The organism is Microbacterium sp. ACRRU (genome assembly GCF_022346945.1).
Taxonomy (GTDB): domain Bacteria; phylum Actinomycetota; class Actinomycetes; order Actinomycetales; family Microbacteriaceae; genus Microbacterium; species Microbacterium mcarthurae.
The window spans coordinates 1-57,671 of sequence record NZ_JAKRNI010000009.1 but is presented as its reverse complement, the minus strand read 5'-3'; the positions used below and the strand labels follow the sequence as shown (position 1 = coordinate 57,671).

Below are 57,671 nucleotides of genomic sequence, written 5' to 3'. Positions count from 1 at the left end.
AGGTAGTCGTCCACCTGGAGGAACATCTTGTCGGTGTGCGACACGTGCTCGACGAGCGTCGAGCGCACGCCCCACGTCAGCGCGAGGCGCCGGCGGATGCCGGGCTCGGGCGTGAACGCGATCATCGGAATCGTGGAGCGAAGGCGCGACATGCGGCGCGCCGAGTCGCCCGACTCGGTGAAGACGCAGAGGTACTTGGCATCCACGAAGTCGGCCACCTCGACGGCGGCGAGGGTGATCGCGCCGCCCTGCGTGCGCGGCTTGTTCGTCAGGGGGGCGATGCGCTCGAGACCGTGCTCCTCGGTCGACTGAACGATGCGCGCCATGGTCTCCACGACCACGACCGGGTACGCCCCGACGCTCGTCTCTCCGGACAGCATGACCGCATCGGCGCCGTCGAGGACGGCGTTGGCGACGTCGCTGGTCTCGGCGCGGGTCGGAACCGGGTTCTCGATCATCGACTCGAGCATCTGCGTCGCGACGATCACGGGCTTCGCCATGCGGCGGCAGAGCTCCACCGCACGCTTCTGCACGATCGGCACGGCCTCGAGCGGGAGCTCGACGCCGAGGTCGCCGCGGGCGACCATGATGCCGTCGAACGCGTCGATGATCTCTTCGAGGTTGTCGACCGCCTGCGGCTTCTCGATCTTGGCGATGACCGGGATGTACCGGCCCTCTTCGCCCATGATCTCGTGCACGCGCTCGATGTCCTGCGCGTCGCGCACGAACGACAGGGCGATGAGGTCGGCGCCGGCGCGCAGACCCCAGCGCAGGTCGGCCTCGTCCTTCTCGCTGAGCGCGGGGACGTTCACGGCCACACCGGGCAGGTTGATGCCCTTGTTGTTGGACACCGGACCGCCGACGACGACCCGCGTGGTGACGACGGTGCCGTCGGTCTCGACGACCTCGACACGCACCTTGCCGTCGTCGATGAGCAGGAAGTCACCGGGCTTCACGTCGTGCGGCAGACCCTTGAACGTCGTGCCGACGATGTCCTTCGTGCCGAGGATGTCTTCGATGGTGATCTTGAAGATGTCGCCGGCGGCGAGGTCGTGAGGACCGTTCTCGAACTTTCCGAGGCGGATCTTCGGCCCCTGCAGGTCGACGAGCGCGGCGACCGGGCGGCCCGCGTCCTCCGCCGCCTTGCGCACGTTGGCGAAGTTGGCATCGTGCACGGAGTAGTCTCCGTGGCTCAGGTTCAGTCGGGCGACGTCCACCCCGGCGTCGATGATGGCGCGAACCATCTCATACGACGACGTGGCGGGGCCGAGGGTTGCGACGATCTTGGCGCGTCTCATCCGTTTACAAGCTCCGTCAGGATATTCGGGAAGTGGCCGAACGGCCCTCACCAGCTTAGGGCCTGTCGAAGAACCGCGTGAGTTGGTGACTCAGCCACCTGCCGCGGTCGGTGCATTGCGTCTTGGGGTGGACCTTGACCTGCTGGCGGGGTGTCCGCCCTACCAGTTCCGCCGGTGGGTGAACTTACGGACGATCCTGGAGCAGTCTGCGTCGTTCATTGCGGCGATGTGGTGCCTCGGAGCGACTGAACGGGCTCTAACGTCCGAAGGCGGTAGGCGCCTCATACGCCCGCGTCTTGCCCCCGGACGATAGGAGATAACTTGCTTCATCCCGACGCTTTCTCGCGTTCTACTTTTGTGTTCTGCGCACTGATCACGGCCAGTGCGTTGCTGGCGGGTTGTGCCGGCGCATCCAATTCGCCCTCTGACTTGACGACTGTCGTCACCCTTGAAGAGAACGTTCCTATGGGGAAAGAGTCGGTTCTTCCCGCGAACGTGGGTGAACCACTTACGGCTTACGTTCCCGAAGACGGTTCAGAGATTTACCTGCCTGAACCGGTAGAAGTGGCTGTGATGGGTGGCTCGTTGGAACGGCTCGGCGAGGATGTTCCGATCGACGAACTCATCGAGGAGGCTGAGTCTCTCGGACAGAACATCGTTCCGGCGTTCGAGGAGGCGGGCCTGACCGGGAGGGAAGAGCATTCTTTGAACTGGGATCGCCCGGGGGATGCCTCAACAAGAGACTTCGTCGTGCAGACGGCTGCCTCCGTGGAGACCGCATCAGTCGTGATCTCGCCCGCATCGACGAGCGCGTACACTCGCCTTCTCGTCTGGAATGACAACAAGTACGTTCAGAATGTTCTTCGGTACGGCACGTCGACCTGGGGATGGGTCCACAGCAGGGATAAACATGGTGTGACCCAGTCCATGATCAAGAAGACCACCATGTTCCCGCGCTCTCGCACCGTCAGCGGATCCAACATCTATTACCAAACCCCCGCGATCAAATACATATGCTGGATGGCTTCTTGCTCGATCGACCGGCAAATGGACGTGCGGGTCGTCTACGATCTCGCGCGCCAGTCTGACAACTTCGCGAAGGGTGTCATCACGGCGTACTGTGTCGGCCCAACAGTTTGCCCGCAATGGGTTCGCGATGTCGCAGGATGACGTTACCCCGGACGGCCAAGAACCATCGTCCCTGGATTTCTCACCGTTCGTGCGAGATCGGTTTCCCGCCGGCGGGCTCCTCGGGATGAAGGTCGTCAGCGTTTCTCAAGAGGGGACGACCCTCCGCGTGGTGTTCGACGGTGTTCCTCAGATCCGGCCCGGGCGCTTCGGAGTGCGAATCGTGACACCAGAGCGCGTGGGCGATCCTCGGTGGAATGAATTCCCGGTCACACACGACGACCCCGAGGAGTGGGCGTCGCTCGCCATCATTTTGGAGCTCGTCGAGGTCTACGACACAACCGCCCAGAGCTTCGACGGCCTTCCCGACGCAGACGGGATCATCTGGTTGAGCTGACGTCAGCGAGATACGTACAGATGCAGAGATCGGTGAGCGGTGGCGTGCGGCCCATGAACCACGACGCCACCGCCCCCTTTGCCCCTACCGTCGCGGTATCTCCCGGCGCATCGACACCAGAGGTTCGTGACAGGCGTCAGGCGGGCAGAAGCCCGATGGCGACATCGGTGGGGCGCACCGGTGCAGGCAGCACCGTTTCGCCCATGAGGAACGTGTCGACCTCGGCGGCCGCGGCGCGACCCTCGGCGATGGCCCACACGATGAGCGACTGGCCGCGCCCGGCGTCACCGGCCACGAACACGCCCGGGGCGGTCGTGGCGTAGGTGGCGTCGCGTTCGACGTTGCCGCGGTTGGTGAACTGCGCGCCCAACTGCTGCTCCAGGTTCTCCCGCTCGGGGCCGGTGAAGCCCATGGCGATCAGAACCAGGTCGGCGGGGATCTCGCGCTCGGTGCCGCTCTTGGGTACGCGGCGACCGTCTATGTACTCGGTCTCGGCCACGCGCAGTGCGCGCACCTCCCCCGCCTCGTTGCCGAGGAACTCCACGGTGGACGCGAGATAGGTGCGTTCGCCCCCCTCCTCGTGCGCGGACGCGACCTCGAACAGGTTCGGCATCATCGGCCACGGCTGGTCCATCGGTCGCTCCGACGGGGGCTGCTTGCCGATCGCGAGGTTCGTCACGCTCAGCGCACCCTGACGGTGCGCCGTGCCGATGCAGTCCGCGCCGGTGTCGCCACCACCGATGACGACGACGTGCTTGCCTTCGGCGGTGATCTGCTGCGGGATCTGGTCGCCCGCGACGGCCTTGTTGCCCTCGACGAGGTACTCCATGGCGAAGTGGACACCGTCGAGGTCGCGGCCCGGGATCGCGAGGTCACGCGGCACGGTCGAACCCGTGGCCACCACGACGGCGTCGTAACGGGCGCGCAGGTCGCTCCACGAGATGTCGGTGCCGATCTCGACGCCCGCGCGGAAGCGAGTGCCCTCGGCCTGCATCTGCCGAAGCCGCAGTTCGAGGTGGCGCTTCTCCATCTTGAAGTCCGGGATGCCGTAGCGCAGCAGTCCGCCGATCCGGTCGTCGCGCTCGTACACCGCGACGGTGTGGCCGGCGCGCGTGAGCTGCTGCGCCGCGGCCAGGCCCGCGGGTCCCGAGCCGACGACGGCCACGGTCTTGCCGGTGAGACGCTCGGGCGGCTCGGGCTCGACCCACCCGTTCGAGAACGCCTCGTCGATGATCGAGACCTCGACCTGCTTGATCGTCACCGCGGGCTGGTTGATGCCCAGCACGCACGAGCTCTCGCAGGGCGCGGGGCACAGACGGCCCGTGAACTCCGGGAAGTTGTTCGTGGCGTGCAGCCGCTCGATCGCCGCGCGACCCTCCCCGCGCCACGTGAGGTCGTTCCACTCGGGAATGAGGTTGCCCAGCGGACAGCCCTTGTGACAGAACGGGATGCCGCAGTCCATGCAGCGTCCGGCCTGGCGGCGGATGACGGCCGAGTCGCCCGGCTCGTACACCTCTTTCCAGTCCATGATGCGAACGGGCACGGGGCGCCGCTTGGGGAGCTCACGCTCCGTGACCTTGAGAAAGCCTTTCGGGTCAGCCACCCGTCACCTCCAGAATGCGTGTCCAGACGACGTCGCCGTCGGGGTCGAGCCCCTCGGCGACCGCCTCCTGGCGGGTCTGCAGAACCGCGGCGTAATCGCGCGGCAGTACCCGGACGAAGTTCTCCACCTCGACCTCGAAGTCTGCGAGCAGACGACGGGCCAGCGTGGAGTCGGTCTCGGCGACGTGCTTCTCGAGCAGGTCGCGCAGCATCTCGGCATCCCCCGATCCGAGGGGACCGAGTTCGAGTTCGCCGGATGCCAGGGCTTCCCGGTTCACCAGGTCGGTGTCCAGCTTGTAGACGTACGCCTGTCCGCCGGACATTCCGGCGCCGAGGTTGCGGCCCGTCGCCCCGAGGATGACGGCGAGGCCACCGGTCATGTACTCCAGCGCGTGGTCGCCCACGCCCTCGACGACCGCGGTGGCGCCCGAGTTGCGGACGAGGAACCGCTCCCCCACGACGCCGTTCAGGAACATCTGTCCCTGGGTGGCGCCGTAGCCGATGACGTTTCCGGCGATCACGTTCTCGGATGCCTCGAAGGTCGATCCGCGCGGAGGACGCACGACGATCTTGCCGCCCGACAGGCCCTTGCCGACGTAGTCGTTCGAGTCGCCTTCGAGGCGCAGCGTGATGCCCGCGGGCATGAACGCACCCAACGACTGTCCGGCCGAACCCGTGAGGCGCACATCGATCGCCCCGTCCGGGAGCCCGTGCTCGCCGTGCGCCTTCGTGACGTGGTGACCGAGCATGGTCCCGACCGCACGGGCGGTGTTGCGCACGGGCAGATCGATGGCGACGGTCCCGCCGTGGGCGATGACGTCCTGCGCCCGTTCGATGAGCTGCACGTCGAAGTGGTCGTCGAGTTCGTGGTCCTGGTTGCGCCCGTGGCGGCGCGGCTCGTCGTCGGCGAAACGCGGCCCCTCGAGGATCGGGGCGAGGTTGAGGCCCCGCGCCTTCCAGTGCTCCACCGCGCCGTTGACGTCGAGCAGCTCGGAGCGCCCGACGATCTCGTCGATCGAACGGTATCCGAGGGCGGCCAGGTACTCCCGGACCTCCTGCGCGATGAACTCCATGAAGTTCACGACGTACTCGGCCTTGCCCGTGAACCGCTGACGCAGCACCGGGTTCTGGGTCGCGACTCCCACGGGGCACGTGTCGAGGTGGCAGACGCGCATCATGATGCAGCCCGAGACGACGAGCGGCGCGGTGGCGAAACCGAACTCCTCGGCGCCCAGGAGCGCGCCGATGATCACGTCGCGACCGGTCTTCATCTGGCCGTCCACCTGCACCACGACGCGGTCCCGCATGCCGTTCAGCATCAGGGTCTGCTGGGTCTCGGCGAGCCCGAGCTCCCACGGCGTGCCCGCGTGCTTGAGCGAGTTCATCGGGCTGGCGCCCGTTCCGCCGTCCTGCCCGGAGACGAGGATGACGTCGCTCAGGGCCTTCGCGACACCGGCCGCGACCGCACCGATGCCCGACTGGCTCACGAGCTTGGTGTGGATGCGGGCCGACGGGTTCGCGCGCTTGAGGTCGAAGATGAGCTGCTTGAGGTCTTCGATCGAGTAGATGTCGTGGTGCGGCGGGGGCGAGATGAGCCCGACGCCGGCGGTCGCGTGACGCGTGCGCGCCACCCACGGGTACACCTTCGCCGGCGGCAGCTGACCGCCCTCGCCGGGCTTGGCGCCCTGAGCGAGCTTGATCTGGATGTCGTCCGCCTCGGTGAGGTAGAGGCTCGTCACACCGAACCGACCGGATGCCACCTGCTTGATGGCGCTGCGGCGCTCGGGGTCGAGCAGTCGCTCGACGTCCTCGCCGCCTTCACCGGTGTTCGACTTGCCGCCGATACGGTTCATCGCGATCGCCAGGACCTCGTGCGCCTCCTGGGAGATCGAGCCGTAGCTCATCGCTCCCGTCTGGAAGCGCTTGACGATCGCCGAGACCGGCTCGACCTCGTCGATGGGCACGGGAGGCCGCTGGCCGGTGCGCAGCGAGAACAGGCCGCGCAGGGTCTTTAGCTCGTGCGCCTGGTCGTCGATGAGCTTGGTGTACTCGCGGAAGATGTCGTAGCGACGCTCGCGGGTGGCGTGCTGCAGGCGGAACACCGTGTCCGGGTTGAACAGGTGGGGTGCTCCGTCGCGGCGCCACTGATACTCGCCGCCGGTCCACAGCCGCTCGTGCGCGCGGGCCGCGGCATCCTCGGGGTAGGCGTACTCGTGGCGCGCGGCGTTCTCGGCCGCGATGACGTCCAGACCCACGCCGCCGAGCTTGGTCTCGGTGCCGGTGAAGTAGGCATCCACGAACTCGCGCGAGAGCCCGACCGCCTCGAACACCTGCGCACCGGCGTAGGAGGAGACCGTCGAGATGCCCATCTTGGACATGATCTTCAGCACGCCCTTGCCGAGCCCGTAGATGAGGTTCTTCACGGCCTTCTGCGGGGTGACGCCCGTGATGAAGCCCGCGCGGACGAGGTACTCGACCGTCTCCATCGCCAGGTACGGGTTGACCGCCGATGCGCCGTAGCCGATGAGGGTCGCGACGTGGTGCACCTCGCGCACGTCGCCCGCCTCGACCACGAGACCCACCTTCATCCGGGTCTCCTTGCGGATGAGGTGGTGGTGCACGGCGGCCAGCATGAGCAGCGACGGGATGGGTGCGAGGTCCTTATTGGAGTCGCGGTCGCTCAGCACGATGAACTCCGTGCCGTCCTCGATCGCCTGGTCGACCTCGGTGCACATCTGCGTGAGGCGCTTCTGCAGCCCCTTGTGCCCCGCCTCGACGCGGTACAGGCCGCGGATCGTCACCGACGAGCGCGCCGGCAGAGCGGTGTCGATGTGCTGGATCTTCGCGAGCTCGTCGTTGTCGATCACGGGGAAGTCGAGCGTCACGGTGCGCGTGTGCTCCGGGCCCCAGTCGAGCAGGTTCCGTTCGGGCCCGAGCCCCAGCGACAGCGACGTGACGACCTCTTCGCGGATCGAGTCCAGCGGCGGGTTCGTGACCTGGGCGAACTGCTGCGTGAAGTAGTCGAACAGCAGCCGCGGACGGTCGCTCAGCACGGCCACGGGCGCGTCGCTGCCCATCGCGCCGAGCGGCTCGGCACCGTTCTGACCCATGGGGGTCAGGAGCAGTCGCACCTCTTCTTCGGTGTAACCGAAAGTGCGCTGACGGCGCGTGATCGAGGCGATCGGGTGCACGATGTGCTCGCGCTCGGGGAGCTCCGACAGACGCACGCGGCCCGCATCGAGCCACTCCTGCCAGGGCTCGAGCGTCGCAAGCTGCTTCTTGATCTCTTCGTCCTCGACGATGCGACCCTGCGCCGTGTCGACCAGGAACATCCGGCCGGGCTGCAGACGCCCACGGCGCTTGATGCGCTCGGGCGCGAAGTCCAGCACGCCGGTCTCGGACCCGATGACGACAAGGCCGTCGGTGGTCTCGGTCCAGCGGCCGGGACGCAGACCGTTGCGGTCGAGGGTGGCGCCCACGAGCGTGCCGTCGGTGAAGATGAGAGCCGCCGGGCCGTCCCACGGCTCCATCTGCATGGAGTGGTAGTCGTAGAACGCGCGCAGGTCGGGGTCGATGGCGGCCTGCTTCTCGTAGGCCTCGGGGACCATCATCATGATGGCGTGCGGCAGGCTGCGACCGGTGAGGGTCAGCAGTTCCAGCACCTCGTCGAAGGATGCCGAGTCGCTCGCGCCCTCGGTGCAGATGGGCAGCAGCGGGCGCACGTCGCCGATCAGCTCGGACTCCAGCTGCGACTGGCGCGCACGCATCCAGTTGCGGTTGCCCTTGACGGTGTTGATCTCGCCGTTGTGCGCGAGCATGCGCAGCGGCTGGGCGAGGGGCCACGACGGGAACGTGTTCGTGGAGTACCGCGAGTGCACGACCGCGAGCTCCGAGGCGAAACGCTCGTCCTGCAGGTCGGGGTAGAACGGCTCGAGCTGGAGGGTCGTGACCATGCCCTTGTAGCCGAGGGTGCGGCTCGACAGCGACACGAAGTACGCGTCGAGCTCGTGACGGGCACGCTTGCGCAGCCGGTAGACCCGCCGGTCCAGCGCGATGCCCGACAGCGCGGGCTGGTCGCCGACAGCGGGGTGCGACACGAACAGCTGCTCGAAGGCGGGCCGGGCGTCGAAGGCGAGCTTGCCGAGGTTCTCGGGCTCGGTCGGCACCTCGCGCCACCCCAGCACGTGGAGGTTCTCGGCGCGGGCGATCTCCTCGATGCCGGCCTTCTGCGCGGCGCGCTCCTCGTGCCCGAGAGGCAGGAAGACCATGCCCGCGGCGTACTCGCCCATCGGCGGCAGCTCGAAGCCGACGACCTCGCGCAGGAACGCGTCGGGCATCTGCGTGAGGATGCCCGCACCGTCGCCGGTTCCGGCATCCGAACCGATCGCACCGCGGTGCTCGAGGTTGCGCAGCGCCGTCAGCGCCAGGTCGATGATGTCGTGCCCGGGCTCGCCGCGGAGCGTGGCCACCATGGCGAGACCGCACGCGTCCTTCTCGAACGCCGGGTCGTACATGCCCTGCCGGGCGGGGAAGGCGCCGCCGACGGCGCCGGAACGGGAGCTCGAAGCCATACCAACCGTCCTCACGTTGATGCTGCGAATGGGACGACGTCGGCCCAGGGAGTTACTTCGTGGCGAGGCTGCTTGTGGCGCTGGTGCCGACGGTGTCGTTCGTCGCGGGCGGCTCGCTCACGTCGACGAAGTCAGTGGGGTCGGTCGATTCTACAGCCCCCGGAGCCTTCGACTCGCGCCCGGGCATGTACGGCGACGGCTCAAGCCCCAGGTGGCGACGAGACTGCACGACGAAGATGACGAGTCCGAGCACGACTCCGAAGATCGCCGCCCACACGTTCGTGCGAAGCCCGAGGATGATGTCGCTCGGGTCGATACGGATGGATTCCCAGACGATCCGGCCCGCGCTGTACCAGACGAGGTAGAGCGCGAACTGCTTCCCCCACTGCAGCGTGAAGCGCTTGCCGGCCCACAGGATGACCGCGGCGCCGAGGAGGTTCCAGATCACTTCGTAGAGGAAAGTCGGCTGGAAAAGCGTGTCGGATGGCAGCCCGACGGGGATGGCCGGGTTCGGCCGGTCGATCTCGAGGCCCCACGGGAGGTCGGTCGGCTGGCCGAAGAGCTCCTGGTTGAACCAGTTGCCGAAGCGTCCCATCGCCTGGGCGATGATGAGGCCCGGGGCCAGCGCGTCCGCGAAGGTCCAGAAGCGGATGCCGGTCCAGCGGCAGCCGAGGTACGCACCGATCGCACCGCCGATCAGCGCGCCGTAGATGGCGATGCCGCCCTCCCAGATCGCCCAGACGGACCCGGGCTCCAGGGGGTTCCACGGATTCGATCCGGGCCCGAAGTAGAACCCGAGGTGGGTGACCACGTGGTAGATCCGCGCGAACACGATCGCGAGCGGCACCGCCAGCAAGCAGATGTCGATGACGACCCACTTCTCGGCCCCACGTCGCGTCAGACGCGCGTTCGTCAAGAACACGGCCACGATGATGCCCGCGATGATGCAGAGGGCGTAGAAGTGGATGCGCAGGGGTCCGAGGTCGATGTACGAGATCGAAGGGCTCGGGATGCTGGCGAGCGCGCCGGCGGCAGCGCTCGAGAGGGCGAACGTCATGCAGTCGAGTCTAGGCGCGCCGTGTCGTGCCCGCCGACAGCTCGGACGCGAGCTCGCGCAGCGCCGGCACACCACCGTCGCGCAGTGCCTTCACCAGCGCCGTTCCCACGATCGCGCCGTCGGCGTACTCGATGACGCCGGCGACCTGCTCCGCGTTGGAGATGCCGATACCGACGCACGAGTGAGCGGCCCCGTGCTCGCGCAAACGCGCGACGAGGCCGCGGGCAGCGGCATCCAGCTGTGTCCGCTCCCCCGTGATGCCCATCGTCGAGACGGTGTAGACGAACCCCGTCGACGCGCGGACGATCATGTCGAGACGCTCGTCGGTGGACGTGGGGGCGGCGAGGAACACGCGGTCGAGGCCCGTGCGCTCGCTCACGGCGATCCACGCCGACGCGGCGTCGGGGGTGATGTCGGGCGTGATGAGCCCCGCACCACCGGCCGCCGCGAGGTCGTCGGCGTACCGGTCGACGCCGTACTGCTCGACGAGGTTCCAGTACGTCATCACGAGCACCGGCACGTCGGTGCGCGCGGTCACCTCGCGGATGATCGTGAAGAGATCGCGCATTCGGAAACCGTTGGCCAGCGCCGTCTGGGTCGCCTCCTGGATGACCAGACCGTCCATCACGGGATCGCTGTACGGCGGTCCCAGTTCGATGACGTCGGCGCCGGACTCGGCCAGTGCCACCGCCGCCTCGATGCTCGTGGACACGTCGGGGAAACCGGCCGGCAGGTAGCCGACGAGGGCGCCGCGTCCGGCGGCGTGCGCCGCGTCGATCGCCGCGGAGACGCGCGAGGTCACAGTTCGACCCCCGCACCGCTCGCGGCGTCCGGGGCGGGCGTGACCTCGACGGGCGAGCCGGGAGCGGATGCCACGGCCTCGGCGCCCGCGGTCTGGGCCGGTCGTCCCTCGGGCGCCGGTGCGTGCTCCGCGTCGTAGAGGGAGAAGTACCGGGCCGCGGTGTCCATGTCCTTGTCGCCGCGACCGGAGAGGTTCACCGCGATGATGGCATCCGGGCCGAGCTCTCGGCCGATGCGCAGGGCGCCGGCCAGCGCGTGAGCGGACTCGATCGCGGGGATGATGCCCTCGGTGCGCGACAGCAGGCGCAGGGCCTGCATCGCCTCATCGTCGGTCGCGGGGATGTACTGCGCGCGCCCGATGTCCGCCAGCCACGCGTGCTCCGGACCGACGCCGGGGTAATCGAGACCCGCCGAGATCGAGTGCGACTCGGTCGTCTGGCCGTCCTCGTCCTGCAGCACGTACGTGCGGGCGCCGTGGAGGACCCCGGGACGCCCGCGCTCGATCGAAGCGGCGTGCTTCGGGGTGTCGACGCCGTCACCGGCGGCCTCGACGCCGTAGAGCGCGACGCCCTCGTCGTCGAGGAAGGCGTCGAACATGCCGATCGCGTTCGATCCGCCGCCCACGCACGCGAAGACCGCGTCGGGCAGGCGACCGAGCCGCTCGAGGAACTGCGCGCGGGTCTCTTCCCCGATGACCTTCTGGAAGTCCCTGACCATGGCGGGGAACGGGTGCGGTCCGGCGGCGGTGCCGAAGATGTAGTTCGTCGTCTCGACCGTCGACACCCAGTCTCGGTACGCCTCGTTGATGGCGTCCTTGAGCGTCCGCGAGCCCGTGGTCACCGGGACGACCTCGGCACCGAGCAGGCGCATGCGTGCCACGTTCAGGGCCTGACGCTCGGTGTCGACCTCGCCCATGTAGATCACGCAGTCGAGACCGAACAGAGCGGCCGCCGTCGCGGTGGCGACACCGTGCTGCCCGGCACCCGTCTCGGCGATGACGCGGGTCTTGCCGAGGCGTTTGGTGAGCAGAGCCTGTCCGAGGACGTTGTTGATCTTGTGCGAGCCGGTGTGGTTGAGGTCTTCCCGCTTGAGGAAGACACGGGCGCCGCCCGCGTGCTCGGCGAAGCGCGGCACCTCGGTGAGGACGGAGGGCCGGCCGGCGTAGTCGTGCAGGAGCGTCTTCAGCTCGTCGAGGAACGCCGGGTCGGCCATGGCCGACTCCCACACCTCGGTGAGCTCGTCGATCGCGGCGATCAGCGATTCGGGCATGTAGCGGCCGCCGAAGTCGCCGAAGAACGGTCCCTTCTGGTCGCGCAGGCTCACGGTGGTCATGCAGTCTCCTGGAGGAAGGCGCGCAGGGTCGCGACGGGATCGCCGGTCACGAGCGCTTCGCCGACGAGAACGACGTCGGCTCCGGCGCCGCGGTAATGCGCGACGTCGGCCGGGGCGAGGACGGCGGACTCGGCGATCTTGACGGCATCCGCGGGGAACCGGTCGGCGAGGCGGCCGAAGAGATCGCGATCGAGCTCGAACGTGGAGAGATCGCGCGCGTTGACGCCGATGAGTTTCGCGCCGAGGTCGGCGGCTCGCTCGAGCTCGTCGGCGGAATGGGTTTCGACGAGAGCGGCCATGCCGAGCTCCGTCGTCAGCTGGTACAGCTCGCGCAGCGTCTTCTGGTCGAGGGCCGCGACGATGAGAAGCACCAGGTCGGCCCCGGACGCGCGGGCCTCGAGCACCTGATACGGCGTCGCGATGAAGTCCTTGCGGAGAACCGGCACCGACACGGCGGCGCGCACCGCCTCGAGATCGGCCAGGCTGCCCTTGAACTTCCGCCCCTCGGTGAGCACCGAGATCGCGGACGCCCCGCCCTCCTCGTAGAGCCGCGCCTGCCGGGCCGGATCGGGGATGCTCGCCAGATCGCCGCGCGAAGGACTCGCACGCTTGACCTCGGCGATGATCTTCACCCGGTCGGCGGGGGCGAGCATCGCCACGGCGTCACGCGCGGGGGCCTGAGCGACGGCATCCCGCTCCACCGCGGAGAGCGGACGCGACGCGGCGCGCTGCTCGGCGTCTTCTACCGCTCCGGCCGTGAGGTCGGCCAGCACGGTCAGTGCGCCTTCGGGTTGGACTTCGCGCCGTTCGCGCCGTAGCCGGCCTTGGTCATGATCCAGCCCACGATCGCGCCCACCACGAGGAGGCCGACCGAGGCCCAGACCAGCACCGGCATCTCGAGGTAGAAGAACACCGTGCCGATGGCGACGGCGAGGAGCATGATGATCACGGCCGTCCAGGCAGCGGGCGAGTGTCCGTGGCCGGGATCGCCGATGGGGTTGCTCATGGATCTCCTTCGAGTCGCGCGCGGGCGCGGGGAACAGCGTCGATCCAGTCTATCGAACCGACCGGGCGCGACCCGCGCCGACGCTTCGACGTCGACGGAAGCGTCGATCAGGCGGTGGGGTCGTCGCCGCGCGACAGGTCGTCCCACGAGTCGATCGCGTCGTGCGGCCGCGATCCATCGGCGGGGGCCTCCGCAGCGGTGCGGTACTTGCGCCCCGCGCTCCCCTGCCACCGGCGGGCGGTGACCAGCGTGAAGGCCGCAGCCGCCGCGAGGAGGATCTGCGCGAGAAGCGTCACGGCCGGCCACGGGGTCAGCGCCATCGATGCGACGAGATCGGCGGCGGCATCCCCGCCGGAGATGCCGGTGGCCTCGGCGACGGTCGCGGCAGTCGCGGACACCGGCATCGTGAAGAGCAGCTGTGCGGTCGCGACGCCGACGATGCCGGCGATCGCCAGGGCGAGGGCGGCGAGGATGTAGCGCATGACGGGACCGACGATCGAGAGTGCGGCCGCGAGCGCGAGCACGGCCAGGCTCAATGGGGTGAGTACCGGGATGGCGTCGGACCCGGCCACCGCGAGGGGCTGCTGCGCGCCGTCGGACAGGGTGACGTCGATCCACGTCTGGGTGGAGGAGATCACGCTCACGGCGCCGACTCCCAGCATGCCGACGACGGCGAGCGAGCGCGCTCGACGCATCAGCTCTGCCCCACCACGGGCTCGAGATCGGTGGCGTCGAAGCACGTGTGGTCGCCCGTGTGGCACGCGGCGCCCACCTGGTCCACCTCGATGAGCAGGGTGTCGCCGTCGCAATCCAGGCGTGCGCCCTTCACGATCTGGATGTGACCCGAGGTATCGCCCTTGCGCCAATACTCCTGACGCGAGCGCGACCAGAACGTCACCCGGCCGGTGGTCAGCGTGCGGCGCAGGGCCTCGGCATCCATCCACCCCACCATGAGCACCTCGCGCGAGTCGAACTGCTGGACGACCGCCGTCACGAGTCCTTGGGCGTCGTACGTGACGCGCTCGACGGCCTCGACGTTCATCGGCGCACCTCGATGCCCTCGGCGGCCATCGCGTCCTTGACCTGGCCGACCGTGAGCTGACCGGAGTGGAACACGGATGCCGCGAGCACGGCGTCGGCCCCGGCGGCGACGGCCGGGGCGAAGTGCTCCAGCGCTCCCGCGCCGCCCGAGGCGATGACCGGGACCGCCGCGACCTGGCGCATGAGACGCACGAGCTCGAGGTCGAAGCCCTGCTTGGTGCCGTCGGCGTCGATCGAGTTCACCAGCAGCTCGCCGGCCCCGCGCTCGACGGCCTCGCGCGCCCACTCGAGGGCGTCGAGCGTCGTCTCGGTGCGGCCGCCGTGGGTCGTCACGACGAAGCCGGAGGGGGTGGATGCCGCGCGCTTGATGTCGAGCGAGAGCACGATGACCTGCGCGCCGAAGCGGTCGGCGATCTCATCGATCAGCGCCGGGCGGGCGATCGCTGCCGAGTTGACGCCGATCTTGTCGGCGCCGACGGAGAGTAAACGGGCGACGTCCTCCGTGGAACGGACTCCCCCGCCGACCGTCAGCGGGATGAACACCTGCTCGGCGGTGCGCCGGACGACGTCGTAGGTGGTGGCGCGCTCGTCGACGGTCGCGGTGACGTCGAGGAACGTGATCTCGTCCGCGCCCTGCTCGAAGTAGAGCTTCGCCAGCTCCACGGGGTCGCCCATGTCGCGCAGGTCGAGGAAGTTCACGCCCTTCACGACGCGGCCGGCGGCGACGTCGAGGCACGGGATGATGCGGCGCGCGAGCGTCATCAGAGCCTCGCGGCGAGGATCTCGGTCACGAGGATGGCGCGGGCCCCGATGGCGTACAGCTCGTCCATGACACGGTTGACGTCGCGGCGGGGACTCATGACGCGCACGGCGACCCACTCGGGGTCGCGGAGCGGCGAGATCGTCGGCGACTCCAGCCCGGGGGCGACGGCGATCGCCTGGTCGATGAGCGCCGTCGGCAGGTCGTAGTCGATGAGGACGTACTTGCGTGCGGCCAGAACGCCCCGCAGGCGCCGCAGAAGCGTCTCGGTGCCCTCGGCATCCTTCGGGCCGGCGATGAGCACCGCGTCGGACTCGAGGAGCACGGGGCCGAAGATCTCGAGCCCTGCCTGACGCAGCGTCGTGCCGGTCGAGACGACGTCGGCGACGGCATCCGCGACGCCCAGTTGCACCGCGGACTCGACGGCGCCGTCCAGCGGCACGATGTCGACGGCAATCCCGCGCTCGTCGAGGAACGCGTCGACCAGCCCCGGATAGGCCGTCGCCACGCGCAGACCCTCGAGGTCTTCGACGTCGGTGAAACGGCCGGGGCGTCCGGCGAAGCGGAAGGTCGACCCGGCGAAGCCGAGCGACTCGATCTCGCGGGCACCCGGCATGCGGGCATCGAGCAGCAGGTCGCGGCCCGTGATGCCGACATCGAGGGCGCCCGAGCCGACGTAGGTCGCGATGTCACGAGGACGGAGATAGAAGAACTCGACCTCGTTGACGGGGTCGACGGTGTACAGGTCTTTCGAGTCGCGTCGTCCGGTGTATCCGGCCTCCGAGAGCATCTCGGCGGCGGTTTCGGCGAGCGACCCCTTGTTCGGCACGGCGATTCGCAACATGACGGGGGCTTTCGTGGTTCGTGAGCGTCGGATGGGAGACAGCGGCTCAGAGATGTCGGTAGACGTCCTCGAGCGTCAGGCCCTTCGCGAGCATGAGCGTCTGCAGGTGGTAGAGCAGCTGCGAGATCTCTTCGGCGGCGGCCTCGTCGGACTCATACTCGGCAGCCATCCACACCTCGGCGGCTTCCTCGACGATCTTCTTGCCGATGGCGTGCACGCCCGCATCGAGCTGGGCGACGGTGCCGGAGCCGGCGGGGCGTTCGACGGCCTTGGCGCTCAGCTCGGCGAACAGGTCGTCGAAGGTCTTCACGCTTCTAGGGTATCGGCTGGGCGGGGGTCGAGATGCCGGGGCCCTGCGCGGGGCGCGGCGGCGCGTGCGTCGCGCGGGGGCGCGGCGGCGCGTGAACGCTGCGCGGGGTGTGGCGAGGCATAAACGCGATCGGCGCGCATAAACGCGAGGGCAGCGTGTTTCTACGCGTGGATCGCGTTTATGCGTGCGACGGGGCGGCGTAGGACCGGGTCAGTGCGCGTGCCGGGCGGCGAGGGAGCGGAGCGACTGGATCGCGCGGTCGGGATCATCGGCGCCGAACACCGCCGACCCCGCGACGAACGTGTCGGCTCCCGCCTCGGCGGCCTGAGCGATGGTGGATTCGCCGATCCCGCCGTCGACCTGCAGCCACACGCTGGAGCCCCGGCGCCGGGCCTCGTCGGCGAGCGCGCGGAGCTTGGGCATCGTCTCGGGCATGAAGGACTGGCCCCCGAACCCCGGCTCGACCGTCATGACGAGGATCTGGTCGAACTCGTTCAGCACCTCGAACAGGTTCTCCACGGGGGTGGCGGGCTTCACGGCGACACCGGCGCGCGCGCCGATCGACCGGAGTGTGCGGGCCAACGACACGGGGGATGCCGCGGCTTCGAGGTGGAAGGTGACGGATGCCGCACCCAGCTCGGCGTACTCGGGGGCCCACCGATCGGGGTCGTCGATCATGAGGTGGACGTCCAGTGGTACGGGGCTCGTCTCCTGGATGCGGCCCACCATTTGCGGACCGAACGTCAGATTCGGTACGAAATGGTTGTCCATGACATCGACGTGCACGAAGTCCGCGCCGGCGATGCGGGCGAGCTCCGTCTGCATGTTCACGAAGTCGGCGGCGAGGATGCTCGGATTGATGCGGGGCACGGCTCCATTATCCGCGTCGGGTCCGAGCCGCCCTGCGCGAGTCGCCACGATTTGTCGCCGCCGAGCCCGGCGAGGCGACAAATCGTGGCGACTCGCGCTTCAGGGGAGGCGACGCAGGAGGGCGATCGACATGGCGTCCGTCCCGTGGCGGTGCGGCCACAGCTGCGCGCGCAAGGAGCCGTCGGACTGAGGCGGGAGGTCGATGTCGGCTCCGGCGATGTCGCGCACGACGGCGCGCGCGTCGAGCTCCTCGATGGTGCTGCCGAATTCGCGGCGCACCTCGGCGAGGACGCCCGCCGTCTCCGCGAGGTGCGGGGAGCACGTCACGTACGCCAGCACGCCGCCGGGCGCGAGCGCGCCGAGCCCCGCCCGCACGAGTTCGAGCTGCAGCGCGGTGAGGTCGGGAACATCGGCCGGGGTCTTGCGCCACCGCGCCTCGGGTCGACGGCGCAGGGCCCCGATCCCCGTGCAGGGCGCGTCGACCAGGATGCGGTCGTACGTCCCCGGCGCGCGGGCAGCGCGGTCGCGTCCGTCCTCCTCCGTGACCTCGACCTCGAGCGGAACGGATGCCACGGCCCGACGGACCAGCCCCGCACGAGCGGGCGCGATCTCGTTGGCGTCGAGGTGGGCGCCCGCGGCGAGGGCCTCGGCCGCCAGGAGCGCCGTCTTGCCGCCGGGGCCGGCGCACAGATCGAGCCACCTCTCCCCCGCGACGACGGGACGCACGCGGCTGAGCGCCAGAGCCGCGAGCTGCGACCCTTCGTCCTGGACACGGATGCGTCCCTCGGTGCTGCGGATGAGGGCGTCGGGGTCGCCGCCGCGCGTGAAGAACGCTGTCGGGGCGTAGCGCGCGTGCTTGGCGTCGTCGGGGATGTCGGCGAGTCCGGGAAGAGCGACCATCGCCACGCGGGGTGCGTCGTTGTCGGCCACGAGGAGCGTGTCGAGCTCGTCGGCGCGTCCTTCGGCGGCCAGCGCGCGGCGAAGTGCCCGCACGATCCAGACGGGGTGCGCGCTGCGCAGACCCAGTCGCTCGTCGTCGCTGCGCGCCGCGTCGGTGATCCGCTCCATCCAATGCCCGGGGGTCTCACGGGACACGCGGCGCAGAACGGCGTTGGTGAACCCCGCGGCTCCGCGCCCGCCACCGTGGCGGCGGGCGAGCTCGACCGACTCGTTGACGGCGGCGTGCGAGGCCACCCGCGTCGACAGCAGCTGATGCACCCCGAGGCGCAGCGCGTCGAGCACCGGCGGATCGATGCGGTCGACGGTGCGATCGGCGGCCGCCGCGATGATGGCGTCGTAGGTGCCACGGCGCCGCAGGGTGCCGTACGTCAGTTCGGTGGCGAGACCGGCGTCCTTGGCATCCAGCTTCGCCCGGTCGATCGCGTGCGGCAGCAGAAGATTGGCGTACGCCTCATCTGTCGTGACCGCGCGCAGGACGTCGTAGGCGACCGCGCGCGCCCCTTGCACGCTCACGATCCCAGCACCGGTTCGCTCGTGCGCAGGCCACGGAACCAGTCGCCCGCGGCCATGGCGCCCTTGCCGGCGGGCTGCACGGTCTCCAGGCGCAGCGGCGCGGTGGCGGTTCCGACCAGGATCTCTCGGCCGGATGCCACGACCCGGCCCGGTGAGATCGGATCCGCCGCGCTCGCCGAGGCGCGTAGCACTTTCAGACGTGCGCCGTCGAGAGTGGTGTGCGCACCGGGTTCGGGCGTGACCCCGGCGATGCGCGCCCGCAGGGTCGCGGCATCCTGAGTGAAGTCGAGTGCACCGTCGGCCAAGGTCAGCTTCGGGGCGAGGGTGGCGTCGCCGCCCTGCGGCGTCGCGACCGCCGAGCCGTCGGCGATCGTGTCCACGACGCGGGCGAGCAGCGGTGCGCCGAGATCGGCGAGGGCGTCGAGGACCTCCCCCGCGGTGGCGTTCTCGGGAACCGTGAAGCGTTCCTCGGCGTAGACGTCGCCGGCATCCAGTTCAGCGACGAGCTGGAACACGCTCGCTCCGGTCTCGCGATCGCCGGCGATCAGCGCGCGCTGCACCGGTGCCGCACCACGCCACCGTGGAAGGAGCGAGAAGTGCAGGTTGATCCAGCCGTGCGCGGGCGCCGACAGCAGCGGCTCGCGCACGAGCCCCCCGTACGCCACGATGACGCCCAGTTCGGGCTCGAGCGCGGTGATGCGGGCGGTGGCGTCGGCATCCAGACGGTCGGCCTTGATGATCGGGATGCCGAGCTCCTCGGCGGCCTGCGCGGTCGGCGACGGCGTCAGCACCCGCTTGCGACCGAGCGGCGCGTCGGACCGGGTGACCACCGCGGCGATCTCGTGCGGACCGCTCGCCAGGGCGCGCAGAGAGGGGACGGCGACGGCGGGGGTGCCGGCGAAGACGAGGCGCATGGTTCTCCTCACGCTTCGGATGCGGGTGGGTGGGACCGGAAGACGGCGCTCAGAGGTCGGGCTCGGGGAGATCGAGCCGCACTCTGAGTGTATTGCGAGGCCTCGGACCCTTGTCCTTCGTCGACTTCCGCGCGCGGAGGGCGTCGGCGATGACACCCGCGCGCAGGGCCTCGGCCACGGCGCGTCCGTGCGCGTAGTCGAATCGCACCAGGGCGCGCGACGTCGGGGTGTCGGGGGGTGCGGAGGTGTCGACGGGACCGAGAACGGCGAGTGCATCGAGATCCGGTACGGCCTCGCGCAGTTCGGTGAGCAGTGCATCGACGCTTCGGGCGTGTCCCTCGACGCTCGCGACCCGGACGGCCGGCGGCATGCGCAGCGGTGCCCGGTCGACGAGCTCGGCGCGGGCGTAGGCGGGCTGCGTCCACGTCGCGAGCGCGCGCGCGACGGGGCCCGCGACGCCCACGAGATGGACCGGCGCCCCGGGCGCGGCCAGGGCGGCCGCGTTCGACCACCAGCGCAGGCAGCTCTCGCCGATGCGGAGGGCCTCGTTCTGCAGCATGCGATCGCCATCGAGCAGGATCACCGCGCGGTACCCGCCGCGCGCGAGGGGCTCGGCGCCGCGCGTGGCGATCACCAGGGCCGGAGCGGCATCCACTTCGGCCACCGGATGCGTGCCGTCGGCGACGATCACGCGCGTGTTCGGGAAGGCACGACCCAGTTCGTCGGCGGTGCGTTCGCTGCCGGATGAGGCCATGCGCAGCTTGACCGACCCGCAGTGTCCGCAGGTCCACGCGTGAGCGCTGCGTCCGCACCAGGCGCACACCGGCGTCGCTCCGGGGCGGGCGGCGCGCAACGGGCCGGCGCAGTGCGCGCAGCGGGCCGGCCGACGGCAGTCCGCGCACACCAGAGACGGCGCATACCCGGGACGGGCGACCTGCACGAGGACAGGACCGTGGGCCAGTGCCTCGCGCGCCGCCGCGAACGCCGACGAAGGCACGCGCGCGGTGCGTGGTTCGCCCTCCCTCGTCGCGCTGAGCACCACCCGGGGGCTCGTGCGTCGCTTCGGCGCGGACTCGCGCACGTAACCCACGTCGACCAGGCGTTGCACGTCGGTGGTGCGGGTGTGCCCGGCGAACACCAGCGCCGATCCCTCGAGCTCTTGCCGCACCAGCGCCGCGTCGCGCGCATGGACGCCGGGAGCCAGAGGCTCGGCCAGCAGCGAGTCCCCGTCGTCCCAGATGGCGACGAGGCCGGTGTCGTGCGCCGGTGCGTACACGGCGGAGCGCCGGCCCACCACGATCACCGGCACCGGCGCGAGGGTGCGCAGGTACTGTGCGTAGCGCGCGGGACCCGACTGGTCGGCGTCATCGCGCACGACCGCATCGTCGGGGACCAGCTCGGACAGCGCCGCCATGAGCTGCGCTTGATCGCGGTAATCCGGCACCACGAGCACCGCACTCCTGCCCCGTGCGAGCGTGTGCACGGCGGCGGCGGCGAGAAGATCCGCCCATGCTCCGCGGGGCTGATCGCCCGAGGGATGCGGTGGGGCGTCCACCGCGACACGTCCGCCGTCATCGAGCGTGTCGACGAGTCCCGCATAGGGAGCGAGCACGGCGTCGGCCCGGACGCGCGCGGCCTCGACGACGACCGGAGCCTCGGGTGGTGCGGCGGCCAGCCAAGCCTTCTCGGCACGCACCATGCGCTTGGGCACCGCGAGCCGCAGCACGTCGCTCACCGAGCCGGCGGCACGGTCGGCGACGCGCCGGGCGAGCGTGAACAGCCGTTCGGGCAGCACCGGCATCGACGAGACGACCGCCTCGATGGACGACAGCGGTCGCTCGGTGCCGTCGTCGGCCACGACCTCGATGACGTAGGCCTCCATCATGCGGCCCGCGGAACGCAGCGGCACCTTGACGCGCACTCCGGGCACGACCTCGGACACGAGGGGATGCGGGATGGCGTAGTCGAACAGCCGGTCGAGCTGCGGCACCGGGGAGTCCAGCTGCACGCGCGCCACGCGCCGGGCGCTCATGCGCCGTCTCCGCTCCTGCGCCGAGGCGCGTCCGCCCCCGCGGGTGCGGCGGTCGGGCGCGCGGCATCCGGGCCCCACCGCACCGGGAGCGCAGCGGATGCCGGGAGCGCGGCGACGCGGTGCACGCCCGGCGTGGGCGTCCGCACGTCAGAGTCCGGCGGCCGCGCGCAGGTCGTCGACGCGGTCGGTGCGTTCCCAGGTGAAGTCGGGCAGTTCGCGGCCGAAGTGACCGTACGCCGCGGTCTGGGCGTAGATCGGGCGAAGCAGGTCGAGCTGATCGATGATCGCCTTGGGGCGCAGGTCGAACACGTCGCGAATGGCGCGGACGATGGTGTCGTCGGGCACGTGGGCGGTGCCGAACGATTCGACGTAGAGACCGACGGGGTTCGCCTTGCCGATGGCGTAGGCCACCTGCACCTCGAGGCGGTCGGCGAGCCCGGCCGCGACCGCGTTCTTGGCGACCCAGCGCATGGCGTAGGCCGCCGAACGGTCGACCTTCGACGGGTCTTTGCCGCTGAAGGCGCCGCCGCCGTGCCGCGAGGCCCCGCCGTAGGTGTCGATGATGATCTTGCGGCCGGTCAGGCCCGCGTCGCCCTTCGGTCCGCCGATGACGAAGGGACCGGCGGGGTTGATGTAGTACTGCACGTCGGGGAGGGCGAGCCCTGTGTCGCGCAGGACCGGGTCGATGACCTCCGCCTGCACCAGCGCGCGCAGCTCGTCCTGCGAGATGTCGGGGTGGTGCTGCGTGGACAGCACGACCGAATCCACGGTGCGGGGCGTGTGGCCGTCGTAGCCGAGGGTGACCTGCGTCTTGCCGTCCGGCCGCAGGAACGGAAGCGTGCCGTCACGGCGCACAGCCGTGAGGCGCTCGGCGATGCGGTGCGCGGTCCACGCCGCCATCGGCATGAGCTGCGGGGTCTCATTGGTGGCGAAGCCGAACATGATGCCCTGGTCGCCCGCACCCTGCAGGTCGCGAGGGTCGACCGAACCGCGCTCGCGCTGCTCGAACGCCTTGTTGACGCCCGCGGCGATGTCGGAGGACTGCGCGCCGATCGACACGCTCACACCGCACGAGTCGCCATCGAAGCCCTTTTCGCTCGAGGTGTAGCCGATGCGGTTGACCACCTCGCGGACGATGGCGGGGATCTCGACGTAGGCGCTCGTGGACACCTCGCCGGCGACGTGGACGAGGCCGGTCGTCACGAGCGTTTCGACGGCGACGCGTCCGGTGGGGTCGTCGGCGAGGATCGCGTCGAGGATGCTGTCGGAGATCTGGTCGCAGATCTTGTCGGGGTGTCCTTCGGTGACGGACTCGGACGTGAACAGGCGCAGGTCGGTCAAGACGACTCCCGGTCGGTTTCGGGCTGGGGACGGGCACAAGTATGCCCCGGACGGCGGACAGCCGCCCGGGGCATCGTCACTTCTGGGACGGATCACTCGGCGGCGCGAAGGCGCAGCTTGTCCTCGTGGATCTCGTGAAGAGCGATCGTCAGCGGCTTGTCCTCGACCGTGGAGTCGACGAGCGGGCCGACGTTGTCGAAGAGGTTTCCCTCGTGCAGGTCGGAGTAGTAGTCGTTGATCTGACGTGCGCGCTTGGACGCGTAGATGACGAGCTGGTACTTCGAGTCGACCTTGTCGAGGAGAGCGTCGATGGGCGGGTCGATGATGCCCTTGTCACGTCCGGCCATGGGGAACCTCCTGGTTCGGCGGGATTGTCTGAGGGCGCGCCCGAAAGCGCGCATTGACCTATTCTACAGGCCGGCGGGGCGGCTCAGCTGTTGCCGCTTCGCGCTGACCACGCCCGTGTCGAAACCGGCGAGGTGCAGCCCGCCGTGGAAGCGCGCGTGCTCGATCTTCACGCACCGGTCCATCACCACCGACAGCCCGGCTTCTTCGGCGACGGCCGCCGCGCCCTCGTGCCAGGAACCGAGCTGGAGCCACAGCGTCGACGCGCCGACGGCGACGGCCTCCTCCGCGACGGAGGGCAGGTCGTCGTGGCGGCGGAAGACGTCCACGATGTCGGGCACCACCGGGAGATCCGCCAACGAGGCGTAGGCCGGGCGGCCGAGGATCGTCTCGGCACGCGGATTGACGAAGTACACCTCGTACGGCGAACTGCTCAGCAGATAGGTCCCGACGAAGTAGCTTGCTCGCGCGGGGTTGTCCGATGCCCCGACGAGCGCGATCGAACGCGCCGAGCGCAGCAGCGCGAAGCGCGCCTGCGCCCCGGGCCCCTGCCACGTCCGCTCGGAAGGCGTCTCGGCTGCCGGAGCGGCGGGGAGGGCGCACGCGGCGCCGGTCACGTCGGTCATCGGGTCACTCCTGTCGCGGCGACGAGCGCCTGGTCCAGATCCCACAGGATGTCCTCCGCATCCTCCAGCCCGACCGAGATCCGGATGAGGTCCGGGGCGACACCGGCCTGTGCGAGCTGCGCATCCGTCAACTGGCGGTGGGTCGTCGATGCCGGGTGGATGACCAGTGTCCGTGCGTCCCCGATGTTCGCGAGGTGGGATGCCAGCTGCAGGGCGTCGATGACGGCCTCCCCCGCTCGCCGGGCGGCATCCGCTGCGGTGTCGGCGGCGGGAGGACGCACGCCGAAGGCGAAGACGGATCCGGGGCCGAGCGGCAGATAGGTCTGCGCGCGATCGTGGTGCGGGTGGCCGGGCAGCCCGGCCCACGTCACATACGAGATCCGCGGATCCGAGTCCAACCATTCGGCGACGATGCGCGCGTTGGCCAGGTGCGCATCGATGCGCTGCGGCAGCGTCTCGATCCCCTGGAGCAGGAGGAAAGCCGACTGCGGGCTCAGCGCAGGTCCGATGTCGCGCAACTGCTCGCTGCGCAGTCGCGTGAGGAACCCGTACTCGCCGAAGTTGTCCCACCAGCGGATGCCGCCGTAGGAGTCCACGGGCTCGGTCATCTGCGGGAACTTGCCGTTGCCCCAGTCGAAGGTGCCCTTCTCGACCACCACACCGCCGAGGGTGGTGCCGTGCCCGCCGAGGAACTTCGTGACGGAGTGGATGACGATGTCCGCCCCGTGCTCGAGGGGACGCGCGAGGTACGGGGTGGCGAGCGTGGAATCGACCATGAGCGGGATGCCGGCCGCGTGCGCGACCTCGGCGAGACCGGCGATGTCGGCGATCTCCCCCGAGGGGTTGCCGATGGTCTCGACGTAGAGCACCTTCGTCTCGGGGCGGATGGCGGCGGCATAGTCGGCCGGGTCGCTGGAGGCCACGAACGTCGTCTCGACGCCGAAGCGACGCAGCGTCACATCCAGCTGCGTGACCGTTCCGCCGTACAGGTGAGCGGAGGCGACCACATGGTCACCCGCTCCGACGAGGGCGGCGAAGGCGATGAACTCCGCGCTCATCCCCGAAGCCGTGGCGACGGCACCGATCCCGCCCTCGAGCGAGGCCAGACGCTCCTCGAGCGCGGCGACCGTCGGGTTGCCGATGCGCGAGTAGATGTTGCCGTACTTCTGCAGGGCGAAGAGGTTCCCGGCATCCGCGGCTCCGTCGAAGACGAAGGACGACGTCTGGTAGATCGGCACGGCGCGCGCTCCGGTCGCGGCGTCCGGCGTACCGCCCGCGTGCAGTGCGCGCGTTCGGAAGCCGAAACGGTGATCCTGGGTCATGGGTGTCCTTCGGGGTCAGACGCGGGTGAGCGCGTCGGCGATGCGCGAGACGGCATCCGGGTTCTGCAGCGACGTGGTGTCGCCGAGGGGGGCGGGTGTGCGGCCGGCCCGACGGTCGTGCTCGGCCGACCAGAGCTGAACGAGCAGCCGCCGGAGGATCTTGCCCGAACGAGTCTTGGGCAGATCGGGCACGAACACGAAGTGCCGGGGTTTGGCGATGGGACCGATCGCGTGCGCCACCTGGCGGCGCAAGGGCTCCGGGTGCATGTCGCGCTCGCCGGAGGCCACGACGAACGCGACCACCGCCTGACCGGTGGTCGCATCGGGCACGCCCGCGACGGCCGCCTCTCCGACGTCGTCGTGGGCGACGAGCGCCGATTCGATCTCGATCGTGGAGAGCCGGTGGCCGGAGACGTTCACGACGTCGTCGAGGCGTCCCAGGATCCAGATGTATCCGTCGGCGTCGCGCGTGGCTCCGTCGCCGGCGACGTAGTACCCGCCGAAGGGACCGTGCCCTGCATACGTCGACCAGTAGGCGTCGCGGTAACGCCGCGGGTCGTTCCACACCGTGCGGGCCATGCCGGGCCACGGGCGCCGCACGACGAGAGTTCCGGATCGCCCGGGTTCCACCTCTCGCCCCGTCTCGTCGACCACGGCGGCGTCGATGCCGGGGAGCGGAACCGTCGCCGATCCGGGCTTGAGGGTCGTGACCCCCGGGAGCGGTGCGATCATGGCGGCCCCGGTCTCGGACTGCCACCACGTATCGACCACGGGGACCTCGTCGCGCCCGAAGGTGCGCCGGAACCACACCCACGCGGCGGGGTTGATCGCCTCGCCGACGGTGCCCAGGAGACGGATGCTCGAGAGGTCGTAGCCGTCGGGGAGATCGTCTCCGAACCACGTCATGAAGGTGCGGATGAGCGTCGGGGCGGTGTAGTACACCGTGACGCCGTACCGTTCGATGATCTCGAGGTGTCGTTCACGACGGGGGGCATCCGGTGTCCCCTCGTAGATCACCTGCGTGAGCCCGTTGGAGAGGGGCCCGTAGATCTCGTAGGTGTGCGCGGTGACCCAGGCCAGATCCGCGGTGCACCAGTGCACGTCTTCGGGCTTGGCGTCGAAGTGCGCCCAGTGCGCCCAGCTCGCTTGCGTCAGGTAGCCGCCGGACGTGTGGACGAGGCCCTTGGGCTTTCCGGTCGTGCCCGAGGTGTAGATGATGAACAGCGGGTGCTCGGCGGGGAACGCCCGCGCGTGGTGCACATCGGGTGCGCTGTCGACGACGTCGTGCCACCAGACGTCGCGTCCGTGTGTCCAGGGCACGTCGTGACCCGTTCGACGAACGACGAGGACGTGCTCGAGGTGCGGCAGATCCCGGGCGGCCGCATCCGCGGTCGACTTGACCTCGACCGCACTCCCCCGGCGGAACTGTCCATCGCTGGTGACGAGCAGCTTCGCCCCCGTGTCCTCGAGACGGAAGCGCACGGCCTCGGCCGAGAACCCGCCGAAGACGAGCGAATGCACGGCGCCGATTCGCGCGCACGCGAGCGTGACGACGAGCGTCTCGAGGAGGACGGGCAGGTAGACCACGACGCGGTCCCCCGGACCGATTCCCAGGCCCTCGAGCGCGTGGGCGGCACGGGCGACCCGGCGTTGCAGCTCCGCGTACGTGACGCTCTCACGGTCGCCGGGCTCCCCCTCGAAGTGCACGGCCGTCTTCTCGCCGCGGCCCGCGGCGACGTGGCGGTCGACGCAGTTCACCGCGACGTTGAGCTCGCCGCCGTCGAACCATCGCGCCTGCGGAACGCCGAGCTCACCATTGTCCGCGACCACCGGCGGCTGCCACTCCAGGGCGGTGTCCCAGGGACGCGCCCACTCGAGTCGTCGGGCGGCGTCGGACCAGAACTCCACCGGATCGGCCTCGGCGCGGGCGTAGGCCTCGGCGGTCACGTTCGCCTGCGCCGCGAACGACGCGGGAGCCGGGTAGGAACGGCTCTCGGTCAGACGTGCCTCGGTCGTCTCGCTCATGTCCATCTCCCGAGCAGGCGACGCTGCACGAGCCCCAGGAGGGCGTTCGACAGCGTTCCGAGCAGGGCGAGGAGCACGATCGTCAGCAGGATGCGATCCACCCGCCCCGTCTGCTGCGACAGGGTCAGCAGATACCCCAGACCCATGGATGCCGCGATGAGCTCCGCGGCGACCAGGAACAGCCACGACTGGGCCATCGCCAGCCGCAGACCCGACATGAGGGAGGGGATCACGGCCGGGAGCTGCACCGTGCGGAACAGGTGCCATCCGCGCAGGCTGAACGTGCGCCCCATCTCCACCAGGCGCGGATCGACGTGACGGAGGGCGAGGCTCACGGTCGTGAAGACGGGGAAGAACGCCCCGATCGCTATCAGCGCGACTTTCGAGTCCTCCCCGATGCCCATCCACAACAACAGCAGAGGCACGAGAGCGAGCGAGGGAATCGCCCGCACCGCCGCCAGCGTGGGGCTCAGCAGGATGTCGCCGATGCGGGTCAGACCCACCGCCGCGGCCGCCGCGACGCCGGCGGTCGAGCCGATGAGGAAGCCCAGGACCACGCGCTGCACCGAGATGGCGATGCTCGACCACAGCTCGCCCGTGCGCGCCAGCTCGACGGCGGCCGTGACCACCGAGGCCGGGGGCGGCAGGCGGTACGCCGGAACCAGACCCGTCGCCGTGACCGTCTGCCACGCCAGCAACAGCACCGCGGGCAGCAGGAGCCCGCCTGCGACACGCCACAGCGTGCGGGACCGGGAACCGCGCGTGCCGCGCGGCGTCGTCGCAGCCGCGGTGTCGGAGCGCAGCGAGGAAGGCGCCGTCATCAGTCGTCGAGGGCGTCGCGGGCGAAGCGGTCGTCGACGATCTCGTCGAGCGCCTTCTGCACGGCGTCGTCACCGCCCTGCACCGAGCCGGACTCCACCAGGACGGGGGCGATCTTGCGGAGCACGGCGAGCTGCGCCTCCCCCGGGATGCCGCTGACGTCCAGGTTGGAGCGCTCGGTGATCACGGTCGTCGCCACCGCCGGGTCGATGCCGGCGACCGACGCCAGCAGCTGAGCCGTCTCGTCGGGGTGGGCGAGGGCCCAGGTGCGGGCTTCCTCGTAGGCGTCGACGACCACCTGCGCGACGTCGGCGTGATCCGTGACGAACTCTTCCGTGGCGTTGAGGAAGCCGTACGAGTTGAAGTCGACGTTCCGGTAGAGCAGTTTCGCGTCGGACTCGGACTCGGCGGCGGCCATGATCGGGTCCAGTCCGGCCCATGCCGCGACGGCGCCCGACTCGAGCGCGGCGCGGCCGTCCGCGTGCTGCAGGTTCTGCACCTGAACGTCCGCGACGCTGAGGCCCGCGGTCTCGAGCGCCTGCAGCAGGAAGAAGTAGGGGTCGGTGCCCGGCGTCGCCGCGATCGACGCGCCCTTGAGATCGGCGACCGATGTGATCGTGCTGTCGGCGGGGACGACCAGGGCCGACCACTCCGGCTGAGAGAAAATGTCGATGACGTGGATGGGCGAGCCGTTCGCGCGCGCCAGCAGGGCGGCCGAGCCGGCGGTGGAGGCCACGTCCACCGAACCCGAGCGCAGGAACTCGTTGGCCTTGTTCGAGCCGGCGGACTGCACCCACTCGACCGTGACGTCGTCGCCCAGGGCCTTCTCGATGAGACCCTGGTCCTTCACGACGAGGCTCAGCGGGTTGTACGTGGCGAAGTCGATGCTCAGCGTGTCGGTCGACCACGACCCGCTTTCGCCGGCGGCGGCGTCGTCGTTCGCGGAGGCGTTCTCACCGGCGATGCAGCCCGTCGTGCCGAGCATCAGGGCCCCGACGAGGACGATCGAAGGAAGGGCGCGGCGCAGCGGAAGGGTCATCGGTTCTCCTGGGACGGGTGCGGTCGGTGATGGGTATCGACGCCGAGCCCGTCGAGCAGGGCGGCGCGAAGATCGGTGAACGTGCGGTCGGCCCGATCGCGCGGACGGATGCCGGGAACCGCGGTGACCCGGGCGATCGATGTCGTCGTCGGGTCGGTATCGAGCGCGCGCAGCAGCAGCACGCGATCGGCGAGGTACAGCGCCTCCTCGACGTCGTGCGTGACGAGCACGATCGTGGTGGGTCGGGCCGTGTGGATGTCGAGCAGCAGGTCCTGCATGCGCAGCCGCGTGAGCGCGTCCAGCGCGCCGAAGGGCTCGTCGAGCAGGAGCACTTCGGGGTCGCGCGCGAGAGCACGAGCGAGAGAGGCGCGCTGCGCCATGCCCCCCGACACCTCGCTCGGGCGACGCCGGGATGCCGCCGTCAGCCCGACGAGGTCGAGCAGTTCCGCGACCCGCGCGCGGGCTGCCGAGCCTCGTACGCCGCGCGGGAGGCCGACCGCGACGTTTTCGGCGATCGTCCGCCACGGCAGGAGCCGCGGTTCTTGGAAGGCGCTCGCGGTGCGGTCGTCGGTGTCGGCGACCGCGGTGCCGTCGAGGGCGATCGTCCCCTCGCTCGCGGCATCCAGTCCCCCGAGCAGGCGCAGGAGGGTCGACTTGCCGCATCCGGACGCACCGACGATCGCGACGATCTCCCCCGGGGCGATGTCGAGGTCGACGCCGCGAAGCACCGCGTGCGGCCCCTGGGCCGTCGGGAACGTGCGCGCCACCCCGGAAAGAGTGACCCGGCCGACGCCCGCGCGCGACGCGGGCGCGGCGGCGCGAGCGGTGTCGGCGTCCGTGATGACGGGTGATCCGGGCATGGCCCCAGCGTGGCGCCTCGGGTCACCCGCCCGCGAATCGCACGGTCATTTTTCGCAATGCAGCGTCACGGGGCCGTCGCGACGGGGCGGCGCGCCGGCTCACTGGGCCGCGAGAGCCACCACCTCGGTCGCGGCGCGCGCGACCTCGTCGTTGACGACGCGGTAATCGAACTCGTTCTGCGCCGCCAGCTCGGTGCGAGCCGTCCGGAGTCGGCGGGCACGCTCCTCGGCATCCTCGGTTCCTCGACCGACCAGCCGCTGCACCAGTTCGTCCCAGCTCGGGGGCAGCAGGAACACCAGCGTGGCACTCGCATCGGCGGCCCGCACCTGTCGGGCGCCTTGCAGGTCGATCTCGAGCAGCGCCGTTCCCCCCTCCGCGAGGACACGGTCGATGGGCGCCCGCGGGGTGCCGTAGCGGTGCGTGTTGTGAACCGTCGCCCACTCGAGCAGCTCCCCCGCCTGGACGAGACGATCGAACTCGGCGTCGTCGACGAAGTAGTAGTGCTCTCCATCGACCTCTCCCGGGCGCGGCGCGCGGGTCGTCGCCGACACCGAGAGGTGGATCTCGGGGAAATGCTCCTTGATGTACGCCGCCACCGTTCCCTTGCCGACCGCGGTGGGTCCGGCGAGAACGACGAGGCGACTTCGCCCCGCACGCGGACCGGGCTCGGGCCACCGGGCGTCGAGGTACGCGCGCAGCGCGTCGCGCTGACGCGAACCGAGGCCGCCGAGCCGCTTCACGGGCGAGATGCCCAGGGATGCCAGGATGCGATCGCGCTTGCTCTCGCCGATCGCGGGGATCGCCGTGAGAAACTCGGTCACGCGCATGGCACCGGCCGCCGAGAGCGGGTCGGCCAGGCCGCGCCGCAGCAGCTCCTGCGGCGTGATAACGCGCGTGGCGACGTCGCGCTTGAGGGCGGCGCGCTCGCGGCGCGCAGCGACCGCGCGGCGGGAGGCAGCGGCGCGATCGACTTCGGGGGGACGGCGGGAGTCAGACATGCAGTGATCTACGGTACAGGTCGGCGCGCTCCTCGATCCGCTCAGCCAGGCGCGCGGGACCCACCGCGAGCACACTGCGGCTCTCGTTGGCCACGACGGCCTTCGCGACGTAGCCGAACAGCCGCCCGAGATCGGCGGGGTCGGCGCCCTGGGCCCCGAAACCGGGGGCCAGGATCGGCATGCCCGCGAGGGTGATGTCGTCGAGACCGAACGCCGTGCGGTCCACGGTGGCCCCCACGACGACCCCCACCGAGCCGAGCGCGCCGGGCAGGCCCAGGTTCGCTTCGTTCACATCGTGCGCGACGCGCGCGGCGACGTGCTCGTCATCGCCGACCGCCAGCGCGTCCGGAACGACGGCGCTCTGGATCGCGCGCGCCTCCGGGTTGCTGGTGGCGGCGAGGACGAACGCACCTTTGCGGGCGCGCAGAGCGACGGCGAGCGTCTCGCGCAGAGAATCGGCTCCGAGGTACGGCGTGAGTGTCACGGCATCCGCCTCGAGGGGGGAACCGGGCTCGAGCCACGCTGCGGCGTAGCCCGCCATCGTCGTTCCGATGTCACCGCGCTTGGCGTCGGCGATGACGATCAGTCCCGCCGCGCGGGCCGCGGCCAGGACATCCTCGAGGGCCGCGAAGCCGCGCGATCCGAACCGCTCGTAGAACGCCACCTGGGGCTTCACGACCCCCACGCGGCCGGCGGCGGCCTCGACCACGCGCAGACCGAACTCACGCGCGCCGTCGGCGGTGGCATCCAGCCCCCACGCCGACAACAGGGCGGCGTGGGGGTCGATGCCGACGCACAGGGCGCCGTGGGTCTCGAGCGCCGTCGCGAGGCGCTGACCGAACGTCTCGCTCATCGGCGGCTCGCGCGGTCGACGGCGTACTCCTGGAGGCTGCGCACCTCGAAGCCGTCCTTCATCGCCCCCAGAGCGCTCACCGCGGCGCCGAGCACGGCCATCGTGGTGAACAGGGCCTTGTCGGCGGCGACGGCAGCGGCGCGGATCTCGTATCCGTCGGCGCGCGCCGTGCCACCGCTGGGCGTGTTGACGATCATGTCGATCTCGCCGGCGTTGATGAGGTCGACCACGTTCGGCTGACCGGAACCATGCGTCTCGGAGTACTTCTCCACGACCTCCACCCGGATGCCGTTGCGCGCGAGGATCTCGGCCGTGCCCTCGGTGGCCATGAGTTCGAAGCCGAGCTCCTGCAGCCGGTGCGCGGGCAGGATCACCGCGCGCTTGTCGGCGTCGGCGACGGAGATGAACACGGTGCCCGAGGTGGGCATGCCGCCGTACGCGGCCTCCTGGGACTTGGCGAACGCGGTCGGGAAGTCGCGGTCGATGCCCATGACCTCGCCCGTGGAGCGCATCTCGGGCCCGAGCACCGAGTCGACGGTGTGCCCGTCGGCGGTGCGGAACCGCTTGAACGGCAGCACCGCCTCCTTGACCGCGACCGGGGCGTCCAGCGGCACCCGCGACCCGTTGTTCTCGGGCAGCAGGCCCTCGGCGATGAGCTCGGCGACGGTGCTGCCGGCCATGATGCGGCTGGCGGCCTTGGCGAGCGGGATGCCGAGCGCCTTCGACGCGAACGGCACGGTGCGGCTCGCGCGGGGGTTCGCCTCGATGACGTAGAGCACACCGGCGGAGATGGCGAACTGCACGTTCAGCAGCCCGCGCACCCCCACGCCCTTCGCGATGGCGAGTGTCGCCTCGCGGACGCGGTCGACCTCGGTGCGGCCGAGGCTGACCGGCGGCAGCGTGCAGGACGAGTCGCCCGAGTGGATGCCGGCCTCTTCGAGGTGCTCCATGACGCCGCCGATGTACAGATCGGTGCCGTCGTAGAGCGCGTCGACGTCGAGCTCGATCGCGTCGTCGAGGAAGCGGTCGACCAGCAGCGGCAGGCCGGGGCCGATGATCGCCTGGTCGGCCACGCGCACGAAGTAGTCGCGCAGCGCATCGGTCGAGTACACGATCTCCATGCCGCGACCGCCGAGCACGAAGCTGGGGCGGACGAGTACCGGGTAGCCGATCTCCTCGGCGACCTGGACGGCGCCCTCGACGTCGATCGCCGTGCCGTTGCGCGGGGCGATGAGGCCGGCGTCGTCGAGCAGGCGCGAGAACAGCTCCCGCTCCTCGGCCAGGTCGATTGCGGCGGGGCTCGTGCCGAGGATGGTGTATCCGGCGGCCTCGATGCCCTTGGCGAGCCCGAGCGGCGTCTGACCGCCGAGCTGGCACACCACGCCGAGGATCGTGCCCGACTGGCTCTCGGCGTGCAGGACCTCGAGCACGTCCTCGAGCGTCAGCGGCTCGAAGTACAGGCGGTCGCTGGTGTCGTAGTCCGTGGAAACGGTCTCGGGGTTGCAGTTGACCATGATGGTCTCGTAGCCGGCGTCCGACAGGGCGAACGACGCGTGCACGCACGAGTAGTCGAACTCCACGCCCTGACCGATGCGGTTGGGGCCCGAGCCGATGATGACCACCTTGGTGCGGTCGGACGGCGTGACCTCGGTCTCCCAGTCGTAGCTGGAGTAGTGGTACGGCGTGAGCGCCGGGAACTCCCCCGCGCACGTGTCGACCGTCTTGTAGACCGGGCGCACGTCCAGCGAGTGACGGATGCCGCGCACCTCGGCCTCGTCGAGACCGCGGATCTGCGCGATCTGCGCGTCGCTGAAGCCGTGCTCCTTCGCGAGGCGCAGGGTCTCGGCATCCAGCTCGCCGGCCGTGCGGATCATCTCGGCGACTTCGTTGATGAGAACGATCTGATCGATGAACCACGGGTCCATCGCGGTGGCCTCGAACGCCTGCGCGGGCGTCGCGCCCAGGCGCAGTGCCTGCTGCAGCACGACGATACGGCCGTCGGTCGGGGTCTTCGAGATCTCGAGGAGCTCCTCGACCGACCGCGACTCCTCGCCCCAGTGGAAGCTGGAACCGCGCTTCTCGAGCGAGCGCAGCGCCTTCTGGAGGGCCGTGGTGTAGTTGCGGCCGATCGCCATCGCCTCGCCCACCGACTTCATGGTGGTCGTGAGGGTCGTGTCGGCGGCGGGGAACTTCTCGAAGTTGAACCGCGGCACCTTCACCACGACGTAGTCGAGCGTGGGCTCGAAGCTCGCCGGCGTCACCTTGGTGATGTCGTTGGGGATCTCGTCGAGGCGGTAGCCGATGGCGAGCTTCGCCGCGATCTTGGCGATCGGGAAGCCGGTGGCCTTGGACGCCAGAGCGGAGGAACGCGAGACGCGCGGGTTCATCTCGATGACGATGATGCGCCCGGTCGCCGGGTCGACGGCGAACTGGATGTTGCAGCCCCCGGTGTCCACGCCCACCGCCCGGATGATGTCGATGCCGATGTTGCGCATCTTCTGGTACTCGCGGTCGGTCAGGGTGAGCGCGGGAGCGACGGTGATCGAGTCGCCGGTGTGCACGCCCACGGGGTCGACGTTCTCGATGGAACAGACGACGACCGTGTTGTCGTGGGTGTCGCGCATGAGCTCGAGCTCGTACTCCTTCCACCCGAGGATCGACTCCTCGAGCAGCACCTCGTGCGTGGGCGAGTCGTGCAGACCCGCACCACCGATGCGACGGAGATCGGCCTCGTCGTAGGCGAAGCCCGAGCCGAGGCCGCCCATCGTGAACGAGGGGCGCACCACGAGCGGGTAGCCGAGCTTCTCCGCGCCGGCGAGCAGCTCCTCCATCGAGTGGCAGATCACCGACTCGGCGACGTCGGCCCCCGACTCGATGACGAGCTCCTTGAAGATCTGGCGGTCTTCGCCCTTGCGGATCGCGTCGACCTTCGCGCCGATGAGCTCCACGCCGTACTTGACCAGGATGCCGCGGTCGTGCAGCGCCATCGCGGCGTTCAGGGCCGTCTGGCCGCCGAGCGTGGGGAGGATGGCATCCGGCTTCTCTTTCGCGATGATCGTCTCGATCACCTCGGGGGTGATCGGCTCGATGTAGGTCGCGTCGGCGAAGTCGGGGTCGGTCATGATCGTCGCCGGGTTGGAGTTGACGAGGATCACACGGACGCCCTCCTCGCGGAGGACGCGGCACGCCTGGGTGCCGGAGTAGTCGAACTCGCAGGCCTGACCGATGACGATCGGGCCGGAACCGATGACGAGGACGGAGCGGATGTCGTCGCGCTTAGGCATTCTTCTTCGTCTCCTGGGTCGCGAGCACCATGTCGCGGAAGCGGTCGAAAAGGTAGTTGGCGTCGTGCGGGCCGGCGGCGGCCTCGGGGTGGTACTGCACGCTGAACGCCGGGATGTCGAGGGCGCGCAGACCCTCCACGACGTTGTCGTTGAGACCGATGTGGCTCACCTCGACGCGGCCGTAGCCGTGCGGGCTGTCGACGACGGCGTCCAGCGGCGCCTCGACGGCGAAGCCGTGGTTCTGCGAGGTGATCTCGACGCGGCCGGTCGTCTTGTCGAGAACCGGCTGGTTGATGCCGCGGTGCCCGAACGGCAGCTTGTAGGTGCCGAAGCCGAGCGCGCGGCCGAGCAGCTGGTTGCCGAAGCAGATGCCGAAAAACGGCAGGCCGTCGTCGAGCACCGCGCGCAGCAGCTGCACGTGCTGGTCGCTCGCGGCCGGGTCGCCCGGACCGTTGGAGTAGAACGCGGCGACGGGCTCGATCGCGCGGATCTCGTCGATCGTCGCGGACTGCGGGAAGACGTGCACGTCGAACCCACGGGCGGCGAGGTTGTCGATCGTGGACTGCTTGACGCCGAGGTCGAGCACCGCGAGGTTGCCGATGCGCTCCCCCGTCGCGGGGGTCACTTCGACCTCGGTGACGGACACCTCGGCCGAGAGGTTGCGGCCGGCCATACCCGGGGCCGCCAGGACGCGGCGCAGCTGCTCGTCGGCGTCGAGGCTCGCGGCCTCTCCCGAGAACACGCCGCCGCGCATGCTGCCCGAGGAGCGGATGCGACGGGTCACGGCGCGCGTGTCGATGCCGGAGATGCCGACGATCCCGTCCTCGACGAGGGCGTCGTCGAGCGAGCGGTCCGCGCGCCAGTTCGACACGACGCGCGAGGGGTCGCGCACGACGTAGCCGGCGACCCAGATGCGGCGGGACTCGGGGTCCTCGGCGTTGACCCCGGTGTTGCCGATGTGCGGGGCGGTCTGCAGGACGATCTGCCCCGCGTAGGACGGGTCGGTGAGGGTCTCCTGGTAGCCGGTCATGCCGGTGGCGAAGACGACCTCGCCGAAGGTCTCGCCGCGGGCACCGTACGCGCGGCCGGGGTAACGGGTGCCGTCTTCGAGCACGAGGACGGCGGGGTCGCGCGAGATGCGCGGAGGGGAGATCAGGGCGGTCATGCGTCGCTTCCTGTCGAGATGAGCGGACGGATGGCGTCGGCGAGGGATCGAGCCGAGGCATCCTGGGGTCGGATGTAGGTGTCGACGACGGTGTCATCGTCGATGCGCCAGCTGATGCGGGTCAGGCCGTCACGTTCGACCACGCGGTCGATCGCGACCGTGGCCTGAGCGGCATCCACGAGGCGGTCGCGGGTGAGCGCGATGCGAGGCTGGCCCGGCAGGTCGAGGGCGATCCCGGCCGAGGTGACCGTGACGTCCACGCGGGAGCGGAACCCGAGGCCGCGGATCGCGAGGCGTTCCAGGGGCTGTCCGTGCCGCGTGGTCGCGACGTAGAGGCCCGGGAACACACCCGTCTCCACGGCGCCGTCGGGAAGCTCTCCCACCGGGGCGGTGTAGCGCGCATCGCGCCGCGTTCGTCGCACCCATGCCCAGGCGAGGAGTGCCAGCACCGCGACGGCGACGCCGGCCATGACCAGCAGGGCGCCTTCGCGCGTCACGCGAGCACCCCCGGGGTCTCGAGCACCGCGCCGTCGACGACGGTGGGGATGCCGGCGCGCACGGTCCAGCGGACCTCACCCGGCAGTTCGCGGCCGAGGTATGGCGAGTTCTTGCTGCGCCCGCGGAGGTCGTCGAGGCCGAATGTGCGGGCGGGGCGGGGGTCGTACAGCGTGAAGCTCGCGGGCTGACCCGCCACCAGCGGGGTGCCATGGCCCTCGAGGCGTCCGATGCGGGCCGGGTTCTGCGACATCACGCGCGCGACGTCGCTCCACTCGAGCAGCCCGGTCTCGACCATGGCGTGGTGGACGACGCGCAGCGCGCTCTCGAGCCCCACCATCCCGTTCGCGGCGGCCGCCCACTCGCACGACTTCACCTCCGCGGGGTGCGGCGCGTGGTCGGTGGCGACGACGTCGATCGTGCCGTCGGCCAGGCCCTCGCGCACCGCGCGGACGTCCTCTTCGCGCCGCAGCGGCGGGTTCACCTTGAAGCGGGCGTCGTAGCCGCGGACGAGCTCGTCGGTCAGCAGCAGGTGGTGCGGTGTCACCTCGGCGGTGACGTTCACGCCCCGCTTCTTGGCCCACCGGATGATGTCGACCGAACCGGCGGTCGACAGGTGGCAGACGTGCAGGCGCGAGCCCACGTGCTCGGCGAGCAGGACATCGCGCGCGATGATCGACTCCTCCGCGACCGCCGGCCATCCGGTGAGGCCCAGCTCTGCGGAGACGGCGCCCTCGTTCATCTGCGCGCCCTCGGTCAGGCGCGGGTCCTGCGCGTGCTGGGCGATGACGCCGTCGAAGGCCTTCACGTACTCCAGCGCGCGCCGCATGATGAGCGGGTCGAAGACGCAGAAGCCGTCGTCGCTGAACACCCGCACGCGCGCGCGGGAGTCGGCCATGGCGCCGAGCTCGGCGAGACGCTCGCCCTTCTGGCCCACCGTGACCGCGCCGATGGGCTGCACGTGCACATACCCGGCGGCCTCGCCGAGCGCGAGCTCCTGTTCGACGACGCCGGCGGTGTCGGCGACGGGTGAGGTGTTGGGCATGGCGAAGACGGTGGTGAAGCCTCCCGCCGCGGCCGCGCGCGACCCGGTGGCGACGGTCTCGGATGCCTCGTACCCGGGCTCGCGCAGGTGCACGTGGAGGTCGACCAGGCCCGGCAGAGCGATGAGGCCGTCGGCATCCACGACGGTCGCGCCGGCGTGGGAGAGGCCCGTGCCGGTTTCGGCGATGACACCGTCGCGCACGAGGAGGTCGGTGGCATCCTGACCCTCGATCCGCGCGCCGCGCACCAGCAGGGTGTGGGAGGGGGCGTGGCTCATCGGAGGTCCTCTTTCTCGGAGTCGGTCCGTGCGCCCGCCAGCAGCAGATACAGCACGGCCATGCGCACGGAGACGCCGTTCGCCACTTGCTCGAGAACCGTCGAGCGCGGGGAGTCGGCGGCTTCGGCGGAGATCTCCAGGCCGCGATTCATCGGACCCGGGTGCAGAACGATGCTACCGTCCGGCAGCGCGTCCAGGCGCCGCGCATCAAGGCCGTAGCGCCGGGAATACTCCCGTTCAGTCGGGAAATAGGCGGCATTCATGCGCTCGAGCTGGATGCGCAGCATCATCAGCGCGTCCGGCCCCGCGGCGATCGCGCGGTCGAGGTCGTACTCCACCTCGACGGGCCAGCCGCTGACGTCCTGCGGGATGAGTGTGGGCGGGGCCACGAGCGTGACGTGCGCGCCGAGGGTGTGCAGCAGCCACACGTTCGACCGCGCCACGCGGGAGTGGAGGATGTCGCCGACGATCGTGACCCGGATGCCGTCGAGCCCCCGGCCGCGGCTGTCGTCGCCGAACAGGCGCTTGCGGATCGTGAACGCGTCCAGGAGAGCCTGCGTGGGATGCGCGTGCGTGCCGTCGCCGGCGTTGACGACTCCGGCCGTGATCCAGCCGCTGGTGGCGAGGGTGCGCGGAGCGCCTGAGGCTCCGTGGCGGATGACGACGGCATCCGCTCCCATCGCCTGCAGGGTTTGGGCGGTGTCCTGGAGCGACTCGCCCTTGCTGACGCTGGATCCCTTCGCGGAGAAGTTGATGACGTCCGCGCTCAAACGCTTGGCCGCCGCCTCGAACGAGATGCGGGTGCGCGTGGAATCCTCGAAGAACAGGTTGACCACGGTCTTGCCGCGCAGCGTGGGGAGCTTCTTGACCTCGCGGCGCTGGGTGTCGGCCATGTCCTCCGCGACGTCGAGGATCTCGAGGGCCTCGGTGCGCGCCAGATCGCGGGTGTCGAGGAGGTGCCTCATGATTCGATCGTCACCTCTTCGATGCCGTCGACCTCGGCGAGGCGCACGTTCACCCGCTCGTCCCGCGCGCTGGGCAGATTCTTCCCCACGAAGTCGGGGCGGATCGGCAGCTCGCGGTGACCGCGGTCGATGAGGGTCGCCAGTCGCACGGCGGAGGGGCGACCGATGTCCTGCAGGGCGTCGAGCGCGGCCCGGATGCTGCGTCCCGAGAACAGCACGTCGTCGACGAGCACGACGACCTTGCCGTCGATGCCCCCCGCGGGGATGCGGGTCGCGTGCGGCGCGCGCGTCGGGTTGCGGTGCAGATCGTCGCGGTACATCGTCACGTCGAGGGCGCCGACCGGGACGGCCGCTCCCCCGAACTCGCTGATGAGCGGAGCGATGCGCTCCGCGAGCGTGACCCCGCGGGTCGGGATGCCGAGGAGGACGAGCCCTTCCGGTCCTTTGTTGGACTCCAGGATCTCGTGCGAGATGCGCGTCAAAGCGCGGGCGATGTCGGCATCGTGCAAGACGGTGCGCGTACTCATCCGCTGCTCCCTTCTCCGCCTCACGGGACGGGGTTAAAGGTTGCCGTGGTTCGAGGTCAGCTTAGCGGGTGGGCGCGGGAGTGTCGCGTGGGTTCCTCGCGTGCCGGGTGTTCGGGATGGCATCCGGCTGTCACGCATAAACGCTTTTCGCCTCCATAAACGCGGTGTGCACGTGTTTCTGCGCGCGGAGAGCGTTTATGCGTGGCGGGGCGCGGGCGAGAGAGCTCAGCGCCGCCGGCGTCAGCCTGCGGCGACGCTCGCCGCCTTCTCCTTCGCCAGGCCCGAGGGGGTCGACCGGATCGGGTGCCCGGTGGTCGTCAGACAGCGGCCCGAAGCCAGGTCCCACTTCCAGTCGTGCAGCGAGCAGGTGAGGATGCCGTCCTCGATCTTGCCGGTCTTGGTCAGGTCGGCGCGCAGGTGGGGGCACCGGCGCTGGACCGTCCAGCCGTCGATCTCGGCATCCTCGGTCTGGTCGGACTGCTCGGCATACCAGTTCTCGACGTACTCGATGCGGTCGCGCGACAAGCACTTCAGGAACGTCGTGAGGAACTCGTTGAACTTGCCCGAGCGGCCCACCTCGAACTGCATTGACAGGAAGATCGAGTTGGACCAGTCGATCTCGTGGTCGCGGATGTTCGTCGACACCAGGTCGGCGGGGATGGTGTACCAGTAGATGCACTCTTCGCCGGCGTACTCGCGCAGCTTCGCCTTCGGGAAGTCCACGACCATGTCGAGCTCGCCGATGCGGAACCGCACCATGCCGCCCACGCCGTTGCGGATTGTGCGGGCACGGCGCAGGAGCGGCTCCCACCACTCCTTCAGTGCCGCGAGCATCTCGGCGGGCGGGATAATCTCGGCGCGGGAGGCCTCCTCGGCCTGGATCTCGGCCTGGCGGCTGTCGCGCTGCTCGGCGAGGTAGTCCCACTTGTCACCGAAGATGCGGTCGATCTCGGCGTCCGTGTACAGCGTCTGCGTGACCGTGACGTCGGAGTGCTGCACGTCGACCTCGGTGCCGGGGAGGAACAGGTACCCGTTCTGGTCGGGGCGCAGCTCCTTCATGTGCGCGAGGAACTCCCGCTGATCGGTGAAGATCGAGTCGTTCTCCAGGCCCGTGCCGTTGTAGCGGAAGAGCGCCTCTCGCAAGAACATCGGCGGGCCCGCCATGGGGAAGACGTGCGCGGCATCCACCTTCTCGATGTAGTACATCGCCCGCTTGTTCTGCGCGTCGCGCTTGAGCTGGGCGAAGTTCTGCTTCGCGTCCTCGGGCAGGTCGTAGACCATGGGCCACCAGATCGCGCCGGAGACCTGGGTGAAGTACGCGTCGGGCTTGCCGAAGTCGAACAGCTTCTCGAGGTCGAGCGGGTGCGAGTCGTTCTGGTTGAGGATCGACGCGGTGCCGTCGTCGACCGACAGCGACGAGTCGCCGATCGGTCCGTCCGAGGGCGCGCGGAGCGGCGTGACCATGATCTTCAGGTCGCCGTACTGCAGCGGAACCCCCGCCTCGGTGCGAACGAGGTTGGTGTACCCGAGTGCGATGAGGTCCTGCTCGAGATCGTCGGTGGGGTACTCGGGGAGGAGGACCTTGATGTCCTTCGAGACGTAGCGCTCGAGCATCGCCGGATCGAAGTGATCGCGGTGACGGTGCGAGATGTAGAGGAAGTCGGCCGCACCGAAGCGCTCCCAGTCGAGCGCACGGTTGTCGGGGAACGGGAACCATGAGCCGAAGAAGCTCGGACCGATGACGGGGTCGCAGAGGATGCTGCCGCCCGTCGTTTCGATGAACATGCCCGCGTGGCCGAGGCCGGTGATCTTCATGTCGCTCCTGTCCGTGAGAACCCATCGAGTCTACGCGCGGGTCGCCTGAGGCCGCGGTGGGCGCGGCGCGCGGCTTCAGCCGCCGAGGATGCCGCGGATGTCGTCGGCATCCAGCGCCCTGGCGAAGGCCTCTCCGTCGTCGAGCACCGCGCGCGACAGCGCGGCCTTGCGCTGCTGCAGCTCGAGCACCTTCTCCTCGATGGTTCCGGCCGCGATGAGCCGGTAGACGAACACGCTCCGGGTCTGGCCGATGCGGTGCGTGCGATCGATCGCCTGGGTCTCGGCGGCGGGGTTCCACCACGGATCGAGGAGGAAGACGTACTCCGCCTCGATGAGCGTCAGGCCGAAGCCGCCCGCCTTGAGGCTGATGAGGAACACCGGGGCGTCTCCCCCGCGGAACCCCTCCACGACGTGGCCGCGTCGTGATGTCGAGCCGTCGAGGTGGGCATAGGCCAGGCCCGCGGCATCCAGACGATCCGCCGCCTGATCGAGGAACGACGTGAACTGACTGAACACCAGCGCACGATGGCCCTCGGATGCCACCTCGACCAGGCGTTCGAGCAGGACGTCGAGCTTCGCCGACCCGAGGTGGGCGTCGCGTTCGTCGACGAGACCGGGGGCCAGGGCCAGCATCCGGAGCAGCGTGATCGAGCGGAAGACGATGAAGCGCTGCCGGTCGAGATCGTCGAGGAGCCCGAGCACCTTCTGACGCTCGCGCTGCAGCACGCGGTCGTACAGCTCCCGGTGAGCGGGGCTGAGCGGCACCGCGATCGTCTGCTCCTGCTTGGGCGGGAGGTCGGCGGCGACGACGTCTTTCGTGCGTCGCAGCAGGAACGGGCGCACGCGCGATCGCAATCGCGCGAGGCTGCCGCGGCGGTGTTCTGCCGAGGCGGCGGCCGAGAGCTCGGTGGGCGCGTCGGAGGGCAGCTGCTCGATCGCGCGCGCGTACTCTTCGCGGAACCGCCGCGCCGACGGATACAGCCCGGGGGCGGTGAGGGCCAGCAGCGCCCACAGGTCGTCGAGGCCGTTCTCGATCGGCGTGCCCGTGACCGCGAAGACCGAGTCCGCGCGAAGCGCAGCGACGGCGCGATGGATCCGGGTCGCGGGATTCTTCACGAACTGCGCCTCATCGAGCACGACGCCCGCCCACTCCGTCGCCGCGAACTCGGCGTCGTCGAGGCGGACAACCCCGTAGGGCGCGACGACGATGTCGGCGTCGACGGCGGTCTGCGCGATCGTCCGGGTCCGCCGCACGGCGGTCGCCTCGACCGTGACCACGCGCAGATTCGGCGCGAAACGCGCGGCTTCCGCGGCCCACGTGGGGAGCACCGACGTGGGCGCGATGACGAGCCACGGGCGGTGATCGCCCGCACCGCGCGCGTGCGCGATGAGCGCCAGGATCTGCACCGTCTTCCCCAGACCCATGTCGTCGGCGAGGATGCCACCGAGCCGGTGCGCGTGGAGCAGCGCGAGCCACGCGAGACCCTCGCGCTGATACGGGCGCAGCTCGGCGCGGAAGCCGGGCGGCGTCGGAGGGGAAGGGACGGACGACACGTCCCGCAGCGCTCGCGCCAGATCGCGCCACTCCACGGCGGCGGCGGATTCGTCGGCGAGGTCTTCGAAGTCGCTCCATAGGGCGAGGTGGCGGCGCGGGATGCGAGGGCCGGTCTCCCACTCGTCGAGCGCAGCGGCCTCCTCGAGCAAATCCCGAAGCCGTTGCAGCGCGGGGTGCGCGAGCGAGAACCACGCCCCGTCGGAGAGCTTGATGCGAGTGCGCCCGCGCGAGAGCGCGGTGAACAGCGTGCCGAACGGGATCGTGCGTCCCTCGATCACGACGACGATGCCGAGGTCGAACCAGTCGCGGTCGGGCGACGGCACGGCGGTGATCGTCAGCGCCGGATCTCCCCGCAGCTCGCGAAACGCCGGAACCGTTCCCCGCGTCACGACGCGAACGTCGTCGAGGAGGTCGAGGGCCGGTAGCACCCGTGTCGCGAACACCGCGGCGTCGGCATCGCGCAGCGTCGCGCGGGGTCGGACCGGCAGGTCGGCGCGCTCCGCCCACGCCGCGTCGACGCGCCCCGCGATCTCGGCTTCGGCTCGGGCGTCGCGCTCGGTATCCATCGGACTGCCGTACGCGGCCCGGATCCCGCCCGGATACACCCAGTCGAGCGCGTAGTCGACATCCTCGTCGTCGCGGTATGTGACCGTCACCTGGAGCGTCGGTCGCGGCGGTGGCGGAGCGGGGACACCCGGGGCCACGGCGAGCGGCACCCGTCGTGCGAGCCGCGGGTACGCCTCACGGAGGAACTCGGCCGCGTCCTCCCCCGGCACGACCACCGGCCCGTCTGTCAGCAGGGCGGGCAGGGGCTCGGGCAGCGACGCGGCGGCGAGGACCAGCGGGATGGGGTCGCGGTCGACCTCGAACGAGAAGATCCCGGCCGCGCCCACGGGCCGCACGTGCGTGGCATCCACCGTCTGTCCGTCGATCTCGATGGCGGCGGCAAGACGCAGTGCCCCGCCTCTCGCGGTCTCCACCGCCACCCGGGCGATCGCCGCGTCGGCCATCCGCACGGTCTGCTGCGGGTGCATCGCGACGAGGGGGATGCCGAGCCCCGCGGCCGCGCGCAGGTGCGGCCACAGCAACGGTGACGCGATCGTGTCGAGGACGACCGTGTCGCTCGCGGCCACGAAGGGTCCGGTGGTCCGCATCGCCTGGGCGAGGGCGTGGAGTTCGGCGAACCACGCGATGTGCGCCGGATCGAAGCGTCCGCGGGATCGGCGGACCGCGTCCCACGTGGCATCCGCCCGGATCCACGCCTCGCGCGCGCCGCGCACGAGCGGACGCGCCACGAGCTGCAGCTCGTCCTGCCGCTGCGCGAGCATGCGCGGAGTGACGGGGTCGACGGACCGCGCCTCCCACCGCGACGGGTCGTACGCCTCGCGCTGGCGCAGCTCGATGCCGAGCGCGAGCGCCTCGAAGCCCGGGCGTTCGGCGTCGGGGAGCAGGCGGCGCCACGTGGTCATATGTCGATCCTGCCTTCGACCACCGACACCACCGGCCGCCCGGCAGCGGTGTCCGAGCATGCATAAACGCGATCGGCGCGCAGAAACGCGCTGCCCACGCGTTTATGCGCGCGAATCGCGTTTACGCGTGCCCGGCGCCGCCGCGAGAGCACGTCGCCGATCGTCAGGACGAGCGGGCGATCCGGGCGAGGACGCCGTGCACGAACGAACCGGAGTCGTCGGTCGAGAACTCCTTGGCGAGCTCGACCGCCTCGTCGATCGCGACCGCCGTGGGGATGTCGTCGTTGTAGAGGATCTCCCACGCCCCGATGCGCAGCAGCGCGCGGTCCACCGCGGGCATGCGCTGCAGCGACCAATCCTTCGCGAAGGTCGTGATTTGCTCGTCGATCGCCTCACGGTTGTCGATGACGCCGTCCACGATGTCGCGGGCGTACAGCCACGATGCCTGGCGATCGGGCTCGGATGCCGCGCGCTTGGCCTCGGCGGCGAGCATGACGGGCAGCTCCTCGCCGCGGACGTCGGCCTGGAACAGGATGTCGAGGGCGCGCTTGCGCGCCTTGGTGCGGGCGCTCAAGGTCAGCTGATGCGGCCGAGGTACTCGCCGGTGCGAGTGTCGACCTTGATCTTCGTGCCGGTCTCGAGGAACAGCGGAACCTGCATCTCGTAGCCGGTCTCGACGGTCGCGGGCTTCGTGCCGGCGGACGAGCGGTCGCCCTGAAGGCCCGGCTCGGTGTAGGTGACCTCGAGCACGACGGACGGCGGAAGCTCGATGTAGAGCGGGTTGCCGTTGTTGAGGGCGATCTGCACCTGCTGGTTCTCGAGCAGGAAGTTGGCGGCGTCGCCGACGGTCGCGGCGCCCACGGTGATCTGGTCGTAGTCGGCGACGTCCATGAAGACGAAGCCCTCGCCGTCGTTGTAGAGGTAGGTGAAGTCGCGGCGGTCGACGTTTTCGATGTCGACCTTGGCACCGGCGTTGAACGTCTTGTCGACGACCTTGCCGGACATGACGTTCTTCAGCTTGGTGCGCACGAACGCACCGCCCTTGCCGGGCTTGACGTGCTGGAACTCCACCACGCTCCAGAGCTGACCGTCGATGTTGAGGACGACGCCGTTCTTGATGTCTGCGGTGGATGCCATGAGCTTCGATGTTCCGTTTCGTGAGTCGGTGGCGCGTCGCTGCGGCGCGCGCCCAGCGGTCGAGTCTACGCGATGGGGCGCTCAGCCGTCCGCGCGGCCGGTGATGACCTCGACGAGGAGGTCGACCGCGCGGGCGTAGCCGGGCACCCCTTCGCCGATGACGTGCACCACGGCGACGTCTTCGATGTACGAGAACTGCCGGAAGCTCTCGCGCTCCTTGATGTTCGAGATATGCACCTCGGCCACCGGGAGATTGACGGATGCCAGGGCGTCCCGCAGCGCGACGGAGGTGTGCGTGTACCCGCCGGCGTTGATCACGATGCCGGCGCAGTCGAGCCGGGCGGCGTGGATCGCGTCGATGAGCACGCCTTCGTGGTTGCTCTGCACCGCCCGGACCTCGAGACCGTTCCGCGCCGCGGCCTCGGCGGTCAGGCGCTCGACGTCGGCGAGGGTGTCGCGACCGTAGATTTCGGGTTGGCGCGTTCCGAGCAGGTTCAGGTTCGGTCCATTGACCAGAAGAAGACGACGCGGCGTGCTCACGCCCCGACCTCCTGGTACGCCGCGAACAGCAGCGACTCGTCGGGCGCCTGCAGCACCGTGGGCCGGGCGAGGTCGTCGAGCACGATGAAGCGAAGCATGGCGCCGCGGCTCTTCTTGTCGCGTTGCATCGTCGCCTTCAGCGTCTGGAACGCCCCGGCGCGGTAGGTCGTCGGAAGGCCCAGTGACTCCAGCACCGTGCGGTGGCGCTGGGCGACGTCATCCGACAGCCGGCCGGCCAGGCGCGACAGTTCGGCGGCGAAGACCATGCCGACCGAGATCGCGGCGCCGTGACGCCACCGGTACCGCTCGGCGTGTTCGATGGCGTGACCGAGCGTGTGCCCGTAGTTCAGCACCTCGCGCAGGCCCGCCTCGCGCAGGTCCTCCCCCACCACGCGGGCCTTCATGTCGATCGCGAGTTCGATGCACCGGCGGAACGCGTCGCCGCGCGGGTCCACGATGTTCCCGGGGTCGGCCTCGATGAGGTCGAGGATCTCCGGATGCCAGATGAACCCGGCCTTCACGACCTCGGCGAACCCTGCCGTGGCCTCATTGCGCGACAGCGTGTCGAGCAGATCGAGGTCGCAGACGACGGCGTGAGGCGGCCAGAAGGCCCCCACGAGGTTCTTCCCCTCGGCGGTGTTGACGCCGGTCTTGCCCCCTACCGCGGCGTCCACCATCGCCAGGACGGTCGTGGGGACCTGCACGATCGCCACCCCCCGGAGCCACGTGGCGGCGACGAACCCGGCGAGGTCGGTGACCGCTCCGCCGCCGAACCCGATGACGGCATCCGTGCGCGTGAAGTCCGCCTGGCCCATCACCTGCCAGCAGAACGCCGCGACCTCGATGCGCTTGCCCTGCTCGGCATCCGGGATCTCCGCGAGAAGGACCTGACGGTCGCCCACGAGCTGGGCGCGCAACGCCTCGGCCTGGGCCGCGAGGGTCGGGGGGTGCACGATGAGCACCTTCTGCGCCGCGGGAGGCAGCACCTCTTCGAGGGTCGCGAGCAGCCCGCGGCCGATCGTGATGTCGTAGCCGGGGTCACCGGCGACGGTGATGGTGGTGGTGTCGGTCATGGGGTCTCCTGGGCCGGGGCGCGCTGCGCCCAGGCCACGATCTCGTCGACGACGCGCGACAGCGGGCCCGACGATGTGTCGAAGGTGATGTGCGCGGTGGATTCGTAGAGCGGACGCCGCTCCTCGTAGATGCGCAGCCAGCGCTGCACGGGGTCCTCGCCCTGTAGCAGCGGGCGCCCGTCGCCGTGGATCCGGGATGCCACGACGTTCGGCGCCACCGTCAACAGCACGACGCGATGGTCGGCGAGGCGTTCGCGGGTTCGCGGGTCGAGCACCGCGCCCCCGCCGAGCGCGACCACTCCCCCGGCGGCGAGAGCCTCGGCCACGGCCGCACGTTCGAGGTCTCGGAAGTGCGCCTCGCCGTGCTGGGCGAACAGCTCCGGGATCGGACCGTGGTCCCGGACGACGATCTTGTCGCTGTCGCGGAACGGCAAGCCGAGGGTGCGGGCCACCCGGCGCCCGACACTCGTCTTTCCGGCACCCATCGGTCCGATGAGGACGAGGGCGCCCTGACCGGCCTCAGCCGAGGTCATGCGCGAGCAGCGCCGCGTCCGAGGCGTCCGTGGTGCGCAGTGTCTCGGGGAGGTGCGCGAGGTACGACTCGAGGTTGCGGCGGGTCTCGGAGACGTTGTCGCCGCCGAACTTCTCCAGCACCGCGTCGGCGAGGGTGATCGCGACCATCGCCTCGGCGACCACGCCCGCGGCCGGGACGGCGCACACGTCGGAGCGCTGGTGGTGTGCGGCGGCGGTATCGCCCGTGGCGACGTCGACGGTGCGCAGTGCGTGCGGGACCGTCGCGATGGGCTTCATCCCCGCGCGCACCCGCAGGACCGTGCCGGTGGACATGCCTCCCTCGGTACCGCCCGCCCGGTCGGACGAGCGGGTGATGCCGTCGGCGGTGGCGAACAGCTCGTCGTGCGCCTGCGATCCGCGGCGGGTGGTGGTGAGGAAGCCGTCGCCGACCTCGACGCCCTTGATCGCCTGAATGCTCATGAGCGCCTGGGCGAGCTTGGCATCCAGCCGGCGGTCCCACTGCACGTGCGAACCGAGCCCCGGAGGCAGGCCGTAGGCCAAGACCTCGACGATGCCGCCGAGTGTGTCGCCGGACTTCTTCGCGTCGTCGACCTCGGCGACCATCGCGGCGGAGGTCTCGGCGTGGAAGCAGCGCAGCGGATCGGCGTCGAGTGCATCGACGTCGTCGGGCGCCGGCAGGGCGGCATCCTCGGGTACACGCACGGGGCCGATCGAGAGCGTGTGGCTCACGAGCCGGATGCCGAGCTCGCCGAGGAACGCGCGGGCCACCGCGCCGAGCGCGACGCGAGCGGCGGTCTCGCGGGCAGAGGCGCGCTCCAGGATCGGTCGTGCCTCGTCGAAGCCGTACTTCTGCATGCCGACGAGGTCGGCGTGGCCCGGACGCGGACGCGTGAGCGCGGCACCGCGCCCGCGGGAGCGGTCCGAGAGCTCGACGGGCTCGGGGCTCATGACCTCGACCCACTTCGGCCACTCGGTGTTGCCGATGCGCAGGGCGATCGGGCTGCCGATCGTGAAGCCGTGGACGATGCCGGTCGAGAGCGTCAGCTCGTCTTCCTCGAACTTCATGCGCGAGCCGCGACCGTAGCCGAGCTTGCGGCGCGCCAGGTCGGCGCGGATCTGGGCGGGCGAGATCGGGACACCGGCCGGCATCCCCTCCATGAGGGCGACCAGTTCGGGGCCGTGGGATTCCCCGGCCGTGAGCACGCGAAGCATGGTCCTATCCTCCCATGACGGCGGTGCGCATCGCGGCGAGCACCGCGTCCTCCCGCTCGAGCGGTACGGAGGGGTCGCCCCCAACGAACACGCGCACTTGCAGCAGTGCCTGGTGCAGCAGCATCCCGAGTCCGTCGTGGGCGGGGCGGCCCGCACGATCCCATGCGCGGGCGAGCGGGGTGGGCCACCCGCCGTAGACGACGTCGACGAGCGGGCCACCGACGGATGCCAGGTCCTCCGCCGCGTGACCGAGGTCGGTTCCGCCGGGCAGGGTGGCGATCGTGACATCGACGGGCCCGGGATCGGGTTCGTCGAGCGGCGCGACCACGACGGGGGTATCGAGCGTTTCGGCCAGCGCGACGAGCGGTGCCGCGGCGTCGGGGCGGCGTGCGCGGATCTCCACGCCCCCGGCGCCCAGGCGGACAGCCGCCGCGACCGCCGACGTCGCGGTCGCGCCCGCACCGAGGATGCGCACACGGCGCGGCGCGTTCACACCGATCTCCCACAACGCACGCGCGAGTCCCTCGACGTCGGTGTTGAAGCCGTGCGGCCCGTCGTCGGTCAGCAGCAGCGTGTTGACCGCACCGGTGCGCCGGGCGTCTTCGTCGAGCGACACCGCCGCGGCGGCCGCCGCGTGCTTGAGCGGCATCGTGAGGGACAAGCCCCGCCACGTGGCATCCCGCTCGGCCAGCGCTTGCGGGAATCCCGCTTCGCTCACGCGCCTGCGGCCGTACTCCCAGGGCAGGCCCAACTCGCGGTAGGCCGCCGCGTGCAGCAGCGGCGACCGCGAATGGTCGATCGGGTCACCCCAGACCGCAAGATGCCGAACGTCGGTCAGCATCCGCCGTCGGGGTTCTCGGCGCACCATGCCCGCCACTGGGCGACGGCCTGCTCGTGCTCGCTGTAGGTGGAGGTGAAGACCGTTTCGCCGGTGTCGAGGTTGACGGTGACGAAGTACAGCCAGGGGCCGTCGACCGGCTTCATGGCGGCATCGATCGCCAGGTCACCCGGATTCGCGATGGGGCCGATGGGCAGCCCGGGGTACATGTAGGTGTTCCACGGGTTGTCGCTGTTGCGCGCCTCGGTCGACGTGCTGACCGAACCGCTGCCGAGCTCGTTGGCCCCGTACTGCACCGTCGAGTCCATCTCGAGCTTGCCGAAGGTCTCCTGGTTGCCGGGCTGCAGACGGTTCTCGATCACGCGCGAGACCTTGTAAAAATCGTCACGATTGCGGGCTTCGCGTTCGATGATCGACGCGACGATCAGGATGCGTTCGCGGTCCGCCTCGGGGACGCCGGCCTGGTCGAGCGACTGGACGGTGCGCTGCACCATCCGCCCGATGACGTCGGTCGCGGTCACGCCCTCGTCGAAGTCGTACGTCGCGGGGAAGATCCACCCCTCGAGGGTCGCCGCGGGGACGCCGTACTGCGACGGGTCTGCGACGGCGACGTCGAGGTCTTCGCGCGGCATGCTGAGTTGCTCGGCGATGACGTCGAGGGACTGGTCGAGCGTAAGGCCCTCTCGTAACTGGACCGAGTTGTCGAGCCGGTTCGCGGGGTCGCCTAGTGCTTCCAGAACGGCGGCGGAGGTCATCTGCTGCTGGAGGCGATAGACCCCGGGCTGAAAGGTGAAGACCACGGCGTTCTCGACCATGTACCGATACAGCGAATCGGATGCCTTGGTGACCCCCGCTTCGAAGAGCTTGGGAGAGACCGACTCACCGGTGTCGCCCGAAACGATCGTCACGCGCGCCTCGCCCGTGGCCATGCCCGGCTCGAAGTCGGTGGGCTCCCCCGCGCCGAAGAACGCTTGCACCCGCTCGCCGTAGGTGTTCCACAGGGCGACCCCGCCGCCGACGATGCCCCCCACGAGGACCAGGACGATGGCCAGAGCGACCCAGGCCCCTGTGCGGCGACGGCGTCGCGGGGGCCGAGCGGCTCCCCGCACCTCGTCGGTGCTCGCGCGACCTGCGAAGAGGTCTTCGAGCGAGCCGGATGCCGGGGGGCGGGAACCCCCGGAGCCGCCGGCGGCTGCCACGCCGACCAGGGCCGGCTCGCGGTCGTGCACCGGCGACGACCGCCGGGCGGGCTCGGGCTCGCGCGCCGACGAAGCCGGCGCGGCGGTTCGCGGCGCAGCGGGCTGCTCGGACGAGCGCGCGACGTGCTCGAACGCGGGTGCCGCGGGGCGCGGTGTCGGAACCGGCTCAGCCGGTGCTGCGGGACGGGCTGCCGAGACGGGTTCGGCGGGCGCTGTGTGGCGGGCGGCGGGAACCGGCCCGGCGGGCGCCGCGGGCGCCGCGTCATCCCGTGTGTCCGAGCCGCTCGCGGGAGTCGGACCGGTCTGGGCGCGACGCGCTTCGCGCGCGGCGCGGCGCGAAGGCGGCTGAGGTGTCTCGGGTCGATCGTCACCGGCGGCCTCATCGCCGCGAGCCGTGGCATCCATCGCTCCGGTGCGGGGATCGGGCAGACGGCGGTACAGCTCGGCGAAGGGGTCGGTCGGGTCGTTCTCGGGCATGTCAGGCGGGCTCCTGTCCCGGGGCTACGGCGGGTCCGGCCGGCACGCCGGACTGTCGCTCCACGTCGAGCGCCTGCTGCAGCAGCACCACAGCGGCGACTTGATCCACAATGCTACGAGAATCCCGCTGGGAGCGTCCCGCCTGCCGCAGGGCGCCCTGCGCCGAGACCGTGCTCAGCCGCTCGTCGACGAGTCGCACCGGAACGTCCAGGGCTGCCGCCAGCTCCCCCGCGAAGCGGCGCGCGTCCGTCGTCGAGGGCGTGTCCTCGCCGCGGAGATTCAGGGGCAGGCCGACCAGGACCTCGAACACCTCGTACTCCGCCGCGAGAGCCACGATGCGACGCACCGGCTCTCCTTTGCGCGGAACCGTCTCGACCGGGAACGCCAGCAGACCGTCGGGATCCGACCGGGCGACGCCGACGCGCGCGCGCCCGACATCGATCCCGAGCCGGATGCCTCGGCGGAACTCCGTCACGCCGTGATCGCCCGCACATCGGCGACGATGCCGTCGAGCGCCTGCGGCAGGGCCGCGGCATCCGTTCCGCCGCCCTGGGCGACGTCGGGCCGGCCGCCACCGCCTCCACCGAGGACCCCCGCCGCCGCCTTCGCGAGGGCGCCGGCCGCAAGACCGCGCTCGCGGGCGGCGTCGTTGGTGACGACGACGACGGTGGCGCGGCCGTTGGCGACGCTGCCGAGGGCGACCACCGCAGCCTCGCTGCCGAGACGGTCGCGCACCTGCAGCGCGAGAGTGCGAACGTCATCGGTGGACGCACCCTCGCCGAGGGGCTGGGCCACGACGCGGACGGTTCCCACCGCGGTCGCGGACTCGACCAGCTGCGGCAGCCGGTCGGTGAGAGCGCGGGCCTCGAACGCAGCGATCTTCTTCTCCGCGGCCTTGAGGCTCGCGGACAGCTCAGCGATGCGGGTCGTCAGCTGGTCGCGCGGAGTCTTCAGCGACGTGGAGAGCTGCGAGACGATCGCGCGCTCCGCGGCGAGGTCGCGGAACGCGTCCAGACCGACGAGCGCTTCGACACGGCGGTTCGAGGCGCCGACGGACGACTCGCCGACCAGGTTGACCAGGCCGATCTCGGCGCTGCGCGAGACGTGGGTCCCCCCGCACAGTTCGCGCGACCACGGACCGCCGATGTCGACCATGCGGACGGTGTCGCCGTACTTCTCGCCGAAGAGCGCCATGGCGCCGGCGGCCTTGGCCTCGTCGAGCGACATCACGCGCGTGGTCACCTCGAGGTTGTCGCGCACGGCGTTGTTGGCGATGTCCTCGATCTCGGTGCGCGTCTCGGGCGAGAGCGCCGCGCCCCAGCTGAAGTCGAAGCGCATGTAGCCCGCGCGGTTGAGTGAACCGGTCTGGGTGGCGCTCTTGCCGAGGGTGTCGCGGATCGCGGCGTGCACGAGGTGCGTCGCCGAGTGCGCCTGCTGCGCCGCGTGGCGGTTGAGGGCATCGACCACGGTCGTCGCGGGCGCGTCGACCGACACCTCACCGGTGGTGACCTCGACGGTGTGGCTGATCAGGCCCGGCACAGGGCGCTGCACGTCGAGCACTTCCAGCTCGTATCCGGGACCGACGATGACGCCCTTGTCGGCGACCTGTCCGCCGGACTCCGCGTACAGGGCGGTCTCGGCGAGGACGACCTCGGCGATCTGACCCTGCACGGCGTGATCGGTGCTGCGGCCGTCGACCAGGATGCCGAGCACGGTCGACTCGGTCTCGAGGTCGGTGTAGCCGGTGAAGACCGTCTCGCCCTTCGCGCGGAAATCGCGGTAGGCGCTCTGGTCGGCGATCGCTCCCTTGCGTGCGCGCGCGTCGGCCTTCGCGCGGGCGCGCTGCTCCTGCATGAGGGCGTCGAACGCGGAGCGGTCCACGCTCAGCCCGGCCTCTTCGGCGATCTCGAGCGTGAGGTCGATCGGGAAGCCGTACGTGTCGTGCAGCAGGAAGGCCTCCGAACCGGACAGCGTCGTGGTGCCGCCGCTCTTGGCATCCATCACCGACTGGTCGAGGATCGCCGACCCCGCCGCCAGCGTGCGGAGGAAGGTCTGCTCCTCGGCGATCGCGTAGGCCGACAGGCGCGCGTAGTCGGAGGCGACCTCGGGGCAGGACTCCTTCATCGCATCACGCGACGCCGCGAAGAGCTCCGGGAACGTCGGGCCCTCCACGCCGAGCAGGCGCATCGAGCGGATCGCGCGGCGCATGATGCGGCGCAGGATGTAGCCGCGGCCCTCGTTCGAGGGCGTGACGCCGTCGGCGAGGAGCATGAGCGAGGAGCGGACGTGGTCGGCGACGATGCGCAGGCGTACGTCGTCCTCGTGCGACTCCGCGCCGTAGGACTTGCCGGCCAGCTTCGCAGCGAGATCGAGCACCGGACGCACCTGGTCGGTCTCGTACATGTTGTCGACGCCCTGCTTGATGAACGCGATGCGCTCCAGGCCCATGCCGGTGTCGATGTTCTTCGCCGGGAGCTCGCCGACGATGTCGAAGTCGTACTTCGACCGCACGTTGGTGATCTCGTACTGCATGAACACGAGGTTCCAGATCTCGACGTAGCGGTCGTCGTCGGTGGCCGGGCCGCCGTCGATGCCGTACTCCGGTCCGCGGTCGAAGAAGATCTCCGAACACGGGCCCGCCGGTCCGGGCAGCCCGGTCGACCAGTAGTTCGTGTCCTTGCCGAGACGCTGGATGCGCTCCTCGGGCAGGTCGGTGAGAGTGCGCCACAGGTCGTGCGCCTCGTCGTCCTCTTCGTAGACGGTGACCCACAGGTCTTTCGGATCGAAGCCGAGGCCGCCGTCCTCTTCGGACGTGGTCAGCAGCTCCCACGCGTAACGGATCGCGTCTTCCTTGAAGTAGTCGCCGAACGACCAGTTGCCGAGCATCTGGAAGAACGTGCCGTGGCGCGGCGTCTTTCCGACCTCTTCGATGTCGTTGGTGCGGATGCACTTCTGCACGTCGGCCGCACGCGGGTACGGGGCGGGAACGACACCGCTGAGATACGGGATGAACGGCACCATGCCGGCGACGGTGAACAGCAGGGCCGGGTCGTCGGTGACGAGCGAGGCCGACGGCACGATGGTGTGGTTCTTCTTCTCGAAGTAGTCGAGGAAGCGCTGAGCGATCTCGGCGGTTTTCATGTCGGGTCTTTCCGTGGGCGTGCGGATCCGCCCCGGCGGACGGGGCGGGATGCCGGGAGGTCAGTCGGTGGGGGCGGCCTTCTTGGCGGCCGCGGCGACCGTCGCGGCGGCGTCGGCCACCGTATCGGCGGCGGTGGCGGCCACGGTCTTGGCGTCGTCGAGAACGTCGGACAGACGCGTCTCCTGCGCGTGGTAGGCCTCGCTCATGCGGTCGGTGAACTCGCTGATGCGGGCGTCGACCTGGGCGAGAAGCTCCTGACCGCGCGGATCCTTGTTGACCAGGTGCGCGGCGACGAACCCTCCGGCGATGCCCAATACGAACCAGACGAGGCTTCTCACGATCACCACTTCTTCCTCGAGCGAGCGCCGCGGGCGCGGCATCCCTTCATCGTAGGCGACAGTGTCGTGCGGGCGCGCGCCCGGACCCGTGGATGCCACCCGCCCCGGCCCCCTCCGTGAGGCGCCGGCCCGGCGCCGGCCCGCGCCGGGACCCTCCGCCGGTGGGCACAACTCCTGCAACAACGCCCCGAACGACCACCGCTCGCCGTCCGAGACTCGGGATGCCGGAGTTGTGCTGCGCAGGAACCATCTGGGCGGCACAAGAACGCGACCGGAAACGGCAGGTGCCCGCGCCCGGGAACGACGAAGGGCGCCGGGAGAACCCGACGCCCTTCGGCTCGTGAGTGCGGGACTCAGCGAGCGGCGTAGTACTCGACGACGAGCTGCACGTCACACGTGACGGGCACCTCGGCACGCTTCGGGCGACGCACGAGGCGCGCCTGCAGCGTCGAGAGGTCGACCTCGAGGTAGCCCGGAACGGGCGGCAGCACCTCGGCGTGCCCACCGGCGGCCGCGACCTGGAAGGGCTCGAGGCCCTCGCTCTTGGCCTTGACGTGGATGAGCTGACCCGGCTTCACGCGGAACGACGGGCGGTCCACGAGCTGGCCGTCGACCAGGATGTGGCGGTGAACGACGAGCTGGCGCGCCTGCGCGGTGGTGCGGGCGAAGCCCGAACGCACGACCAGAGCGTCCAGACGCATCTCGAGCAGCTCGACCAGGTTCTCACCGGTCAGGCCGTCGGTGCGGCGGGCCTCGTTGAACGCGATGCGCAGCTGCTTCTCGCGGATGCCGTACTGCTCGCGCAGACGCTGCTTCTCACGCAGACGGACGGCGTAGTCGCTGTCGGCCTTGCGCTTGGTGCGGCCGTGCTCGCCCGGAGCGTAGGGACGCTTCTCGAGGTAGCGGGCGGCCTTCGGGGTGAGCGCGACGCCGAGGGCGCGCGACAGACGGACCTTGCGGCGGTCCTGGGACTTCGTTGCCACGAAGTACTCCTTCCGATGACGTGGCCGCGCCTTTCGCGGCTCACGGACGTATCGCCCCCTTCCGCCCGTTTCGGAACGCACGCCGGGGCGCACCGAGAGGTGATCACTGGAAGGAGGGGATGCCCGAAAACCCTGTTTCGAGCCGATTCATCGTACCAGAGCGGGTTCTCGGGCCGCTTCAGCCGCCGTCGAGGATGCGGCGAATCTTCTCGAGGCGCGCGGAGACGTCGCGTTCGGCGCCATGGGAGGTCGGCTGGTAGTACCGCTTTCCGCGCAGCTCATCGGGGAGGTACTGCTGCGTGACGATCCCGATGTCGCTGTCGTGGGCGTACTTGTAGCCCTTGCCGTGGCCGAGCCTCTTCGCCCCGGGGTAGTGCGCGTCACGAAGGTGAAGGGGCACCCGACCGAACCCGCCGGCCCGGACATCGGCGATGGCGGCGTTGATCGCGTTATAAGCGGCGTTGGACTTGGCGGTGGTCGCGAGGTACACCGTGGCCTCGGCCAGCGGGATACGCCCCTCGGGCATGCCGATGAAGGCGACCGCATCCGCCGCCGCCACGGCGATCTGCAAGGCCTGCGGATCGGCGAGACCGATGTCTTCCGCCGCCGAGATGACGAGCCGCCGCGCGATGAAGCGCGGGTCTTCGCCGGCCTCGATCATCCGCGCGAGGTAGTGAATGGCGGCATCCACGTCGGATCCGCGCACCGACTTGATGAAGGCGCTGATGACGTCGTAGTGCTCGTCGCCCTGTCGGTCGTAGCGAAGCAGGGCCCGATCGACCGCTTGCGCGATGTGGTCGCCCGTGATGACGGGGCGGGGATCCGTGGCATCCGGATCGGTTTCGTCGGTGTCGGTGTCGGTGTCGGTGTCGGTGTCGGTGTCGCCGTCGCTGGCGTCGGCGGCGTTGTCGTCGCGCGCGGCGTCGTCCGCGGCGACCGAAGCCGCTGCCTCCAGAGCGGTCAGGGCCCGGCGCGCATCTCCCGAAGCCAGGCGGACGAGCGCCGCCCGCGCCTCGTCGCTCAGGACCACGCGGCCGTCGAGACCGCGGGCATCGGCGACCGCCCGATCGACCAGAGCACCGAGATCGTCGTCTCCGAGCGGCCGAAGCGTGAGCAGCAGCGACCGCGACAGCAGTGGCGAGATGACCGAGAACGAGGGGTTCTCGGTCGTGGCGGCGATGAGCACCACCCACCCGTTCTCGACGCCCGGGAGCAGCGCGTCCTGCTGCGCCTTGGTGAAGCGATGGATCTCGTCCAGGAACAGGATGGTGGACTGCCCGTACAGGTCGCGCTGGGTGAGAGCTTCCTGCATGACCTCGCGCACGTCTTTCACCCCGGCGGTGATCGCCGACAGCTCGACGAACCGTCGCCCCGACGAGCGGGCGATCGCCTGCGCCAGCGTCGTCTTGCCCGTGCCCGGCGGCCCCCACAGGATGACCGAGACGGCGGACCCGGATGCCGAGGAGTCGGTGCCCGCGAGGGTGACCAGCGGAGAGCCCGGGCGCAGCAAGTGCCCCTGCCCGGCGACCTCGTCGAGGCTCGTCGGGCGCATGCGCACAGCGAGCGGCGTCTGGCCCTGGAAGAGGGCGGAGGGACTGGTCACCGATCCAGGCTAATCGCGACGTCGGACATCGGATCCTGCCTCTTTGTCGCCTCTCGTCGTCGATGCGTAGGATCGACGGCGGCCGATGAGCGGTGAGAAGAGGTCGATGTGGCGACAGGTGGCAAGGACCGGCAGAGTCGAGAACGTGCCCGGGTGTACCAGGCGCGGCAGGAGCTCCACCGTCTTCAGGTGCGCCGGCGTGTGCGCGACAACCTCGTGGGCCTCGGTGTCGGACTCGTGGTGATCGCCGGGGCGATCGGACTGCAGACGGCGTACTTCGTCGCCGGGCCCGGGGCGCCCACGCCCGCCCCGTCCAGCACGGACTCCCCCAGCC

Annotated in this window: 50 protein-coding genes (1 of these 50 running past the window's edge); 2 read left to right on the top strand and 48 right to left on the bottom strand. The window is 70.3% G+C overall.

Translation table 11 applies throughout. From position 1 onward, the window contains the following. Positions 1-1,298, bottom strand: partial view of a pyruvate kinase gene (pyk, locus tag MHY30_RS06855; protein ID WP_239276129.1) — the 5' portion only. 148 nt of this gene lie to the left of the window's left edge; 1,298 of the gene's 1,446 nt are visible here — the first part of the coding sequence; its start codon is at positions 1,296-1,298; the stop codon falls past the left edge of the window. A 321-nt stretch (positions 1,299-1,619) separates the two neighbouring features. Here pyk and MHY30_RS06850 point away from each other — a divergent pair, with 321 nt between their 5' ends. Continuing rightward, complete coding sequence (locus MHY30_RS06850; protein ID WP_239276128.1) at positions 1,620-2,468, top strand: hypothetical protein; 849 nt, start codon at positions 1,620-1,622, stop codon at positions 2,466-2,468. 85 nt (positions 2,469-2,553) lie between these two features. Next, on the top strand, positions 2,554-2,823 hold the full coding sequence (locus MHY30_RS06845; RefSeq protein ID WP_239276127.1) for a hypothetical protein: 270 nt from the start codon (positions 2,554-2,556) through the stop codon (positions 2,821-2,823). 136 nt (positions 2,824-2,959) lie between these two features. On the opposite strand, the gene MHY30_RS06840 is transcribed toward MHY30_RS06845, so the two are convergent. The 47 genes from MHY30_RS06840 to MHY30_RS06610 form a co-directional block, all read right to left on the bottom strand. After that, positions 2,960-4,426 (bottom strand): glutamate synthase subunit beta, encoded by a 1,467-nt coding sequence (locus MHY30_RS06840; RefSeq protein ID WP_239276126.1) that lies wholly within the window; start codon positions 4,424-4,426, stop codon positions 2,960-2,962. Next, entirely contained in the window at positions 4,419-8,996 is a 4,578-nt protein-coding gene (gene gltB, locus MHY30_RS06835) for a glutamate synthase large subunit (RefSeq protein ID WP_239276125.1), read from the bottom strand. The genes MHY30_RS06840 and gltB overlap by 8 nt, the downstream gene beginning before the upstream one ends. 52 nt (positions 8,997-9,048) lie before the next feature. After that, positions 9,049-10,053: a prolipoprotein diacylglyceryl transferase gene (gene lgt, locus MHY30_RS06830; RefSeq protein WP_239276124.1), complete on the bottom strand. Its 1,005-nt coding sequence runs from the start codon at positions 10,051-10,053 to the stop codon at positions 9,049-9,051. A gap of 10 nt (positions 10,054-10,063) precedes the next feature. Beyond that, on the bottom strand, positions 10,064-10,855 hold the full coding sequence (gene trpA, locus MHY30_RS06825) for a tryptophan synthase subunit alpha (protein WP_239276123.1): 792 nt from the start codon (positions 10,853-10,855) through the stop codon (positions 10,064-10,066). Then, positions 10,852-12,177, bottom strand: coding sequence for a tryptophan synthase subunit beta (gene trpB / locus MHY30_RS06820; protein ID WP_239276162.1), 1,326 nt, complete (start codon positions 12,175-12,177; stop codon positions 10,852-10,854). The genes trpA and trpB overlap by 4 nt, the downstream gene beginning before the upstream one ends. A 5-nt stretch (positions 12,178-12,182) precedes the next feature. Next, the gene (gene trpC / locus MHY30_RS06815; protein WP_239276122.1) at positions 12,183-12,959 is read right to left on the bottom strand and encodes an indole-3-glycerol phosphate synthase TrpC; all 777 of its coding nucleotides are present in this window, start codon (positions 12,957-12,959) and stop codon (positions 12,183-12,185) included. A gap of 2 nt (positions 12,960-12,961) precedes the next feature. Further along, complete coding sequence (locus MHY30_RS06810) at positions 12,962-13,192, bottom strand: DUF6704 family protein (RefSeq protein ID WP_239276121.1); 231 nt, start codon at positions 13,190-13,192, stop codon at positions 12,962-12,964. A gap of 107 nt (positions 13,193-13,299) precedes the next feature. Then, positions 13,300-13,887 (bottom strand): Trp biosynthesis-associated membrane protein, encoded by a 588-nt coding sequence (locus MHY30_RS06805; protein ID WP_239276120.1) that lies wholly within the window; start codon positions 13,885-13,887, stop codon positions 13,300-13,302. Further along, complete coding sequence (gene hisI, locus MHY30_RS06800; protein ID WP_239276119.1) at positions 13,887-14,234, bottom strand: phosphoribosyl-AMP cyclohydrolase; 348 nt, start codon at positions 14,232-14,234, stop codon at positions 13,887-13,889. The genes MHY30_RS06805 and hisI overlap by 1 nt, the downstream gene beginning before the upstream one ends. Further along, on the bottom strand, positions 14,231-14,995 hold the full coding sequence (gene hisF, locus MHY30_RS06795) for an imidazole glycerol phosphate synthase subunit HisF (protein WP_239276118.1): 765 nt from the start codon (positions 14,993-14,995) through the stop codon (positions 14,231-14,233). The genes hisI and hisF overlap by 4 nt, the downstream gene beginning before the upstream one ends. Continuing rightward, a complete protein-coding gene (hisG, locus tag MHY30_RS06790) occupies positions 14,995-15,837 on the bottom strand; it encodes an ATP phosphoribosyltransferase (protein ID WP_239276117.1) in 843 nt (280 codons plus the stop codon). The genes hisF and hisG overlap by 1 nt, the downstream gene beginning before the upstream one ends. A gap of 46 nt (positions 15,838-15,883) precedes the next feature. Then, positions 15,884-16,147, bottom strand: a complete 264-nt coding sequence (locus tag MHY30_RS06785) for a phosphoribosyl-ATP diphosphatase (protein WP_239276116.1) — start codon at positions 16,145-16,147, stop codon at positions 15,884-15,886. A 210-nt stretch (positions 16,148-16,357) separates the two neighbouring features. After that, on the bottom strand, positions 16,358-17,017 hold the full coding sequence (gene rpe, locus MHY30_RS06780; RefSeq protein ID WP_308192650.1) for a ribulose-phosphate 3-epimerase: 660 nt from the start codon (positions 17,015-17,017) through the stop codon (positions 16,358-16,360). A 99-nt stretch (positions 17,018-17,116) separates the two neighbouring features. Further along, positions 17,117-18,484 carry an RsmB/NOP family class I SAM-dependent RNA methyltransferase gene (locus MHY30_RS06775; protein WP_239276115.1) on the bottom strand — a complete coding sequence of 456 codons (1,368 nt, stop codon included), beginning with the start codon at positions 18,482-18,484 and terminating at the stop codon, positions 17,117-17,119. Between the two features lie 2 nt (positions 18,485-18,486). Further along, positions 18,487-19,404, bottom strand: a complete 918-nt coding sequence (gene fmt, locus MHY30_RS06770; RefSeq protein ID WP_239276114.1) for a methionyl-tRNA formyltransferase — start codon at positions 19,402-19,404, stop codon at positions 18,487-18,489. A gap of 49 nt (positions 19,405-19,453) precedes the next feature. Continuing rightward, positions 19,454-21,436, bottom strand: a complete 1,983-nt coding sequence (locus MHY30_RS06765; RefSeq protein ID WP_239276113.1) for a primosomal protein N' — start codon at positions 21,434-21,436, stop codon at positions 19,454-19,456. A 147-nt stretch (positions 21,437-21,583) separates the two neighbouring features. Next, positions 21,584-22,777: a methionine adenosyltransferase gene (gene metK, locus MHY30_RS06760; protein ID WP_239276112.1), complete on the bottom strand. Its 1,194-nt coding sequence runs from the start codon at positions 22,775-22,777 to the stop codon at positions 21,584-21,586. A gap of 92 nt (positions 22,778-22,869) precedes the next feature. Further along, positions 22,870-23,124 carry a DNA-directed RNA polymerase subunit omega gene (gene rpoZ, locus MHY30_RS06755; RefSeq protein WP_055837405.1) on the bottom strand — a complete coding sequence of 85 codons (255 nt, stop codon included), beginning with the start codon at positions 23,122-23,124 and terminating at the stop codon, positions 22,870-22,872. 63 nt (positions 23,125-23,187) lie between these two features. Beyond that, positions 23,188-23,748 carry a CoA-binding protein gene (locus MHY30_RS06750; protein ID WP_239276111.1) on the bottom strand — a complete coding sequence of 187 codons (561 nt, stop codon included), beginning with the start codon at positions 23,746-23,748 and terminating at the stop codon, positions 23,188-23,190. Beyond that, on the bottom strand, positions 23,745-25,070 hold the full coding sequence (locus MHY30_RS06745) for an O-acetylhomoserine aminocarboxypropyltransferase/cysteine synthase family protein (protein ID WP_239276110.1): 1,326 nt from the start codon (positions 25,068-25,070) through the stop codon (positions 23,745-23,747). Before MHY30_RS06745 ends, MHY30_RS06750 begins: the two co-directional genes overlap by 4 nt. A 15-nt stretch (positions 25,071-25,085) precedes the next feature. Continuing rightward, positions 25,086-27,095 carry an acetate--CoA ligase gene (acs, locus tag MHY30_RS06740; RefSeq protein WP_239276109.1) on the bottom strand — a complete coding sequence of 670 codons (2,010 nt, stop codon included), beginning with the start codon at positions 27,093-27,095 and terminating at the stop codon, positions 25,086-25,088. Then, positions 27,092-27,916, bottom strand: a complete 825-nt coding sequence (locus MHY30_RS06735) for an ABC transporter permease (RefSeq protein ID WP_239276108.1) — start codon at positions 27,914-27,916, stop codon at positions 27,092-27,094. Before MHY30_RS06735 ends, acs begins: the two co-directional genes overlap by 4 nt. Then, positions 27,916-28,953 carry an aliphatic sulfonate ABC transporter substrate-binding protein gene (locus tag MHY30_RS06730; protein WP_239276107.1) on the bottom strand — a complete coding sequence of 346 codons (1,038 nt, stop codon included), beginning with the start codon at positions 28,951-28,953 and terminating at the stop codon, positions 27,916-27,918. The genes MHY30_RS06735 and MHY30_RS06730 overlap by 1 nt, the downstream gene beginning before the upstream one ends. Continuing rightward, entirely contained in the window at positions 28,950-29,813 is an 864-nt protein-coding gene (locus tag MHY30_RS06725; RefSeq protein ID WP_239276106.1) for an ABC transporter ATP-binding protein, read from the bottom strand. The genes MHY30_RS06730 and MHY30_RS06725 overlap by 4 nt, the downstream gene beginning before the upstream one ends. 99 nt (positions 29,814-29,912) lie before the next feature. Beyond that, positions 29,913-30,812, bottom strand: a complete 900-nt coding sequence (gene gmk / locus MHY30_RS06720) for a guanylate kinase (protein ID WP_239276105.1) — start codon at positions 30,810-30,812, stop codon at positions 29,913-29,915. Next, a complete protein-coding gene (gene pyrF, locus MHY30_RS06715) occupies positions 30,805-31,665 on the bottom strand; it encodes an orotidine-5'-phosphate decarboxylase (RefSeq protein ID WP_239276104.1) in 861 nt (286 codons plus the stop codon). The genes gmk and pyrF overlap by 8 nt, the downstream gene beginning before the upstream one ends. Then, positions 31,662-34,949 (bottom strand): carbamoyl-phosphate synthase large subunit, encoded by a 3,288-nt coding sequence (gene carB / locus MHY30_RS06710; RefSeq protein ID WP_239276103.1) that lies wholly within the window; start codon positions 34,947-34,949, stop codon positions 31,662-31,664. The genes pyrF and carB overlap by 4 nt, the downstream gene beginning before the upstream one ends. Next, on the bottom strand, positions 34,942-36,114 hold the full coding sequence (carA, locus tag MHY30_RS06705) for a glutamine-hydrolyzing carbamoyl-phosphate synthase small subunit (protein ID WP_239276102.1): 1,173 nt from the start codon (positions 36,112-36,114) through the stop codon (positions 34,942-34,944). The genes carB and carA overlap by 8 nt, the downstream gene beginning before the upstream one ends. Then, complete coding sequence (locus tag MHY30_RS06700; RefSeq protein WP_239276101.1) at positions 36,111-36,611, bottom strand: hypothetical protein; 501 nt, start codon at positions 36,609-36,611, stop codon at positions 36,111-36,113. The genes carA and MHY30_RS06700 overlap by 4 nt, the downstream gene beginning before the upstream one ends. Continuing rightward, entirely contained in the window at positions 36,608-37,930 is a 1,323-nt protein-coding gene (locus MHY30_RS06695) for a dihydroorotase (protein WP_239276100.1), read from the bottom strand. Before MHY30_RS06695 ends, MHY30_RS06700 begins: the two co-directional genes overlap by 4 nt. After that, entirely contained in the window at positions 37,927-38,895 is a 969-nt protein-coding gene (locus MHY30_RS06690) for an aspartate carbamoyltransferase catalytic subunit (RefSeq protein ID WP_239276099.1), read from the bottom strand. The genes MHY30_RS06695 and MHY30_RS06690 overlap by 4 nt, the downstream gene beginning before the upstream one ends. Continuing rightward, the gene (pyrR, locus tag MHY30_RS06685; RefSeq protein ID WP_239276098.1) at positions 38,892-39,422 is read right to left on the bottom strand and encodes a bifunctional pyr operon transcriptional regulator/uracil phosphoribosyltransferase PyrR; all 531 of its coding nucleotides are present in this window, start codon (positions 39,420-39,422) and stop codon (positions 38,892-38,894) included. The genes MHY30_RS06690 and pyrR overlap by 4 nt, the downstream gene beginning before the upstream one ends. Before the next feature lie 240 nt (positions 39,423-39,662). After that, positions 39,663-41,237 carry a Rieske 2Fe-2S domain-containing protein gene (locus MHY30_RS06680; protein ID WP_239276097.1) on the bottom strand — a complete coding sequence of 525 codons (1,575 nt, stop codon included), beginning with the start codon at positions 41,235-41,237 and terminating at the stop codon, positions 39,663-39,665. A gap of 75 nt (positions 41,238-41,312) precedes the next feature. Next, positions 41,313-44,261 (bottom strand): DEAD/DEAH box helicase, encoded by a 2,949-nt coding sequence (locus MHY30_RS06675; RefSeq protein WP_239276096.1) that lies wholly within the window; start codon positions 44,259-44,261, stop codon positions 41,313-41,315. A gap of 163 nt (positions 44,262-44,424) precedes the next feature. Next, a complete protein-coding gene (nusB, locus tag MHY30_RS06670) occupies positions 44,425-44,835 on the bottom strand; it encodes a transcription antitermination factor NusB (RefSeq protein WP_239276095.1) in 411 nt (136 codons plus the stop codon). Between the two features lie 2 nt (positions 44,836-44,837). After that, complete coding sequence (efp, locus tag MHY30_RS06665) at positions 44,838-45,398, bottom strand: elongation factor P (protein ID WP_239276094.1); 561 nt, start codon at positions 45,396-45,398, stop codon at positions 44,838-44,840. Positions 45,399-45,479: 81 nt separating this feature from the next. After that, on the bottom strand, positions 45,480-45,938 hold the full coding sequence (locus MHY30_RS06660) for a type II 3-dehydroquinate dehydratase (protein ID WP_239276093.1): 459 nt from the start codon (positions 45,936-45,938) through the stop codon (positions 45,480-45,482). Further along, the gene (gene aroB / locus MHY30_RS06655; RefSeq protein ID WP_239276092.1) at positions 45,935-47,011 is read right to left on the bottom strand and encodes a 3-dehydroquinate synthase; all 1,077 of its coding nucleotides are present in this window, start codon (positions 47,009-47,011) and stop codon (positions 45,935-45,937) included. Before aroB ends, MHY30_RS06660 begins: the two co-directional genes overlap by 4 nt. Further along, on the bottom strand, positions 47,008-47,544 hold the full coding sequence (locus MHY30_RS06650) for a shikimate kinase (protein WP_239276091.1): 537 nt from the start codon (positions 47,542-47,544) through the stop codon (positions 47,008-47,010). Before MHY30_RS06650 ends, aroB begins: the two co-directional genes overlap by 4 nt. Continuing rightward, complete coding sequence (aroC, locus tag MHY30_RS06645) at positions 47,531-48,757, bottom strand: chorismate synthase (protein WP_239276090.1); 1,227 nt, start codon at positions 48,755-48,757, stop codon at positions 47,531-47,533. The genes MHY30_RS06650 and aroC overlap by 14 nt, the downstream gene beginning before the upstream one ends. A gap of 4 nt (positions 48,758-48,761) precedes the next feature. Next, positions 48,762-49,598 (bottom strand): shikimate dehydrogenase, encoded by an 837-nt coding sequence (locus MHY30_RS06640; protein WP_239276089.1) that lies wholly within the window; start codon positions 49,596-49,598, stop codon positions 48,762-48,764. Next, a complete protein-coding gene (gene mltG / locus MHY30_RS06635) occupies positions 49,592-51,271 on the bottom strand; it encodes an endolytic transglycosylase MltG (protein ID WP_239276088.1) in 1,680 nt (559 codons plus the stop codon). Before mltG ends, MHY30_RS06640 begins: the two co-directional genes overlap by 7 nt. A gap of 1 nt (position 51,272) precedes the next feature. Further along, positions 51,273-51,746: a Holliday junction resolvase RuvX gene (gene ruvX, locus MHY30_RS06630; protein WP_239276087.1), complete on the bottom strand. Its 474-nt coding sequence runs from the start codon at positions 51,744-51,746 to the stop codon at positions 51,273-51,275. After that, on the bottom strand, positions 51,743-54,412 hold the full coding sequence (gene alaS, locus MHY30_RS06625) for an alanine--tRNA ligase (protein WP_239276086.1): 2,670 nt from the start codon (positions 54,410-54,412) through the stop codon (positions 51,743-51,745). Before alaS ends, ruvX begins: the two co-directional genes overlap by 4 nt. A gap of 60 nt (positions 54,413-54,472) precedes the next feature. Next, on the bottom strand, positions 54,473-54,793 hold the full coding sequence (locus tag MHY30_RS06620; RefSeq protein WP_239276085.1) for an ATPase: 321 nt from the start codon (positions 54,791-54,793) through the stop codon (positions 54,473-54,475). A 311-nt stretch (positions 54,794-55,104) separates the two neighbouring features. Beyond that, positions 55,105-55,734: a 30S ribosomal protein S4 gene (rpsD, locus tag MHY30_RS06615; protein ID WP_239276084.1), complete on the bottom strand. Its 630-nt coding sequence runs from the start codon at positions 55,732-55,734 to the stop codon at positions 55,105-55,107. A 178-nt stretch (positions 55,735-55,912) separates the two neighbouring features. Further along, positions 55,913-57,337, bottom strand: a complete 1,425-nt coding sequence (locus MHY30_RS06610) for a replication-associated recombination protein A (protein ID WP_239276083.1) — start codon at positions 57,335-57,337, stop codon at positions 55,913-55,915. Positions 57,338-57,671: the final 334 nt, after the last annotated feature.

Excerpts from the sequence above, each read along its gene's own strand:
- rpoZ (WP_055837405.1), bottom strand. The coding sequence starts at position 23,124 with ATGGCCGGACGTGACAAGGGCATCATCGACCCGCCCATCGACGCTCTC.
- carA (WP_239276102.1), bottom strand. The coding sequence starts at position 36,114 with ATGACCGCCCTGATCTCCCCTCCGCGCATCTCGCGCGACCCCGCCGTC.
- hisI (WP_239276119.1), bottom strand. The coding sequence starts at position 14,234 with ATGAACGTCGAGGCCGTCGAGCGCGTCACGTACGACGCCCAAGGACTC.
- lgt (WP_239276124.1), bottom strand. The coding sequence starts at position 10,053 with ATGACGTTCGCCCTCTCGAGCGCTGCCGCCGGCGCGCTCGCCAGCATC.
- mltG (WP_239276088.1), bottom strand. The coding sequence starts at position 51,271 with ATGCCCGAGAACGACCCGACCGACCCCTTCGCCGAGCTGTACCGCCGT.
- MHY30_RS06650 (WP_239276091.1), bottom strand. The coding sequence starts at position 47,544 with ATGACCTCGGCTGAGGCCGGTCAGGGCGCCCTCGTCCTCATCGGACCG.
- hisG (WP_239276117.1), bottom strand. The coding sequence starts at position 15,837 with ATGTTGCGAATCGCCGTGCCGAACAAGGGGTCGCTCGCCGAAACCGCC.
- MHY30_RS06735 (WP_239276108.1), bottom strand. The coding sequence starts at position 27,916 with ATGACGGCGCCTTCCTCGCTGCGCTCCGACACCGCGGCTGCGACGACG.
- acs (WP_239276109.1), bottom strand. The coding sequence starts at position 27,095 with ATGAGCGAGACGACCGAGGCACGTCTGACCGAGAGCCGTTCCTACCCG.
- MHY30_RS06695 (WP_239276100.1), bottom strand. The coding sequence starts at position 37,930 with ATGAGCCACGCCCCCTCCCACACCCTGCTGGTGCGCGGCGCGCGGATC.
- MHY30_RS06810 (WP_239276121.1), bottom strand. The coding sequence starts at position 13,192 with ATGAGCAACCCCATCGGCGATCCCGGCCACGGACACTCGCCCGCTGCC.
- MHY30_RS06675 (WP_239276096.1), bottom strand. The coding sequence starts at position 44,261 with ATGACCACGTGGCGCCGCCTGCTCCCCGACGCCGAACGCCCGGGCTTC.
- aroB (WP_239276092.1), bottom strand. The coding sequence starts at position 47,011 with ATGACCGACACCACCACCATCACCGTCGCCGGTGACCCCGGCTACGAC.
- carB (WP_239276103.1), bottom strand. The coding sequence starts at position 34,949 with ATGCCTAAGCGCGACGACATCCGCTCCGTCCTCGTCATCGGTTCCGGC.
- MHY30_RS06745 (WP_239276110.1), bottom strand. The coding sequence starts at position 25,070 with ATGACCCAGGATCACCGTTTCGGCTTCCGAACGCGCGCACTGCACGCG.
- efp (WP_239276094.1), bottom strand. The coding sequence starts at position 45,398 with ATGGCATCCACCGCAGACATCAAGAACGGCGTCGTCCTCAACATCGAC.
- alaS (WP_239276086.1), bottom strand. The coding sequence starts at position 54,412 with ATGAAAACCGCCGAGATCGCTCAGCGCTTCCTCGACTACTTCGAGAAG.
- MHY30_RS06620 (WP_239276085.1), bottom strand. The coding sequence starts at position 54,793 with ATGCCGCGCCCGCGGCGCTCGCTCGAGGAAGAAGTGGTGATCGTGAGA.
- MHY30_RS06765 (WP_239276113.1), bottom strand. The coding sequence starts at position 21,436 with ATGAGCGCCCGGCGCGTGGCGCGCGTGCAGCTGGACTCCCCGGTGCCG.
- fmt (WP_239276114.1), bottom strand. The coding sequence starts at position 19,404 with ATGCGCCTCGTCTTCGCCGGCACCCCCGCCGTCGCCGTCCCCTCTCTG.
- pyrF (WP_239276104.1), bottom strand. The coding sequence starts at position 31,665 with ATGAGCGAGACGTTCGGTCAGCGCCTCGCGACGGCGCTCGAGACCCAC.
- MHY30_RS06750 (WP_239276111.1), bottom strand. The coding sequence starts at position 23,748 with ATGACCGACGTGACCGGCGCCGCGTGCGCCCTCCCCGCCGCTCCGGCA.
- MHY30_RS06805 (WP_239276120.1), bottom strand. The coding sequence starts at position 13,887 with ATGCGTCGAGCGCGCTCGCTCGCCGTCGTCGGCATGCTGGGAGTCGGC.
- MHY30_RS06690 (WP_239276099.1), bottom strand. The coding sequence starts at position 38,895 with ATGAGGCACCTCCTCGACACCCGCGATCTGGCGCGCACCGAGGCCCTC.
- MHY30_RS06845 (WP_239276127.1), top strand. The coding sequence starts at position 2,554 with ATGAAGGTCGTCAGCGTTTCTCAAGAGGGGACGACCCTCCGCGTGGTG.
- hisF (WP_239276118.1), bottom strand. The coding sequence starts at position 14,995 with ATGACGCTCGCGCGCCGCATCATCCCGTGCCTCGACGTCGCCGCCGGC.
- MHY30_RS06730 (WP_239276107.1), bottom strand. The coding sequence starts at position 28,953 with ATGACCCTTCCGCTGCGCCGCGCCCTTCCTTCGATCGTCCTCGTCGGG.
- MHY30_RS06725 (WP_239276106.1), bottom strand. The coding sequence starts at position 29,813 with ATGCCCGGATCACCCGTCATCACGGACGCCGACACCGCTCGCGCCGCC.
- MHY30_RS06680 (WP_239276097.1), bottom strand. The coding sequence starts at position 41,237 with ATGAAGATCACCGGCCTCGGCCACGCGGGCATGTTCATCGAAACGACG.
- pyrR (WP_239276098.1), bottom strand. The coding sequence starts at position 39,422 with ATGAGTACGCGCACCGTCTTGCACGATGCCGACATCGCCCGCGCTTTG.
- gltB (WP_239276125.1), bottom strand. The coding sequence starts at position 8,996 with ATGGCTTCGAGCTCCCGTTCCGGCGCCGTCGGCGGCGCCTTCCCCGCC.
- gmk (WP_239276105.1), bottom strand. The coding sequence starts at position 30,812 with ATGTCTGACTCCCGCCGTCCCCCCGAAGTCGATCGCGCCGCTGCCTCC.
- MHY30_RS06640 (WP_239276089.1), bottom strand. The coding sequence starts at position 49,598 with ATGCTGACCGACGTTCGGCATCTTGCGGTCTGGGGTGACCCGATCGAC.
- aroC (WP_239276090.1), bottom strand. The coding sequence starts at position 48,757 with ATGCTTCGCGTGCTCACGGCCGGGGAATCCCACGGCCCCGAACTGGTC.